The sequence below is a fragment of the Streptomyces sp. CB02980 genome, assembly GCF_014451325.2.
Lineage (GTDB): Bacteria > Actinomycetota > Actinomycetes > Streptomycetales > Streptomycetaceae > Streptomyces.
This window is the reverse complement of record NZ_JACSCH020000011.1, coordinates 286,985-327,404: the sequence shown is the minus strand read 5'-3', so window position 1 is coordinate 327,404 and position 40,420 is coordinate 286,985. Positions and strand designations below refer to the sequence as shown.

The following is a 40,420-nucleotide window of genomic DNA, read 5'->3' as shown; positions in this document are numbered from 1 at the left end:
CCCGACGTCCCTGAGGACCGACTCCTCCGCACCCGGGTACCGGAAGTCCGCGCTCCGCACCTCCAGATGCCCCCGGCCGTCCGAGGTACGGACCGGGAAGGCCGGCAGGACGACGGACGAGCGGGTGTCGAGCACCTCGCCGACGCGGACGGCGCCCGCCTCGGCCCGGGGCATGTGCATGAGGAGGAAGACGACCATCATCACGGACATCGAGGTCTGGAGCAGATAGCCGAGGAAGGCCACGAGCCCGCCGGGCTGGAGTGCGCCGGAGTCGATGCGGTGGGCGCCGACGTACACGAGGGCGACGGTCGTCAGCTCCCAGACGATGAGCACCGTCGGGAACATCAGCGCCTGGAGCCGGCCGGCCCGGAGGCCGACGGAGAGGAGTTCGTCGTTGGCGGCGGCGAACCGTTCCCGCTCGTGCCGGTCACGGACGAAGGCGCGGACCACCCGGACGCCGGTGATCTGCTCGCGCAGCACCCGGTTGGCGCGGTCGACGCGCTCCTGCATGCCCTTGAAGAGCGGCCGCATCCGCAGGACGACGGTGCCGACGGCCCCGGTCATCACCGGCACGAAGAGCAGCAGCACCAGGGCGAGCGGCACGTCCTGGCGCAGGGCCATGGCGATGCCGCCGAAGCAGAGGAGCGGTGCGGCGACCAGCATGGTCAGGACGAGGACGGTGAACGTCTGGATCTGCTGGACGTCGTTGGTCGTACGGGTGATCAGGGAGGCGGCGCCGAAGCGGCCCCGCTCCCGCGCGGAGAACTCCTGGACGCGGCGGAAGACTTCGGAGCGCAGGTCGCGGGCGACGCCCATGGCGACCCGGGCGCCGGTGTAGGTGGCGGCGGCCGCGGCCGCCGCCTGGAGGAGGGTGACGGCGACCATCGCGGCGCCGCCGCTGAGGACACGGTCGGTGTCGCCGCGCAGGACGCCCTGGTCGATGACGCCGGCGTTGAGGGCGGGCAGGGCGAGCGAGGCGAGGGACTGGACGAGCTGAAGGGCGACGAGGAGGACGAGGAGGGAGCGGTACGGCCTGAGGCGGGGCGCGAGAAGTCGCAGCAGCACGATGACGACTCCCTCACGCGCCGTACGGGCGGACGGACTTGGCGTCCTTGAGGGCGCGTCCCCACCAGCCGAGCTGGTCGAGGAGGGCCTTGGCGGCCCCCTCCGCGGCGGCGGGGTCCTTGTGCCGGCCGTCCTCGTCGAACAGTCCGTGGGCGTGGTGGAAGGAGACGGTGTCGCGGACGGTGACCGCGTGCATCTCGGCGTACACCTGCCGGAGCTGCTCGACGGCCCGCAGGCCGCCGGAGATGCCGCCGTAGGAGACGAAGCCGACGGGCTTGGCCTGCCATTCGGTGTAGTGCCGGTCGATCAGGTTCTTGAGGGCCGCGGGGAAGGAGTGGTTGTACTCGGGGGTGATGACGACGTACGCGTCGGCTTCCTCCAGCACCGGGGTGATCTTGGCGAGTTCGGCGCGGACGGCCGGGGACGGGTCGTACGAGAGGGAGGTGGGGAGGTCGGTCTCGGCGAGGTCGACGACGGTGACGGTGAAGTCCTCGCGCTCGGCGAGCCGGGAGCGGAACCAGTCGGTCACGACGGGGGCGAAGCGGCCTTCGCGGTCGCTGGCGACGACGAGGGCGAGGGTGAGGGGCGCGGGGGCGGAAGCCCCCTCCGCAGCGGCGGGAGCCTCGGAGGAGGCGGGGGAGACGGTGGCCGTGGAGGCGTTCGCGATGTCCATGCCGATGATCGTGGTACCTCAAGTTTGGTTGAGGTCAAGCGACGTTCTACGGCTCTTTCCCAAGGCCGTTTCCCCGGACGTACGGTGAGTGCATGACGACTCCGCCCCCATACATCGAGATCGACGGCGTCCCCGCGGCCGACCCCGGGCTGCTCGCCGCCCTCATGTCCGGCTTCGGTCACTTCACGGCGATGCAGGTGCGGGACGGGCGGGTGAAGGGCCTCGACCTGCATCTCGCCCGTCTCGACCGCGCGACCCGCGAGCTCTTCGACCAGGAGCTGGACGGCAAGCGGGTCCGCGCCCTGATCACCGGCGCCCTGGAGACCTCCGGGCAGCGGAACGCCTCGGTACGGGTGTACGTCTACCCGGACGTCCGCGTCGTGGTCACCGTCGCCGCACCCGCCCCGGACGGCCTCGGCGCCCCGCAGCGCCTGACGACCGCCGAGTACTGGCGACCCGCGCCGCACATCAAGCACCTCGGCGGCTTCGGCCAGAGCTACCACCGCGAGGCGGCCCAGCGCGCCGGCTACGACGAGGCCGTGCTGACCTCCCCGTACGGCGAGATCGCCGAGGGAGCCGTCACCAACATCGCCTTCTGGGACGGGACTTCCCTGGTCTGGCCGTCGGCGCCCTGTCTCGAAGGCATCACCATGGCCCTTCTTGAGCCCCGCCTGCCCTCGGTCCGGCGCCCGGTCACCCTGGCCGACCTCTCCGGCTACCGGGCCGCGCTCGTCACCAACTCCCGTTCCATCGCGGCCGTGACGGCGATCGACGAGGTGACGTTCACGCTGGACGAGGAGCTGATGGAGCGGGTGTACTCGACATACGACTCGGTGGAGTGGGACGAGTTGTAGAACGACTCGGGATCGACACGGGGGGAGCCATCGGAATGGCCGCGAGATACGTCGTCGCGCCGCGCGGCGGCCGGCGTGCCCACCCCGACATCACGTCGGCGCTCCGGGCGGCGGCCGCACGGGGCCGGCCGGCCCTGATCGAGATCGCGCCCGGCCGGTACGAGGAGGCACTCACCGTCCGGGGCGACGTGCAGCTGGTCGCGGCCGAGGGCCCCGGCTCCGTCGTGGTCGACCTGCCGAGGAGCACCGTCCTGGACACCGCCGGATCGGTCCGGGTGCACGGCCTCACACTGGTCGGCCGCGAGGCGGACGTCGTCGCCTGCCACGCGGGCACGCTCACCCTCGAGCACACCGAGATCTGGGCGCACAGCGGCGTGGCCGTGCACGCGCGGCCGCACTCCACGGTCAGCCTGCGGGACAGCATGGTGGCCCACGGCCGGGCGCTCTTCGCCGGGGCTGCGGGGCTGGTCGAGCGCTGCCGGTTCACCGACGCCGCCGACAACGCGATCGCCGTGATCGAGGGCGCGCGCGTCTCGGTCCGGGGCAGCAGGATCGAGGGCAGCAGGATCCACGGGCTGCGGGTCAGCGACGCGCACGCAGAGGTCGTCGACTGCGAGCTGACCGGCACCGGCCGGGCGGCCCTCACGGCGGACGCCCGCGCGCGGCTCGTCGTGGCGGACTGCGTGATCACCGCCGTGCACGGCGAGGGGATCATGTTCACCGAGCAGTCCCGGGGCTCCGTCGACCGTACGAGGGTCACCGGTGCCCGGCACGGGATCGGCGCGGCGAGCGGCGCCGACCCGGTGGTTCGGGACTGCGTCCTCGACGACTGCCACGACACCGGCATCAACGTACAGACGGACGCCCGGGGCCGGTTCGAGGACTGCCAGGTGCTCGGCTCCGGCAACATCGCGGTGTTCGCGACCAAGGGCGGCGCGCCGGAGGTGCACGGAGGCCGCATCTCCGGGGGCAACGTCGGGATCGCGGTCACCGAGAGCTCCCGGGGCCGTTTCACCGGCATCGCGGTCGAGGACCTGACGAACACCGCGCTGCGGGTCTTCGACGACTCCGGGGCCACGTTCGAGGACATACGGGTGGACCGCTGCCAGTCCGGTCTGGAGGCCAGGGGCAACGGCGGCACCACGGCCGAGATCACCGACACCGTGTTCCGCGACTGCGAGATCGCCGCCGTGGCCATCGGCGGCCAGTCCCGCGTCACGCTCAGGAACGTGACGGCGGAGCACGGCATCCTCGGCTTCGGGGTCTCCGACGAGGCCCAACTGCGCGTGACCGACAGCGTCGTCACGGCGGTGAGCGGCGCCGGGGCCGGAGCCCTCGGCAGCGGACGGCTCATCGCACGGAACCTCACCGTGAACGGCTCGGGGGCGCTCGGCGTCTACGGGACGGGCTCCGCGTACCTCGACATCGCGCGGAGCGAGTTCACCGACTGCGCGCACGCCGGCGCGAGTTTCGAAGCGGAGGCCGGCGGGCAGCTGGTGGACTGCACGGTGAACGGCACCCGAGGGGTGGCCGTCGTCGGCAACGGCAGGGTCGAGACGGTCGGGCTGCGGACCTCGCTCAAGGTCCTCCGGCACGCGGAGAAGCCGGCCGGGCCGCCGCAGCAGATCATCAACATCTTCAACGGGCCGGTCTTCAACGAACCGGTCCGGGACATCCAGGTGGCCTGGGGCAACGAGAACGTCACCCAGAACCAGCAGAGGACGGAAGGAGACGGTTCCCGCTCATGAACGACCGACCGGACGAGAACGACGCAACGGGGAACGGCACACCCCAGGTGAACCAGTACAACGGACCGGTGTTCAACGGCGCCGTCTCGCAGGGCCAGTTCGCCTGGGGCAACGAGAACGCCACCCAGAACCAGCAGAACAACGGCCCGCCCGGCCCGGTCGCCCCGGGGTACGAGGCACTCGCCGAGCGAATCGACGAGCTTCTCCGGCAGCTCCCCCGGGCGGGCCTCGGGGAGCAGGACCGACGGGACACCCAGGAGGCGGCCGAGGAGGTCCTGGCGGTGATCGGCCAGGAGGAGCCGGTCGAGGAGGGCAGGGTGCGCCGGGCGCTCACCACGCTCCGGGGCGCGCTCGCCCCGGTGGCCACCGGCATCGCGGCCGGCACGACGGTGGGCGCGCAGGAGTGGGCCCTGGCGGCGATCACCGGCCTGACGGGGGTCTGACGGGGGCTGGACGGGGGGCAGGGGCCCCCCGCCTGGCGGACGTCTTGCGGGTGCCCGGTGGCGTCTTGCGGGCGCCCGGCGGGCGTCTTCGGGGTGCCCTGGCGGACGTCTTGCGGGTGCGCAGGACAAGGCGGACCCGCCTGCCGGGCGGCATCTGGTCACCCGTTCGGCACGGGGCGTCAGCTGACACAACGGAACCCGCCCTGACCTGCGTAAACACAGAACATCCAGGCGACACACCGTATCGGACGGCCCAATCCTGATGCCTCATCAGGAGGCGCGGCGCGCGCGGCGGCTCTTATCTCGGTCACAGAAGGCCGTTCCGGGAAGTCCCTCCCGGGAGGACCGCCCCGCTCGACCGCTCGCGCGCCCCGGAGGCCCCCCATGCGCACCATTGCCCGCCTGTTCACCGGTACCGCGCTGACGGTCGCCGCGATCGGAGCCCTCGCCGTCCCCTCGGCATTCGCCGGCGACTCCGAGTGGCTGGAGATCTTCCCCTCCGATGCCGAACCCGGCACCACCGTCACCGTGAACACGCTCGCCTGCGGCAAGCACGGCCGCGGCGTCGGGGACGCGAACTCGCTCGGCGCGGGCGAGTTCCAGCTGAGCCCGAGCACGCACAAGGAGGTCGTGGTCGGCCAGTTCCACGTACCGGAGCACGCCAAGGCCGGCACGTACGGCATCAGCGTGGCCTGCGACAACGGCAAGACGGCCCGGGGCGACCTGACCGTCAAGCACCGCCGTCCCAGCGGCCACGTCCAGACCGGTGTCGGGGGCAGCGTCGGCCCCGACATCGCCCAGGTCACGGCAGGCGCGGCGGTGCTGGCCGCAGCTGCCGTGGGCGGGGTCTGGCTCCTGCGCCGCCGGGCGAGCGGCGCGCAGGGCCACTGAGACCATCCGCCTGTCCTGCCCCCGCCGGAGCGCCCGATCACGGCCCGGCGGGGGCAGGGCCACACCCCAGGGAGCCCAGGTGGGCAACAGGAGCAAGGGCTGGGGCATAGCCGTGGCCGCCTGCGTCGGGCTCTGGCTCGTCCAGAACGGCTCCGAGCAGGTCACGCCACCCGTGCCGTCGGCCGCCCAGGCCTTCGCCGCCGGGCCGAGCGTGCACACCGACGCCGCCGCCGACCCCCTGCCGCCCTCGGCGCCGGTCCGGCTGCGCATCCCCGAGACCGATGTGGACACCCCGATGATGCGGCTCGGCCTGGCCTCGGACGGTTCGCTCGGCGTACCGCCGGCCGGGAACCGGAACATGGCCGGCTGGTACGAGAACGGCACCCCGCCCGGCGCCAAGGGCACGGCGATCGTCGCGGGCCATGTCGACAACGCCGAAGGACCCGCCGTCTTCTACACGCTCGGCGCCCTGAAGAAGGGCCACCGGATCGAGGTCGACCGGCAGGACGGGCGGACCGCGGTGTTCACGGTCGACGCGGTCGAGGTCTACGGGAACAAGGACTTCCCCGACCGGAAGGTGTACGACGAGGCGAACCGCGCGGAGATCCGGGTGATCACCTGTGGCGGCGGCTTCTCGAAGAAGAACGGCTACCAGGGGAACGTGGTCGCCTTCGGCCACCTCATCGGGGTGCGGTAGCAGGCCCGGTGGCCGGTCGGGTGGCCCGTCGCGCCCGGGGACGTCCGATGAAGGTCAGGCCCACTGGTCGAAGGCGAGCTTCGCGACCAGCGAGAGCACCACCACGAGCAGCACCCCGCGCACGAACTCGGCGCCCTTGCTGAGCGCCATCCGCGCCCCGACCGTCCCGCCGATCAGGTTGAAGACCGCCATGACGGCGGCGAGCTGCCAGTACACGCTGCCCTGGTACGCGAACATCGCGAGCGCGCCCGCGTTGGTGCAGACGTTGACGATCTTCGCGGTCGCCGAGGCGGTCACCAGGTCGAGATGGAGGACGGCGGTCAGCGCGAGCACCAGGAAGGTGCCGGTGCCGGGGCCGAACAGGCCGTCGTAGAAGCCGATCCCGCCGCCGACCACGACGATCGCGGTGACGATCCGGGCCCGGGTCAGCGGCGCCCGCTCCTCCCCCTCGGCCTTCGCGCCGAACGACGGCCGCAGCATCACGAAGGCCGCCACCGCGAGCAGGACGACCATGATCACCGGGCGCAGGACGTCGCTGCCGATGCCCGCCGCGAAGAAGGCGCCGACCATGGAGCCGGTGAGGGCGGCGAGCCCGATGCGGACCGCCGTCCAGACCCGCACGGGTGCCTTGCGGACGTAGGTGATCGCGGCCCCGGTGGTGCCGACGATCGCGACGGCCTTGTTGGTGCCGAGGATGTGCGCGGCCTGGACGTTCGGCAGCCCGAGCAGCAGGGCGGGCAGCAGGAGCAGCCCGCCGCCGCCGACCACCGCGTCGATCCAGCCCGCCACGAGCGCGGCGAGGCACAGCAGGACAAGGGTGGTCAGTGAGATCTCGGGCATGCCCGTGAGCCTAGGGAGGCGATCGTTGCCCCGTCCATCAATCTCTGGAGAGTTGAGCTACGTCTGAGCTTGCGGCGCCCGGACCCCGGTCCGGGGCCGGCGGCGCGGCCGGGGAGACGGAGGCCGTGAGGAGGGTCGCGGCGAGCGCGCCGGCGCCGAGGAGGGCGGCGGCGAGCCGGCGCCGGGCCTGCTCGACGGAGTGGACGCGCGGGGCGCGGGGGACGCGGGGAGCACCGTGTCTAGGCATGGTCGAAGTCCTCGCTGTGGATGCGGGAGGCCGGCACCCCGGCCCGGATCAGGTTGGCGGTGGCGGCGCGGGCCATGGCGGGCGGCCCGCAGAGGTAGACGTCGTGGGCGGCGAGGTCCGGCACCAGATGGCGCAGGGCGCGCGGCGCGAGGGGGTCGAAGGAGTCGTCGGAGCGGCCGAGGAGGAAGTGGAGGGCGGCCTGCCGTTCGCGGGCGATGGCCTCCAGCTCCTCGCGCAGGACGAGCCCGGCGGCGTCGGAGGCCCGGTAGAGGAGGGTCACGTCGCCGGGACCGCCGGGCAGCGTCTCGAACAGGGCGCGCAGCGGCGTGATGCCGACGCCTCCGGCGAGCAGCAGCACCTTGCGGCGGGTGCGGCGGTGGGCGGTGAGTGCGCCGAAGGGGCCGGAGGCGAGGACCCGGACGCCGGGGCGGAGGCGGCGGATGCGGCGGGTGTGGTCGCCGAGCGCCTTGACGGTGATCCGCAGGGTGTCGTCGCGGACGGGCGCGGAGAGGGAGAAGGGCAGGGCGGTCGCCCAGAGCCCGCGCCGCAGGAAGCGCCAGCGGAAGAACTGGCCGGGTTCGGCGCACAGTCGGGCCACTCCCCTGCCCCGGACGAGCACCGAGACGACGCCAGGGCCCTCGTCACGGACCTCGACGACCCGCAGCTCGTGGCGGAGGGCGGCGCGGACGGGGACGACGAGCCGGTACCAGAGGAGGAGGACGGCGACGGTGCCGTGGGCCATCGACCAGAGCCAGCGGACGGGGAGGCTGTCGGCGATGTCGGGTCCGGCGAGCTGGTGGACGAAGCCGAGGGCGGCGGCGAGCAGCCCGCCGAGGTGGACGGCCCGCCAGATCTCGTGCCTGACCCGGCTCCGTACGGCCCGGGCGGAGGTGACACCGACCGCGACGAAGAGGACGGTGCCGGCGGTGGCGGCGGCGATCGCCCCGTACGAGAGGAGGCCCCCGGTGGCGGTGACGAGGTCGGTACGGGTGTGTACGGCGTAACCGCAGAGCGCGAGGAGCGCGTGCGCGCCGATCAGGCCGAGGACGTACCGGCCGCCGAGGGCGTGCCAGCGGGCGAGCCGGTCGGCGCCCACGCCGTGCTCGACGGCCGGGACGCGGGCCATGAGCAGCAGCAGGACGAGGACGCCGTACCCGGCGAGCAGACCGGTGAGGTGCGCGCCGGACGCGAAGAAGGCGTCGAGGCGGGCGGAGGGCCGGGCCTGGACACCCCAGAGCAGGGCGACGGCCCCGGCGCCGCCGAGGATCGCGGTCCGCAGGCGCCCGGGGGCGAGCCGCAGGGCGGGAAGGGGCGGGGCGGGTGCCGGCGGCGCGGGGGCCGGTTCGGCGCGGAGGGGGTGGATGCGTACGTAGAGAGGATGGCTGGCCTCGGTGGTCACATCCGGCACAGTAGGTCCGCCCGTATACGGGAATCCGCAGCTCAGCTCCCTCCCTCCGATCCTTAAGCCTGGCTTGAGCCGAGCCTGACCACGGGTTAACCCTGACGGCCGCCCCGCCCGGCCTCACAGCGGACGGGGCGGGGGACGGAGATCAGCGTTCCGTACGGGAAACAGTCGGGATGCCGTCGGGTAACACCGGCCGCGCACGCTTCCCGGTATGAGTACACGGATCGTGGTGGTCGGGGGCGGAACGGCGGGCGCCCGGCTCGCCCAGCGCCTGCCCGTCACCCTCCTCGGCGAGGAGCCGCACGCCCCGTACAACAGGGTGCTGCTCGCCGACGTCCTCGCCGGGCGGTACGCCCCCGAGGTGATCGCCCTGCCCGGGACCCGCGAGCCGGTACGGCTCGGGGTGCGGGCGGTGCGGATCGACCGGGCGGCCCGGACGGTGGTGTGCGCGGACGGTTCGCTCGTCGGCTACGACCGTCTGGTCCTGGCCACGGGCTCCAACCCGGTGCTCCCTCCGCTGCGCGGACTGCGCGGCCCGGGCGGGGCGGAGCTGCCGGAGGGCGTCCACGCCTTCCGTACGCTCGACGACTGCCAGGCGCTGCGCGACCGGGTACGGCCCGGGGTGCGGGCGGTGGTCATCGGCGGCGGGCTCCTCGGGGTCTCGGCGGCGCGGGCGCTGGCCGCGCTCGGCGCGGAGGTGGTGCTCACCCAGCAGGGCGAGCGCCTGATGGAACGCCAACTCGACGAGCACGCGTCGGCATTGCTGCGTGAGCACGTCGAGTCGCTCGGGGTCGAGGTGCACACCGAGTGCCGGGTGAGCGGTCTGCGGCAGCGGGACGGCGAGGTGACGGCGGTCGAACTGGCCGACGGCTTCGTCCTCGACGCGCAGGTCGTGGTCCTGGCGTGCGGGGTCCGCCCTCGGGTGGCCCTGGCACGGGAGGCGGGGCTCGCGGTGGCGACGGGGATCGTGGTCGACGACGAACTCCGGACGTCGGACCCGGCCATCCACGCGATCGGCGACTGCGCGGAACACGGGGGCAGGGTCTACGGCCTGGCGGGCCCGGCCCTGGACCAGGCGGACGCGCTGACGGAGGTCCTCCTGGCGGAGGCACCCGCCCTCGCGAACGCGGCCCCCACGGCGACCCCGACCCCCACCCACCCCCGTGTGGGCAATCGTCCCGCGACGGGGTACACCGGGACCCGTGCCCTGACCCGGCTCACTCTGGGCGGCGCCCAACCTCTCGACCTCGCCGCCTTCGGCGACGCCACCCCGCAACCCGGCGACGACGTCGTCCAGCTCACCGACGCCACCCGCCGCGCCTACCGCAAGGTCGTCGTCCGCGGAGACCGCCTCGTCGGTGGCGTCCTCCTCGGCGATCTGGCCGCCGTCGGCACGCTCGCCCGGGCCTGGGAGGGCGACGAAGCCCTGCCCGACGAGGCCCCCCTGCTGCACCTGCTCACCCACGACGGAGGCTCCTCATGACCACCCCCACCATCGTCCTGGTCGGCCACGGAATGGTCGGCCAGCGGTTCCTGGAGTCGCTCGCCGACCGCGGTGTCACCGAGCGGGCCAGGATCGTCGTCCTCTGCGAGGAGCCGCGCCCCGCCTACGACCGCGTCCAGCTGACCTCGTACTTCTCCGGGAAGACCCCGGACGACCTGTCGATGGTCGAGGCGGGCTTCATGGAGAAGCACGGCATCGAGCTGTACGTCGGCGACGCGGCGGAGTCGGTGGACCGGGAGGCCCGTACGGTCACCGCCCGCTCCGGGCGGGTCTTCGCGTACGACGCACTCGTCCTCGCCACCGGCTCGTACCCCTTCGTGCCCCCCGTCCCCGGCAAGGACGCCCGCGGCTGTTTCGTCTACCGGACGATCGAGGACCTCCTCGCCATCGAGGAGTACGCGAAGACGGCGACGACCGGAGCGGTCGTCGGCGGCGGTCTGCTCGGCCTGGAGGCGGCCGGCGCCCTCAAGGATCTCGGACTCGACACCCACGTCGTGGAGTTCGCGCCCCGGCTGATGCCGGTGCAGGTCGACGAGGGCGGCGGCGCCGCGCTGCTGCGCACGATCGAGCGGATGGGGCTGACCGTCCACACGGGGACGGGCACGCAGGAGGTCGTGACGGCGGACGGCTCGGTCACGGGCATGAAGCTGTCGGACGGCTCCGAACTCGCCACGGACCTGGTCGTGTTCTCGGCCGGTGTACGGCCCCGGGACCAGCTGGCCCGCGACTGCGGCCTGACCGTCGGGGAGCGCGGAGGCATCGCGGTCGACGAGCAGTGCCGTACCTCCGACCCGGCGGTCTTCGCGATCGGCGAGTGCGCGCTCGCCTCGGACGGGCGGGTGTACGGCCTGGTGGCGCCGGGCTACGAGATGGCGCAGACGGTGGCCGCGACCCTCGCGGAGGAGGCGGGCGAGGGCGACGGCTTCACCGGCGCCGACATGTCGACGAAGCTGAAGCTGCTCGGCGTGGACGTCGCGTCGTTCGGCGACGCCCACGGCACGGCCGAGGGCTGCCTCGACGTCGTGTACTCCGACTCCCGCTCGGGCGTCTACAAGAAGCTGGTCGTGAGCGGCGACGGCGTCCTCCTCGGCGGCGTCCTGGTCGGCGACGCCGAGCAGTACGGCCTGCTCCGCCCGCTCACCGGCACCGTGCCGCCGGTCTCCCCCGAGCAGCTGGTCCTTCCGGCGGGCGCGGGCGCACCGGTGGCGCTGGGGCCTTCGGCGCTGCCGGACGACGCGGTGATCTGCTCCTGCCACAACGTGACGAAGCACGCGATCGGCGAGTGCTCCTCGCTCGCCGAGGTGAAGAAGTGCACCAAGGCCGGTACGGGCTGCGGCAGTTGCGTGAAGATCATCGAGAAGCTGCTGCCGGCGCCGACCGACAAGGGCCTGTGCGGCTGCTTCTCGTACACCCGGAGCGAGCTGTACGAGATCGCCCGCACCCTGCGGGTGACCTCCTTCGCCGCACTGCTCGACTCGCACGGCCGGGAGGAGTCGCGGGGCGGCGAGGGCTGCGAGGTCTGCAAGCCGACCGTCGGCTCGATCCTCGCCTCCCTCAACAACGGCTACATCCTGGACGGCGAGCAGGCCTCCCTCCAGGACACCAACGACCACTTCCTCGCCAACATGCAGCGCAACGGCTCGTACTCGGTCGTGCCGCGCATCCCCGGCGGTGAGATCACCCCGGACAAGCTGATCGTGATCGGCGAGGTGGCCCGCGACTTCGGCCTCTACACGAAGATCACCGGCGGCCAGCGGATCGACCTCTTCGGCGCCCGGGTGGACCAGCTCCCGTCGATCTGGACCCGGCTGGTCGACGCGGGCTTCGAGTCGGGGCACGCGTACGGCAAGGCGCTGCGCACGATCAAGTCCTGCGTGGGGCAGACCTGGTGCCGGTACGGCGTCCAGGACTCGGTGAAGATGGCGATCCAGCTGGAGCTGCGCTACCGGGGCCTGCGCGCCCCGCACAAGCTCAAGTCGGCGGTCTCCGGCTGCGCCCGCGAGTGCGCCGAGGCGCAGTCGAAGGACTTCGGGATCATCGCGACGGCCAACGGCTGGAACCTGTACGTCGGCGGGAACGGCGGCGCGACCCCGCGCCACGCGGACCTGCTCGCCCAGGACCTCTCCGACGCCGAACTGGTGCGCCTGATCGACCGGTTCCTGATGTTCTACATCCGGACGGCGGACCGCCTGGAGCGGACGTCGACCTGGCTGGAGCGCCTGGAGGGCGGGCTCGACCACCTCAAGGACGTGGTGGTGCACGACTCGCTCGGGCTCTGCGACGAGCTGGAGGCGCTGATGGCGGCGCACGTCGCCGACTACCAGGACGAGTGGGCGCAGACCCTGGACGACCCGGAGCGGCTGCGGCGCTTCGTCTCCTTCGTGAACGCACCGGAGGCACCGGACCCCTCGGTCCGCTTCGTTCCGGAGCGCGACCAGATCAAGCCGGACCTCACGATCCTGACGCTCGGCAGGACGAACAGCACGCTGGAAGGGGCTTCCTCCCGATGACGACCCTCACGACGCTCACGACTCCCACCACGACCACGCTAGAGATCTCCCCCGTCCCCGGCTCCTGGGTGACGGTCTGCGAGGAGGCCCGGCTGACCCCGGGCAGGGGCGTGGCCGCGCTGCTGCCGGACGGCCGGCAGGCGGCGGTCTTCCGGGACCGTTCGGGCCGCACGTACGCGATCGACAACCGCGACCCGTTCACGGGGGCCCAGGTGCTCTCCCGCGGGCTCGTCGGCTCGGCGGACGGGCGGCCGTTCGTGGCCTCGCCGCTCCTGAAGCAGCGCTTCGACCTGGAGACGGGCCGGTGCCTGGACGACGACGGGGTCGCGGTGGCGGTGTTCCCGGTACGGGTGACGTCGCACGAGTGACGTCGCACGAAGCGAAGTAACTTGACCGACCGTTCCAGATAGTCGTACGGTCTTCCTGTGGCCAGGACCAAGGAGTTCGATCCCGACGCCGCGCTCCAGGCCGCCCTCGACCTGTTCTGGGCGCGCGGCTACGAGGCGACGACGATGTCGGACCTCGTGGAGCACCTCGGCGTCGGCCGGGCCAGCATCTACGCGACCTTCGGGAACAAGCACGCGCTGTACCTGAAGGCGATGGACCGCTACCTGGAGACCCGCGACCCGCGGATCGTCGAGGAGCTGTCCGCCCCGGGCCCGGCCCTGCCGGCCGTCCGCGCGCTCGTCCGCCGCTTCGCCGCCGAGGCGTCGGCCGACGACGCGCGGCTGAACGGCTGTTTCGTCACCAACTCGGCGGCGGAACTGGGTCCGCACGACACGGCGGTGGCCCGCCGGGTCGAGCTCAGCTGGGAGCAGATCGAGACGCTCCTGTACGCGGCGCTCACCCGGGCCCGCGCCGGGGGCGAGCTCCCGGCCGACCGGGACCCGCGCGCCCTGGCGCGCATGCTCCTGGTACTGCTCCAGGGGATCCGGGTGGTCGGCAAGGCGTCGAGCGACCCGGCCAGGGTCCGGGACGCGGCGGAACAGGCGTTGGGCCTGCTGGACTGAGGCGGTAGGACCCGAGCAGGACGTAAGAAAGGGCGCCCACGGGGGGCGCCCTTTCTCAGGGGCTCATTTTGGAACGTACGGTCAAGTACAGGGGGACGGGAATGTCGTCGACGAGGGTGCAGGAACCCCACGGGGCCACCAGCGGCGGGCGCCGCACACCAGGAAGCCGCACACCAGGGCGCCGCACCCGCGGAGGCCGTACAGGCGGAGGAGGCCGTACGCCCGGGAGCCGCACCCGCGAGCCCCGCACCCGCGGAGGCTTCGCCCTCCTCGCGGCCGTACAGATGACCCTCATCTTCACGCTCGCCTCCCTCGCCGTGCCCCTCCCCCGCATCGGCACCGAATTCGGTCTCGACCGCGCCCAGTTGATCCTGCTGAGCGCCGCGTACGGCCTGACCTTCGCCGGGCTGCTCCTCTTCGGCGGGCGGCTCGCCGACCGCTTCGGCGGGCGCCGGATCCTCACCGCTGGACTGCTGGTCTTCGGCGCCGCCTCCGCCCTCGCGCCGCTCACCCCCGGGTACGAGGCGCTGCTCGCCGCCCGGTTCGGGCAGGGCGTCGGCGCCGCGCTCGTCGCCCCGGCGGCGATGGCGGTGCTCCGGTCCCTGTTCCCCGAACCGGCCGCGTACGGCAGGGCGATGGCCACCTGGGGCGGCCTCTCCGTACTGGGCGCGACCGCGGGGAACCTGCTCTCGGGGGTGATCGCGGGGGCCACCTCCTGGCGCGGCACGTTCGCGGTCCCGGTGGCGGTGACCGTCGTGGCCCTGCTCCTGGCCCCGCGCGTACTGCCGGGGACCGCGCCCGGACGCGGCCCCGCTCCGAACGGCCGGTCGCTCGACCTCCCCGGCGCCCTGCTCGCCACCGCCGGGATCACCCTCGCCAGCTTCGGGCTCGTCCTCACCGACGCCCACGCGTGGGGCTCCGCCCCGGTCCTCGTCCCCCTCCTGGCCGGACTGGTCCTGCTGGCCGCCTTCGGGGCGGTGGAGCGGCGCACCGCCGACCCGCTGCTGCCCCCGGACTTCCTGCGCGACGGCCGCCGGGTCCTGGGCCTGGCGGCGATCGGTCTCACGGCGGCCGGCACGGCCACCGTCTTCATCCTGCTCTCCCTCTCCTTCCAGCAGCAGCGCGGCTGGGACGAACTGCGGACCTCCGCCGCCTTCGTGCCCTTCGCGGTCGCCCTGCTGGCCTCGGGGCGGCTGGCGGCCCCGCTCATCGGGCGGTACGGCCCCGGGCGCGTGACCGCGGCCGGGCTCGGGACGGCGGCGGCCGGACTCGGACTGCTCGCCGCGACCGGTTTCGACACCTCGGTGCCGTACGCGTACGGGCTGCTCCCCGGCCTGCTCCTGCTGCCGGCCGGCGGCGCCCTGTCCTTCTCGGCCGCCGCCGTCCTGGCCACCGAGGGCGTCCCGGCGCACCGGGCGGGCCTCGCGGGCGGCGTCCTGAACACGGCGATGGAACTCGGCCCGACCGTGGTCTTCGCCGCACTGCTCACCCTCGGCGGGGACGCGGTGTCCCTGGCGGCCGCCGCCGCCCTCTTCACCGCACTCGCCGTCACCACGATCCGCGTCAAGTAGCAAGCACTCACACGGGAGTCGACTCACATGAACGCACGCTTCACCGACCGCGTCGTCCTCGTCACCGGGGCCGGTTCCGGTCTCGGCCGGGCCATCGCGCTCGCCTTCGCCGCCGAGGGCGCGAAGGTCGTCGTCGCCGGCCGTACCGCCGAGCCCCTGGAGGGGACGGTCGGTCTGATCGAGGCCGCCGGGGGCACCGCCGCGGCCGTCACGGCCGATGTGGCCGACGCCGGGTCCGTCCGGGAGCTGGTCCGGCGTACGGTCGAGGTCTACGGCGGTCTCGACGTGGCCGTGAACAACGCCGGGGTCTTCCGGGGCGGCCACAGCGCCGCCGACTTCCCCCTGGACGACTGGCGGACGCTGCTCGACATCAACGTCACGGGGGTGCTGCACGCCCTCCAGGCCGAGGTGGCGCACATGCGGGCGCACGGGGGCGGCTCGATCGTGAACATCGCGTCGAACCTGGGCCCGCACGTCCGGATCCCCGGGGTCTTCGGCTACCAGGTCTCGAAGGCGGCCGTGTCGGCACTGACCAGGGCCGCGGCCCTGGACCACATCGCCGACGGGGTCCGGATCAACGCGGTCAGCCCCGGCGCCTCGGAGTCCGCGATGTCGCTCCGACCCGGCGAGACGGAGGCCGAGCGGGAGGTCCGGATGAAGCAGGAGTCCCCGCTGGGCCGGATCTCCTCCGCCGCGGAGGTGGCGGCGGCCGTGCTGTACCTCGCGTCGGACGCGGCCGGCTCCGCCGTCGGCACGGACCTGGTGATCGACGGCGGCGTCTCCGCCTGACGCGCGGGGCTCAGCCCTGGGCGGCCGCCGGGTCCATCCAGAAGACCTCCCAGTGGTGGCCGTCCAGGTCCGTGAAGGAGCGGCCGTACATGAAGTCCATGTCCATCGCCTCCTTCGCGGGGGTGCCGCCGGCGGCGAGGGCGGCGTCGGCGAGCTCGTCGCACTTCTCACGGCTCTCGGCGCTCAGGGTGACCAGGACCTCGGTGGCCTTGGTGGCGTCGGAGATCTCCTTGCCGGGGGCCATGAAGGACTTGAACTTGTCCTCTTCGAGGAGCATCGCGAAGATCGTGTCGCTGAAGACCACACAGGCGGTCGTCTCGTCGCTGAACTGCGGGTTGTGGGAGAAGCCGAGCTTCTCGAAGAAGGCCCTGCTGGCGTCGACACTCTTGACGGGCAGGTTCACGAAGATCATCTGCGGGGCCATGATGCGCTCTCTTCCCTTGCGGTCGCTCCGGTCGCTTCGGTCGCTCCGGCGCCTTCAAGAGGTAGGACGGGCGTCCCGCCCGTAACTCATCGCTCTCCCGAAGATTTTTTGCGCTCAGGCGGCGGAGCGCAGCTCAAGGGCCGCCAACGGTACGAACCCGCCGCCCGTGCCCTCCGTACCGGCCCCCGGCCCGACGAGCCGCCGCAGCATCGCGAGGGCGATCCGCTCGCCCTGCGCCTTGGCCCGCTCGGCCAGCGGGCCGGTGTGGAGGCCGTCGACGGTGGCCTGCCAGAGCTGCACCCAGCGCCCGAAGTGGGCGGCGGTGAGGGGCCGGGCGGAGTGGAGCGCGGCATGCGGGGCGAAGGCGTCCCGCCCGTAGTCGGCGGTACGGAAGAGGGCGCGCTCCCAGAAGTCGGTGATGCGCGGCAGATGGACCTCGAGATCGGTCCCGGCGACCTCGGTGAAGAACGGCCCGATGAGCGGATCGGCGAAGGCGGCGCGATAGAAGCGCCGCAGCACGACGTCGAGGTCGCCCCGCCCACTGACATCCCGGCTGGCACACATACCCCCAGTGTGCCCGCTGAGGCGGACCGCCCGTAGAGCCGAACGTCCCCTCCCCTCCCCTCCCCACCCCACCCCACCCGGCGAGGCCCCGGCCCCGCAGGCCCCCGCCCGCCCGACAGAGCCCCGCCTCTTCCCCTTCACACCTTGTTGATGCACTGTCAATTCCGTACTCCTAGTTTCCGGAAGCGCGCGACCCCGTCGCCGACCGGACTGACGGGGCGGTTCACCACCCTTCTCAGGAGTGAGACGTGGAGCGACGCAGTTTTCTGCGCGGAGCGGTCATCGGTACGTCGGCGGCGGCCTTCGGCGGCACCCTGATGCACGGCGCCGCCTACGCGGCCCCCGCGCAGCCCGGCGCCGGCCCCTACGGCGCCCTCGGCGCCGCGGACGCCAACGGCATCCTGCTGCCCGCCGGTTTCACCAGCCGGGTCATCGCGCGGTCGGGCCAGACCGTGCCCGGCACCTCGTACACCTGGCACAGCGCCCCCGACGGCGGCGCCTGCTTCGCCGACGGCACCGGCTGGATCTACGTGTCCAACTCGGAGATCAACCCGAGCGGCGGCGCGAGCGCGGTGCGGTTCAGCTCGGCCGGCGCCGTCACCGGCGCGTACCGCATCCTGTCCAACACCCGGCAGAACTGCGCGGGCGGCAAGACCCCGTGGAACACCTGGCTCTCCTGTGAGGAGGTCAGCCTCGGGTACGTCTACGAGACCGACCCGTACGGAGTGAACGCCGCCGTCCGCCGCGCCGCCATGGGCCGGTTCAAGCACGAGGCCGCCGCGGCCGACCCGGTCCGCAAGGTCGTCTACCTGACCGAGGACGAGACGAGCGGCTGCTTCTACCGCTTCATCCCCACCACCTGGGGCGACCTCTCCGCCGGCACCCTCCAGGTGATGGTCGCGGGCTCCGCCGCCTCCGGCTCCTTCACCTGGCAGAACGTGCCGGACCCGGACGGCTCCCCGACCGTGACCCGCAGCCAGGTCTCGGGCGCGAAGAAGTTCAACGGCGGCGAGGGCTGCCACTACGCCAACGACACCGTCTGGTTCACCACCAAGGGCGACAACCGTCTCTGGCAGCTCAACCTCACCACCAACACCTACGAGCTGGCGTACGACGACTCGCTCGTGCCGAGCGGCGCCGCCCCGCTCACCGGTGTCGACAACGTCACGGGCTCCTCCTCCGGCGACCTGTTCATCGCCGAGGACGGCGGCAACATGGAGATCTGCGTCATCACCCCGGACGACGTCGTCGCCCCGTTCCTGCGGATCAGCGGCCAGTCCTCCTCGGAGATCACCGGCCCCGCCTTCTCCCCCGACGGCACGCGGCTGTACTTCTCCAGCCAGCGCGGCACGAGCGGCAGCTCCTCCGCCGGCATCACGTACGAGGTGACGGGCCCGTTCCGCGCCTGACGCCCGCGTCGGGCCCGTCCCGCGCCTGGTACTCGCGCGGCGACGGGCCCTCCCGCCCCGTGATCTCTACGCGGTGACGGGGCCCGTCCCGCCCCGTGATCCCCACGCGGTGACGGGGCCCGTCGCCCCGTGATCCCCACGAGGCGACGGGCCGACCCGCCCCGGACCCTACGAGGTGACGCGGGGCCCGTTCCGTGCGTAGCACCGCAGATCCACCGTCCGTTGGGCGCCGCCGAGCAGGGCGGCGCCCAACGGCGTCAGCGTGTGCAGGACCGCGTTCCCGTGCCGCAGGGTCGCGATGAGCCCCGCCTCGCGCAGCACGCCCGCGTGCTGGCTCGCCGAGGCCAGCGACACCCCGGCCCGGCGGGCGAGCTCGCTCGTCGTGCCGCCGTCGCCGATGGCGTGCAGGACCGCCGAGCGGGTCTGGCCGACCAGCTTGGCGAGCGAGGAGCCGCCCGGCGCGCGCACGGTCGGCGCCTCGCCGTGGGTGACGGGGTAGACGAGGACCGGCGGCAGCGCGGGGTCGCGCAGCACCACGGGCGTCCCCCGGCAGAAGTACGAGGGCTGGAGCAGCAGCCCCCGCCCGTCGAGGTGGACGTCCCGGTCGACCGGGTAGTCGGCCTCCAGGACGGGCGCTCGCCAGCGCAGCATCGGCGGCAGCGAGGCGAGCAGCTCGTCGGCGCCGCCGTCCAGGAGCGCGCGGCCGCGCCGGGCCCGGTCGGCCTCGACGCGGGCCCTGATGTGCGGCCAGTACGGCTCCACGGCGGCCCGGTGGTAGCTCCGCAGCGCCCCCACGAGCCGGTCGAAGGGCTCTGCGCCGGCGTCGGCGAGGGCGCGCAGCGAATGGGGTACGGTCCGTCCGCCGGAGCGGTGCGCGGCGAGCAGCGAGAGTTCGCCGCGCAGCCGGCCGGAGTCGGTCGCGCGGATCGCCTCCAGGCCCTCGTCGAGCCCGTGGACGCCCTCGGCGGGCGTCAGGAAGTCGGGAAAATAGCCGCGGCTGGGGACGAGCGCCGCGAGGAGCCGGGTCTCACCACCGAGCCGCATCCGGGTTTCGGAGCGCCATTCTCCGAAGACGACGGGGCCGCGCCGGTCCCTTAAACGGTGAAAACTGAGAATCGTTTCCCACAGAACATCGGGCCGGGCGGCGGTCCGCACCCCCGCCAGGTCGTTTCCGGTGAAATGAATCCGCAGCATGACGTCCCCACCTGTGCACTCGCAACCACCCCCGACGACGAGTATGCACAGCATCACTGCACGTTACCAGGGTGTTTCAGCCACAGTTGAAAAGCATCGCGGCAATGGGGGCGGAACCGAAAAGCTGTACGGGTCGGGCAGGAAACCTTCAGGACCGAGGTGACGTGGTGAAGACCGTGGGGGGCTTTGCCCGTCCGGCGGCGGTCGGCGAGGTTGCGGCTCACCTGCCCGGCATCGGTAAAGGGCGCGGCCTCCGGGTGGGGATCCGGGGGTCGCGCCCGCTCCATTCTTTGCGGTGGATCCTTTGCGGAGGAACGAGGAAGTTCAATGGCCAATAATTCAATCAGGCGCAATTGAACAACTACTCACATCCGCTCAACAAACAAACGACGGGACGGACACCTCCGCACAAAGGTGTCCGTCCCGTCGTCGTGATTCCGGGGCCGCCGCCCGCCGTTGAGGGTGGTGAGGTGACCGGCGTCGCCCCCGGTCGTACCGGAGTGGTTCGGTGATTCCCGCTGCTGAACGGGGGTTCAGGAGGGCCCGACCGCCGCTCCTGACCCCCCGTTCAGCAGGACTCAGCGGCTGTCGCTGCCCTTCGACTCGGCCGCCGCGCGGCCGGCCTCCAGACGCGCCACCGGGATCCGGAAGGGCGAGCAGGAGACATAGTCCAGACCGACCTCGTGGAAGAAGTGGACCGACTCCGGGTCGCCGCCGTGCTCGCCGCAGACACCGAGCTTGATGTCGGGGCGGGTGGCGCGGCCGGCCTGGACGGCGCTGCGCACGAGCGCGCCGACACCGTCCTTGTCGATGGTCTCGAAGGGGCTGACGCCGAAGATGCCCTTCTCCAGGTACGCGGTGAAGAACGAGGCCTCCACGTCGTCGCGGGAGAAGCCCCAGACCGTCTGCGTCAGGTCGTTGGTGCCGAAGGAGAAGAACTCCGCGGCCTCGGCGATCTGACCGGCGGTCACGGCGGCGCGCGGCAGCTCGATCATGGTGCCGAGCGCGAGCTTGAGCTCGACACCGGTGCGGGCCTGGACCTCGGCGATGACCTGCTCGGCCTCCTCGCGGACGATCTCCAGCTCCTGGACGGTGCCGACGAGCGGGATCATGATCTCGACGCGCGGGTCGCCCTTGGCGTCGACGCGCTGGGCCGCGGCCTCGGCGATCGCGCGGACCTGCATGGTGAACAGGCCGGGGATGACCAGGCCGAGGCGGACGCCGCGCAGACCCAGCATCGGGTTCTGCTCGTGCAGCCGGTGCACGGCCTGAAGGAGGCGCAGGTCGTTCTCGTGCGGCTCCTTGCGGGACTCGGCGAGGGCGACGCGCACCGACAGCTCGGTGATGTCGGGCAGGAACTCGTGCAGCGGCGGGTCGAGCAGCCGAACCGTGACGGGCAGCCCGTCCATGGCCTCGAAGAGCTCGACGAAGTCGGTCTTCTGCAGCGGCAGGAGGGCTTCCAGGGCGTTGTCGCGCTCGACGTCGGTGTCGGCCAGGATCAGCCGCTCGACGAACTGGCGGCGCTCGCCGAGGAACATGTGCTCGGTGCGGCAGAGGCCGATGCCCTGGGCACCGAAGCGGCGGGCGCGGTTGGCGTCCTCGGCGTTGTCGGCGTTGGCGCGGACGCGCAGCCGGCGGACGCGGTCGGCGTAGGCCATGATCCGGTGCACGGCGGCGACGAGCTCGTCGGCGTCGTCGGCTCCGGCGTGCATGCGGCCCTCGAAGTACTCGACGACCGGCGACGGTACGACGGGTACCTCACCGAGGTAGACCTTGCCGGTGGAGCCGTCGATGGAGACGACGTCACCCTCCTCGACGACCTGGCCGTCGGCCGTGGTCATCCGGCGGCGCTTGGTGTCGACCTCGAGCTCCTCGGCGCCGCAGACACAGGTCTTGCCCATGCCGCGGGCGACGACGGCGGCGTGCGAGGTCTTGCCGCCGCGCGAGGTGAGGATGCCCTCGGCGGCGATCATGCCGTCCAGGTCGTCCGGGTTGGTCTCGCGGCGGATCAGGATGACCTTCTCGCCCGAGCGGGACCACTTGACGGCGGTGTACGAGTCGAAGACGGCCTTGCCGACGGCCGCGCCCGGGGAGGCGGCGATGCCGCGCCCGATCTGGTCGACCTTCGCGTCCTCGTCGAACTTGGGGAACATCAGCTGGGCGAGCTGCGCGCCGGTGACGCGCTGGAGCGCCTCGGCCTCGTCGATCAGGCCCTGGTCCACGAGCTGCGTGGCGATGCGGAAGGCGGCACCGGCGGTGCGCTTGCCGACGCGGGTCTGGAGCATCCAGAGCTGGCCGCGCTCGATGGTGAACTCGATGTCGCAGAGATCCTTGTAGTGGGTCTCCAGCGTGTTCATGATGTGCATGAGCTGGTCGTACGACGTCTTGTCGATCGACTCGAGGTCGGCCAGCGGCACGGTGTTGCGGATGCCGGCGACGACGTCCTCGCCCTGCGCGTTCTGCAGGTAGTCGCCGTAGACGCCGGCGTGGCCGGAGGCGGGGTCGCGGGTGAAGGCGACACCGGTGCCGGAGTCCGGGCCGAGGTTGCCGAAGACCATCGAGCAGACGTTGACGGCGGTGCCGAGGTCGCCCGGGATGCGCTCCTGGCGGCGGTACAGCTTCGCGCGGTCGGTGTTCCAGGAGTTGAAGACGGCCTCGATGGCGAGGTCCATCTGCTCACGCGGGTCCTGGGGGAAGTCGCGGCCGGTCTCGGCCTTCACGATCTTCTTGAAGTGCTCGACGACCTTCTTCAGGTCGGCGGCGTCGAGGTCGGTGTCGCTGGCGACCTTCTTCGCGGCCTTCGCCTCGTCCAGCGCGTCCTCGAAGAGCTCGCCCTCGACGCCGAGGACGGTCTTGCCGAACATCTGGATGAGCCGGCGGTACGAGTCCCACGCGAAGCGCTCGTTGCCGGCCTGGCCGGCGAGGCCGACGACGGACGCGTCGGAGAGGCCGATGTTGAGGACGGTGTCCATCATGCCCGGCATGGAGAACTTCGCCCCGGAGCGCACGGAGACGAGCAGCGGGTCGTCGGCCTGGCCGAGCTTCTTGCCCATCTGCTGCTCAAGGGCGTCGAGGTGGGCACTCACCTCGTCGCGGAGCTCGACCGGCTCCGAGCCACTCTCGAGGTAGACCTTGCACGCCTCGGTGGTGATCGTGAACCCGGGAGGGACCGGCAGACCGAGGTTGGTCATCTCGGCCAGGTTCGCGCCCTTGCCACCGAGCAGGTCCTTCAGGTCCCTGTTGCCCTCGGTGAAGTCGTACACGAACTTCTGATCATTGTTTTCCGACACGGGTCCCGACTCCTCGATGACTCGGTTGGCTGCCCTGACGGCGAGGAACATACCCAGATCGAAGGCTTCTGGGGAGGTACGCCTAGCGGTCACGTGGCCTTAACCACCCGTCCGCCAGCACTTCGAAAGTAACCGAGAAGTAGCTTCCGCTTTCAGGCCCCGAAGACGTCATGACCCAAACCAGAGACAAGTTGCTCACATGAGCGCGCATCCGAGCAGTTGCGTTCAAGTCTTGAATGCAAAAAGGGTGGCACCCCGTGCCACCCTTCAGGCGATGCAGCCGTTCGTAACCTGCTCATCTGAGCACCACCCCCCTCAAGGGTGGCGAGGATCACTCCCCCGGAAAGGCCGAATCGAGGCCGAATCTCAGCCGCCGGACGTGTCCAGCTCGGCATCCTCACTCACGCCGGAGCAGTCATACGGGTCCTTCAACCAGCCGTCCGGCAGGACAACTCGGTTGTTTCCGGACGTACGACCCCGAGGGCCGTCGGCACCCACCGGCCACGACTGATCAAGGTCCAGCTCGCTCAACTGAGCGCTCAGTTCGTCGAGGGACGAGGTGATCGCCAGGCTCTTGCGCATCTCGGAGCCCACCGAGAAGCCCTTCAGGTACCAGGCCACGTGCTTGCGGAAGTCGATGACACCGCGTGCCTCGTCGCCGATCCACTCCCCGAGCAGCCGCGCGTGCCGCACCATCGCGTCCGCGACCACGCGCAGGCCGGGCGCGGCGTAGGCGCCGGTGCCCTCGAAGCCGGCCACCAGGTCCGCGAAGAGCCACGGCCGCCCCAGGCAGCCACGGCCGACGACCACGCCGTCGCAGCCCGTCTCCCGCATCATCCGCAGGGCGTCGTCGGCGGACCAGATGTCCCCGTTGCCGAGGACCGGGATCTCCGGCACGTGCTCCTTGAGGCGCGCGATCGCGTCCCAGTCCGCCGTACCGCCGTAGTGCTGCGCCGCCGTCCGCCCGTGCAGGGCGATCGCCGTGACACCCTCCTCCACCGCGATCCGGCCCGCGTCCAGATACGTGATGTGGTCGTCGTCGATGCCCTTGCGCATCTTCATCGTGACCGGCAGGTCGCCCGCGTTGGTCACGGCCTCGTTGAGGATCGCGCGCAGCAGCGGCCGCTTGTAGGGCAGGGCCGAGCCGCCGCCCTTCCGGGTCACCTTGGGGACCGGGCAGCCGAAGTTCAGGTCGATGTGGTCGGCGAGGTCCTCGTCGACGATCATCCGGACGGCCTTCCCGACCGTCACCGGGTCCACCCCGTACAGCTGGATCGAGCGCGGCTGCTCGGTCGCGTCGAAGCGGATGAGCTGCATCGTCTTCTCGTTGCGCTCGACCAGGGCGCGTGTCGTGATCATCTCGCTCACGAACAGCCCCTTGCCGCCGCTGAACTCGCGGCAGAGGGTACGGAAGGGGGCGTTGGTGATGCCGGCCATCGGGGCGAGCACCACCGGCGGCTGCACGATGTGCGGCCCGATGGCAAGGGGGGAGAACGCGGTCATTGGCCCATTGTCGCGCACTGCGCCAGTCATTAGTTAGCCGTACTATCCGAACATGCCAGAGCTCACACGCTCGCAGCTCCCCCGGCGCCGGCAGCTCGTCGTCCTGGCGATCTGCTGCATGAGCCTGCTGATCGTCAGCCTGGACAACACCGCGCTCAACGTCGCCCTGCCCTCCCTGCGGCACGACCTCGACGCCTCCGTCTCCGGCCTGCAGTGGGTCATCGACGCGTACACCCTGGTCCTGGCCTCGCTGCTCATGCTGGCCGGCTCCACCGCCGACCGGATCGGCCGCCGCAAGGTCTTCGTGACCGGCCTCGTCGTCTTCGCGCTCGGCTCACTCCTCTGCTCCCTCGCCCCGAACCTGGAGGCGCTGATCGCCTTCCGGGCGGTGCAGGCGGTGGGCGGCTCGATGCTCAACCCGGTCGCCATGTCGATCATCACCAACACCTTCACCGAACCCGCCGCACGCGCGCGTGCCATCGGCGTCTGGGGCGCCGTCGTCGGCATCTCCCTGGCCCTGGGGCCGCTGGTGGGCGGTGTGCTCGTCGAGTCGGTCGGCTGGCGGGCGATCTTCTGGGTCAATCTGCCGGTCGCCCTCGTCGCCCTGCTCCTGACCCTGCGGTACGTCCCCGAGTCCCGCGCGCCCCGGCCCCGGCGCCCCGACCCGGTCGGACAGCTCCTGGTGGCAACGCTCCTGGGCTCCCTCACGTACGCGATCATCGAGACCGACCCGCTCTTCGCCGGCATCGCGGCCGCGGCGCTCGGCGGGGTCCTCGTGTACGAGCCGAGGCGCCGCGAACCCCTGATCGACCTGCGGTTCTTCCGCAGCGCGCCGTTCAGCGGTGCCACCGTCGTCGCGATCTGCGCCTTCTCGGGCTTCGCCGGCTTCCTGTTCCTGAACACCCTGTACCTCCAGGAGGTGCGCGGGCTCTCCCCGCTGGACGCCGGTCTGTACGTGCTGCCGATGGCGGGCATGACCTTCGTCTTCGCCCCTCTGTCGGGTCGGCTCACGGGCGCGCGTGGACCCCGGCTCCCGCTGCTGCTCGCGGGCACGGCGATGGCGACGGGGGCGCTGCTCTTCGCGGCCTTCGAGGCGGAGACCCACGATCCGCTGCTCTTCGTCGGGTACGTGGCCTTCGGCATCGGGTTCGGCCTGGTGAACGCGCCGATCACCAACACGGCCGTCTCGGGGATGCCCCGCGCGCAGGCCGGGGTGGCGGCGGCGGTGGCCTCGACGAGCCGCCAGGTGGGGCAGACGCTCGGGGTGGCGGTCGTCGGGACGGTGCTCGCGACGGGGGTGGGCGCGGGGATGTCCCCGGACGACTTCGTGACGGCGGCACGGCCGGGCTACTGGGTGGTGACGGCCTGCGGTCTCGCCGTCCTCGCGGTCGGCGCGCTGACCAGCGGAAAGTGGGCCCGCCGCACGGCGGAGCGGACGGCACGGTGCCTGGAGACGGACGATGGGGCGCAGGCGGCGGACGGGACGGACCTGCCGCTCAGGCGGCGGTGAGGGCGGCCTGGGCCTCCCGGGCCGGCTGTGCGTCACCGGAGGCGTGGGCCTCCCGGGCCGCCTGAGCTGCCTGAGCTGCCTGGGCCTCCCGGGTCGGCTGGCCTGCCTGCGTCTCCCGGGTCGCCTGGGCCTCGTCGCGTACGGCCAGTTCCAGGAGCCGTTCGAGCCGGGCCCGGGACTCCTCGTCGAGGGGTACGTACGTGCCGAGGCGCGGTCCGGCGGCGGGCCCGAGCCAGAGGTTGGTGTGTTCCAGGTGCAGGACGCCCACCTGGGCGTTCCGGATGACCTTGGCGCGGCCGGCGAGGTCGGCGACGTCACGCCGGTCCCAGAGCTCGCGGAACTCCGGGGAGGCGTCCTGGAGCCGCTGGACCAGCGCCTTCCAGGCGGGTTCGGCCAGGTGCTCGGCCATCGAGGCGCGGAGCTTTCCGACCATCGCGCGCAGGACCTCAGGGAGGTCGCCGAAGGCGGCGCGGAAGTCCTCGTCGGTGAAGGCGAGCCAGAGGGTGTTGCGGTCCTCGCGGGGCAGCGCGTCCAGGTCGCAGTAGAGCCGCCCGAAGGTGCGGTTGTAGGCGAGGAAGTCGTACCGGCTGTTCTGCACGCAGGCGGGCACGGGCTCCAGCTGGTGGAGCAGCTCGCGCAGCGCGGGGGTGACGGCCGGGCAGGCCGTCTCGGGGTGCGGGTCGCTCTGGGCGGCGAGGGCGAAGAGGTGGCTGCGTTCGGTCGGGTCGAGCAGCAGGGCTCCGGCGAGGGCGTCCAGGACCTGCGGGGAGACCTGGATGTCGCGGGCCTGCTCCAGCCAGGTGTACCAGGTGACGCCGACGGCGGAGAGGTGGGCGACCTCCTCGCGGCGCAGGCCGGGAGTGCGGCGGCGGCGTCCCCGGGGCAGGCCGACCTGCTCGGGGGTGATGCGCTCGCGCCGGCTGCGCAGGAAGGCGGCGAGCTCGTGTCGCCGCGTACCGGGTTCGGCCGTCGTCATGGTCGTCACGCTCCCAGGATGCCGGGCCCGTAAGACCCGTGCCAGGTACTGCTTCTACCAGGATAAAGACACTCTGGTACCAGGCTGAGGGGCGGCGGATCGTCGACACCGTGACTACGACCTCCGCTTCTCCCCGATCCCCGGCCTCTCCCCCGGGCGGCACCCCGCCCGGGGCCGCTCCCGTCGTCCACCACCGACCGGCGCTCGGTTCGCTCGGTCTGTTCACCGTCCTGCTCGGCGCGGCCCTGCCCCTGATCGACTTCTTCATCGTCAACGTCGCCCTGCCGTCGATCGACCACGACCTGGCGGCGGGCCCGGCACTCCTGGAGCTGGTCGTCGCCGGGTACGGCCTTTCGTACGCCGTCCTGCTCGTCCTCGGCGGGCGGCTCGGCGACCTCTTCGGGCGCCGCCGGCTCTTCCTCGCGGGCATGGCGGCCTTCGGGCTGACCTCGCTCGCCTGCGGTCTCGCCCCGGACGCCTGGACGCTGGTCGGGGCGCGGGTGGCGCAGGGCGCGGCGGCGGCGCTGATGCTGCCGCAGGTCCTCGCGACCATCCACTCCTCGACGGAGGGCGCGCGGCGGGCCAGGGCACTGAGCCTGTACGGGGCGACCGCGGGGCTCTCCATGGTGGCCGGGCAGATCCTGGGCGGGGTCCTGGTGGCCGCCGACCTCGCGGGCTCGGGCTGGCGTGCGGTGTTCCTGGTGAACGTGCCGGTGGCGGTGGTCGGTCTGGTCCTGGCCTTCCGTACGGTCCCGGAGACCCGCTCGGACCGCCCGGCGCCGGTGGACGTGCCGGGCACGCTGCTGCTCGCCCTCGCGCTGACCACCCTGCTCGCGCCGCTGACGGAGGGCCGGGCGGCGGGCTGGCCGCTGTGGACGTGGGTGTCGCTGGCCGTGTTCCCGTTCGCGGCGGTGGCGTTCTGGCGGGTGGAGCGGCGGATGGACCGCCGGGGCGGCACGCCGCTGGTCCCGCCGAGCCTGCTCGGCCTGGTGTCGCTGCGGCGCGGGCTCGTGCTGCTGCTGCCGCTCTGCATGGGCTTCGGCGGCTTCATGTTCGTGATCGCGGTCGCCCTCCAGCAGGGCCTGGGCCTGGGCGCGATCACCTCCGGTCTGGCCCTGGTCCCGATGGCGGTGGCCTTCTTCGGTGCCTCGCTCGCGGGTCCCCGGCTGGTGCGGCGCTGGGGCACGCGCGTGGTGACGGCCGGCGGCCTGATCCAGGGCGTCGGCATCGGACTGCTCGCGGTGACGGTCTGGCGCGCCTGGCCGGACCTGTCGGTGGGGATCCTGCTCCCCGGCATGGCGATCGCGGGCCTGGGCCAGGGCCTCCAGCTCCCGGTGCTCTTCCGGGTGATCCTCTCGGAGGTCCCGGGGGAACGCGCGGGCGTGGGCAGCGGCGTGATGGTGACGACCCAGCAGTCGGCTCTCGCCCTGGGCGTCGCCACCCTGGGCTCCCTCTACCTGGGCCTCGCGACCTCGGCGCCGGACGCGGGTACGGCCCTGACGACGACGCTCCTGGTCCAACTGGCCATGGTGGCCGTGACGGTGGCACTGTCCGCGCGCCTGCCGAGGAAGGTGGGCTAGCCGGGACGGCGGAAGGGCCCGGGGCGTGGAGACGCCTCGGGCCCTTCGTCATGCGGTGGTGACTACTCCTGGCCGGTGGCGGTGGCGGCCGTGGTGTCGGCCGTGTCGGCGCCGGCGGCGTCCGCCGCGGTCTCGGCGGCGTCGGCTCCCTGGGTGCGCTCGCGCATCTTCTTCAGGAGGTCCTGCTTGCGCTCGTCGGCGGAGCGCTGGGCCGCCGTGCGGCTCTGGCCGTCGGCGTGCTGATCGGCGCGGGACAGCTTCTTGCGCTGTCCTCCGACGCCGAGGAGGTTGTTGCGGCTCTTCGCCACGGTGTTCTCCCGTCAGTGAGGTGGGCGGTGGTCTGACTCGGGCTGCCGGAGACGGCGCTCACTCGTAGATCTGGAAGAACGAATACATGCCCGTGACGCTACCCCGGCCCCTGGGGGAGAGCACCCGATTTTCCCCGCACCACTCGAAGGAATGACAGATATTGAAATCTGTCATCGGTCATGTCATGGTTGTCGTGTCACGTCGATCCACCGATCGCCCGATCCACCACTTCCGAATCCGAGGAGACAGCCATGACCACCATCAGGCGTCCCGTCCCCACCCGCCGGCTCGGCACCACCGGGCCCGAGGTCTCCGCTCTCGGCCTCGGCTGCATGGGCATGTCCGCGCTGTACGGCGAGAGCGACCGGGCCGAGTCGGTCGCGACGATCCACGCCGCCCTCGACGCGGGGGTGACCCTGCTCGACACGGGCGACTTCTACGGGATGGGTCACAACGAGCTGCTGATCAACGAGGCGCTGCGCACGGCCCCCGCGGCCGCCCGCGAGCAGGCGCTGACCAGCGTGAAGTTCGGCGCCCTGCGCACGGTCGAGGGCGGCTTCACCGGGTACGACGGGCGGCCGGCCGCCGTGAAGAATTTCGCGGCCTACTCGCTCCAGCGCCTCGGCACCGACCACATCGACATCTACCGGATCGCCCGCGTCGACCCGGACGTACCGATCGAGGAGACCGTCGGCGCCATCGCCGAGCTGGTCGAGGCGGGGCACGTGCGGCACATCGGACTCTCCGAGGTCGGCGCGGACACCCTGCGCCGGGCGGCGGCCGTGGCCCCGATCGCGGACCTCCAGATCGAGTACTCGCTGATCTCCCGGTCGATCGAGGAGAAGATCCTGCCGACCGCCCGGGAGCTGGGCATAGGCATCACGGCGTACGGGGTGCTGTCGCGCGGCCTGATCAGCGGCCACTTCGCCCGCGACCGGGAGCTGGCGGCGAACGACTTCCGGGGCATGAGCCCGCGCTTCCAGGGCGACAACCTCCGGCGGAACCTGGACCTCGTGGACCGGCTGCGGGCGCTCGCCGAGGCCAAGGGCGTGACCGTCGCGCAGACCGCGATCGCCTGGGTCCTCGCGCAGGCCGAGCGGCAGGGCGCGGACATCGTCCCGCTGGTCGGCGCCCGGCGCCGGGACCGGCTCGCGGAGGCGCTCGGCGCCCTGGACATCACGCTCGACGCCGCCGACCTGGCGGCGATCGAGGAGGCCGTCCCGGCGGGCGCGGCGGCCGGCGACCGCTACCCGGCGGCACAGATGGCACACCTGGACAGCGAGCACTGACCGGCGCCCCCGGGACCCCGGCGACTGACGGGTACTGTCATTCCATGGCCGCCACCGAGACCCTGACCGCCGAGCGCATCCTCGAAGCCACCGAGGAGGTGCTGCGCCGCTACGGACCGGCGAAGGCGACCGTCGTGGACGTGGCCCGGGTCCTCGGCGTCAGCCACGGCAGCGTCTACCGCCACTTCCGCACGAAGGCGGCTCTGCGCGAGGCGGTGACCGAGCGGTGGCTGGAGCGGACGATCGTCGCACTCCGGCCCTACGCCGAGGGGCCGGGCGGCGCCGACGAACGGCTGACCGGCTGGTTGACCGCCCTGTTCACCCTCAAGCGCCGCAAGGCGGGCGGTGACCCGGAGCTGATGGCCACCTTCCAGGTGCTGATCGGCGAGAACAGCGCCGTGGTCCACCGGCACGAGGAGCATCTGGTGGAGCAGATCGCCCACATCGTGGAGGACGGCCACCGCGAGGGGGTCTTCGCCGCACCGGAGCGGGACTACGCGACCACGGCCCGGGCGGTCTTCGACGCCACCGACCGCTTCCACGACCCGGCGCACGCCGCCGACTGGTCGACCACGGACATCGAGGATGCGTTCGCGGCAGTCATCTCGCTGACCCAGCGAGCGCTGCGAGCCTGACCCGGGCCCAGTTTGAAGATCATTTGGCTCGGACTTTCCCGTTCCCTGTCCGGAACCTGACTAGCGTTCTCCCCACCGCGCCCGAAAACGCTTCCAGGGGGAACCATGTCCGCGCACGATCAGCCACCGGCCGTACCGGCCACAGCGACCGACGGACGACCGGGGCCACCGGCCCGCTCCGGGGCCGCTTCGGCGATCGGCTGGGTCCTGACCATCGGGCTCAATGTCGTCGCGCCGATCCTCACGTACAACATCCTGACCGAGGACCACGGTTGGTCCGAGTTCGCCGCCCTGCTCGCCGGCAGCGCCTGGCCGGTCCTGGACAGCGCGATCATGGTCGCCTGGCGCCGCAAGATCGACGAGTTCGCCGTCGTCACCCTGGTGTTCCTGGTGATCACGGCCCTGGTCTCGCTGGTCGGCGCGCACACCGCCCGCGCGCTGCTGGTCAAGGACTCCGGAGTCACGGGCCTGTTCGGGCTGCTCTGCCTGGCCACCCTGCTCGCGCCGCGCCCGCTGATGTTCTACTTCGGGCGCAAGTTCGCCACCGACGGCACCCCGGCGAGCACCGCCTGGTGGAACGGCATGTGGCAGTACGAGGGCTTCCGCTCCACCATGCGCACGATGACGCTGGTGTGGGGCGTGGCCTACGTGGCCGAGGCGCTGGTCCGGGTCGGGCTCGCCTTCACCCTGGACACCTCGACCATGGTCACGCTCAGTCCGCTCATGATCTACGGCGTGCTCGGCGTCCTCGGGGTGTGGACGGCCTGGTTCGGCAAGCGCCGCGCCGCCGAGGGAGCGAGACGGCAGGCGGAGGCCGATGCGACGGCCGCCCAGGCGGCCTGACCCCGACCACGGGAAAGCCCCCGGTTCCTCTCGGAACCGGGGGCTTTCCCGTACGCGATCAGCGATCAGAGGTCAGCAGCCGAGCAGGCGGCTGCCCAGGTAGCTCTGGATCTGGTCGAGGGAGACGCGCTCCTGCTTCATGGTGTCGCGCTCGCGCACGGTCACCGCGTTGTCCTCGAGGGTGTCGAAGTCGACGGTCACGCAGAACGGGGTACCGATCTCGTCCTGGCGACGGTAGCGGCGGCCGATGGCGCCGGCGTCGTCGAACTCGATGTTCCAGTTCTGGCGCAGGTCCGCCGCCAGGCCCTTGGCCTTCGGGGAGAGCTGCGGGTTGCGGGACAGCGGCAGGACGGCGACCTTGACCGGGGCCAGGCGCGGGTCGAGGCGCATCACGACGCGCTTCTCCATGACGCCCTTGGCGTTGGGGGCCTCGTCCTCGTTGTACGCGTCGAGCAGGAAGGCCAGCATCGCGCGGCCGACACCGGCGGCGGGCTCGATGACGTACGGCGTGTAACGCTCGCCGGACTCCTGGTCCAGGTACGTGAGGTTGGCACCGGAGGCCTTGGAGTGCGCGTTCAGGTCGTAGTCGGTGCGGTTGGCGACGCCCTCGAGCTCGCCCCACTCGCTGCCGCCGAACGAGAAGCGGTACTCGATGTCGGCGGTGCGCTTCGAGTAGTGGGAGAGCTTCTCCTTCGGGTGCTCGAACCAGCGCATGTTCTCCTCACGGAGACCCAGGCCCGTGTACCAGTTCCAGCGCTGCTCCATCCAGTATTCCTGCCACTGCTCGTCCTCGCCCGGCTTGACGAAGAACTCCATCTCCATCTGCTCGAACTCGCGGGTGCGGAAGATGAAGTTGCCCGGAGTGATCTCGTTCCGGAAGGACTTGCCCATCTGACCGATGCCGAACGGCGGCTTCTTGCGCGAGGTCTGCAGCACCTGGCCGAAGTTGGTGAAGATGCCCTGCGCGGTCTCGGGACGCAGGTACGCGACGGAGCCGGTGTCCTGGGTCGGGCCGAGGTGCGTGGAGAGCAGGCCGGAGAACTGCTTGGGCTCGGTGAAGGTGCCCTTGTTGCCGCAGTTGGGGCAGTTGAGGTCGGCGAAGCCGTTCTCGGGGAGACGGCCGTGCTTCTCCTCGTACGCCTCCTCCAGGTGGTCCGCGCGGTAGCGCTTGTGGCAGGAGGTGCACTCGGTCAGCGGGTCGGTGAAGGTGGCGACGTGACCGGAGGCCTCCCAGACCTCGGTGGCCAGGATGACCGACGAGTCGATACCGACGACGTCCTCGCGCGAGGTGACCATGTAGCGCCACCACTGACGCTTCAGGTTCTCCTTGAGTTCGACGCCCAGCGGTCCGTAGTCCCAGGCGGCCTTCTGGCCGCCGTAGATCTCACTGCACGGGTAGACGAAGCCACGGCGCTTGCTCAGGCTGACGATGGTGTCGATCTTGTCGGCGGCCACGGTGCTCTCTTCATTACGACGACGAAGTGCGAATGCCTCAGGTTACCGGCGCCCGCACCCCCCGTATCAAATCGGTTCGGTGAGGTGACCGTGCGAGGGGCCGCGTGGGCGGAGCCACACGTACGACAATTGACAATCGTTTCCAGTTTTGTTGAAAATGAGTGTCATGAACGTACGTCGCCGCCTCATATCCAGCACCGCCGTCGCCGCAGCCGTCACGCTCGGCATCGTCACCCTCTCCGCCTGCGGCGGAAGCTCCGACGCGGCCGACAAGGGCAGCGACGGCAAGCTGGACGTGGTGGCGTCGTTCTACCCCATGCAGTACCTGGCCGAGCAGATAGGCGGCGGCCACGTCGCCGTCGACACACTCACCAAGCCCGGCGTCGAACCCCACGACCTGGAGCTCAAGCCGAAGCAGATCGGCGAGCTCGGCGAGGCCGACGTCGTCCTCTACCTCAAGGGCATCCAGCCCGCCGTCGACGACGCGATCGCCCAGGCCGGCGTCAAGAACACCGTCGACGCCGCCACCCTCACGAAGCTCGAGGCCCACGGCACCGGGGTCGGCCACGAAGGCCACGACCACGCCGAAGGGGAGCACGCCGAGGGCGAGCACGCGGAGGAGGAAGCCGGTCACGATCACGGCTCCGAGGCCGGCAACGACCCGCACGTCTGGCTCGACCCCGTGAAGTACGCCGAGGTCGCCAAGGGGGTCGGCACCGCCCTGGAGAAGGCCGACCCGGCGAACGCCGCCGACTACAAGAAGAACACCGACGCCCTCGTCAAGAAGCTCGGCGACCTGAACACCGACTTCGCGAACGGCCTGAAGAACACCACGACGAAGACCTTCATCACCACCCACTCCGCCTTCGGCTACCTCGCCGAGCGCTACGGCCTGGACCAGGAGGGCATCTCCGGCATCGACCCCGAGTCCGAGCCGAGCCCCGCCCGGATCAAGGAACTCCAGGACGTCGCGAAGAAGGACAAGGTCACCACCGTCTTCTTCGAGACCCTCGCGAGCGACAAGACCGCCAAGACCCTCGCCGGCGACACCGGTCTGAAGACCGACGTGCTCGACCCGCTGGAGGGAATCACGGACACGTCCAAGGGCGATGACTACATCGAGGTCATGCGCTCCAACCTCGCCGCGCTGCAGAAGGCCCTCGGCGCGAAGTGATCACCGCACAGCAGGAGGTACGAGCCATGGCAGCCCCGACACCGGAACGGGAACCCGTCATCTCCGTCCGCGGAGCCACCGCGGCTCTCGGCGCCCGGCCCGTCCTCCGCGGTGTCGACCTCACCGTCCGCCGCGGTGAGGTCGTCGCCCTGCTCGGCGCCAACGGCTCGGGCAAGTCCACCGCGGTCCGCTCCGTCATCGGCCAGGTGCCGCTGACCGGCGGCACGATCGAGCTGTTCGGCACGGACCGGAAGCGGTTCCGCGACTGGGCGCGGGTCGGCTACGTACCGCAGCGGACCACCGCCGCGAGCGGCGTCCCCGCCACCATCCGCGAGGTCGTCGCCTCCGGCCGGCTCTCCCGCCGCAGGTTCGGCTGGCTGACCAGGACCGACAAGGCCGCCGTCGAGCGGGCCATCGACCTCGTCGGGCTCGCCGACCGCGCCAAGGACTCCGTCTCCGCGCTCTCCGGCGGCCAGCACCAGCGGGTCCTGATCGCCCGTGCGCTCGCCTCCGAGCCCGAGCTCCTGATCATGGACGAACCGATGGCGGGCGTCGACCTCGCGAGCCAGGAGATCCTCGCCTCGACCCTGCGCGAGCAGGTCGCCGGCGGCACCTCCGTCCTCCTCGTCCTGCACGAGCTGGGCCCCCTGGAGCCGCTGATCGACCGCGCGGTCGTGCTCCGCGACGGCTGTGTCGTCCACGACGGCCCGCCGCCGGAGGCCCTCGGCCAGCACGCGCTGCCGGGCCACGACCACGTCCATCCGCACGCGGCCGGGGAGCCGCTCCGTACGGGTCTGCTGACCTGAGGAAGCTGACCTGATCATGGAAATGCTCGATCTCGCCTTCATGCAGCGCGCGCTCCTCGCGGCCGTGCTCGTCGGCATCACCGCACCCGCCGTGGGCATCTACCTGGTCCAGCGCCGTCAGGCGCTGATGGGCGACGGCATCGGCCATGTCGCCATGACCGGCGTCGGCCTCGGCTTCCTCCTGAACTCCAGCCCGGTCTGGATGGCGACCCTGGTCGCCGTCGTCGGCTCGGTCGGCATGGAGCTGATCCGGGCGTACGGCAAGACCCGCGGCGACCTCGCGCTCGCGCTGCTCTTCTACGGCGGCATGGCCGGCGGTGTCCTGCTGATCAACCTCTCGCCGACCGGCTCCAACGCCAACCTCAGCTCCTATCTCTTCGGCTCGCTCTCCACGGTCTCCGAGGAGGACATCACCGCGATCGGCATCCTGGCCGCCTTCGTCGTCCTGGTCACGGTCGGTCTGCGCCGGCAGCTCTTCGCGGTCAGCCAGGACGAGGAGTTCGCCCGGGTCACCGGCCTCCCGGTGCGCGCCCTGAACCTGCTGATCGCGGTCACGGCCGCGGTGACCGTCACGGTCGCCATGCGGGTCGTCGGCCTGCTGCTGGTCAGCGCGCTCATGGTGGTGCCGGTCGCGGCGGCCCAGCAGCTGTCGAAGTCCTTCCGCGCGACCTTCGTCCTCGCGGTGGTGACGGGCATCACGGTCACCCTGGCGGGCACGGTCACCTCGTACTACCAGGACGTGCCGCCCGGCGCGACGATCGTCCTGTACGCGATCGGCGTCTTCGTCCTGCTCACCCTGCTCGCCACGCCGCTCGCCAAACGGCGGGCGCGGGCGGCCGAGGCGGGCGCGGAGAGCTGTGACGCACCGGTTCCGGCGACCCGTCGTCCCTCGGACGACGTGAAGGTCTGATCCGGCCCGGACTCAGGGCCGTGGGGGGCTGGCAGAATGGCGGGGGCAGACAAGCATTCAAGGAGGCCCCCGTGGTGACGGCAGGACCCCCCGTACGAGGCCGCTCGACCAAACAGCGTGCCGCCGTCTCCGCGGCGCTGAACGAGGTGGACGAGTTCCGCAGCGCCCAGGAGCTGCACGACATGCTCAAGCACCGCGGCGACTCGGTCGGCCTCACCACCGTCTACCGCACGCTCCAGTCCCTGGCGGACGCGGGCGAGGTCGACGCGCTGCGCACGAGCGAGGGCGAGACGGTGTACCGCCGCTGTTCGACCGGCGACCACCACCACCATCTGGTGTGCCGCGTCTGCGGCAAGGCCGTGGAGGTGGAGGGCCCGATGGTGGAGCAGTGGGCCGAGACGATCGCCTCGGAGCACGGCTTCGTGAACGTGGCGCACACGGTGGAGATCTTCGGAACCTGCGCGGACTGCGCCGGGAAGTGACGCACGAGCAGTGACCTGACATACGAGGAGGCCCGTACCCCTGAGGTACGGGCCTTCTCGCGCAGGGGTCACAGCCGGGCGTGTGTCACACCCGGGCGGACTTCCGGTCCAGGACCGCCCGCAGCCGGTCGATGCCGGCCGGGTCGGCGAGTCCGCTCTTGGGCAGGTACGCGAAGCCGGTGCCGGTCCGCCGGGCGGTGAGCAGCACGAAGAGCCGGGGCGTCTCGACGTACCGGGGCAGCATGGCCCACCGGATCATGACGTCGGTGTCCCGGGTGATCCACCGCCCGCCGTCCTCGTCGACGACGGCCTTCGCCTCGCCCTGGGACCGGATCGCCAGGAAGAGACTGCGTGCGGTCCCCCACGGCACCAGCTCCGCGGCGGCCACGGCCACGAGGCCGAGCAGGGTCATCTCGACCGCCGTCCCCGTTTCCGGCTCCCGCGGGACGGACAGTGCGAGGGCCGCGACGCCGAAGGCCAGAGCGCAGGCGCCGCGGGCCGCCCATCGCAGCACGGGCCACCAGCGGGTGGCCCGCAGCCGGACCCGTACGGCCTCGCTCACGTCCGCGAGCACCGGCGGGTAGACGAGTTCGAGCCCGTCCCGGGTGGTGTGCTGCGTCGCTTCGTTCACGGCGGCGATCGTAGCGGTACGAACGACCGGACCCCGTACCGGTTTTCGATCATCGCGCTTACCCTGGCCCCCGTCGTCGGCCGCCGGAGGGGAAGCGCATGGAGAGCAGACCGAAGGACCTGACTCCGGCCCCCGACTCCTCGCTGCTCTCACTGCTCGGGCTCGACGCCGAGCAGGACGCCGTCTACCGGCTGCTCGTCGACCGTCCCGACAGCGTCCCGACCTCGGTCACGGAGCCCGGCGCGGACCCCGGGGCGGTCGTCCGCGTGCTCCAGGGTCTGGTCGACCGGGGGCTGGCGAGCGCCGAACGGGACGAGGTGGGCGGCCTCCGGTACCGGGCCGCGTCGCCCGTCCTGGCGCTCGGCCCGCTCCTGGAGTCGCGCCGGTCCGCCCTGCACCGGGTCGAGCACTTCGTCTCCGAGCTGGCCGAGCGGCACCGGGCGGCTGCCCGGTCGCAGGCCGGCGGGGCGCCGGTGGAGGTGCTGACGGGGGCGGCGGCGATCCGGCGGCGGCTGGTGGAGATGCAGCGCAAGGCGCGGCACGAGCTGCGGTCGCTGGTGCCGGCGATGGGCCGGACGGTGGCGATCAGCTTCGAGGACAACCTCGACGAGGTCGAGCGCGAGGCGATGCGCCGGGGCGTGGTCGTACGGGCGGTGGTGGCGCGGGCGTGGCTGGAGGAGCCCCGGGCCGCCCGCTGGCTCACCGCCCTGGCCTCGGAGGGGCAGCGGATCGCGGTGACGGAGTCACTGCCGATCAAGCTGGTGATGGTCGACGACGACGTGGCGCTGCTGCCGCTGGATCCGGCGCGGGACGAGACGGTCGAGGAGCCGGTGGCCCTGGTGGTGCACCGCAGTGGTCTGCTCACGGCTCTGATCTCGCTGTTCGAGCAGTACTTCGCGCTCGGCCGGGAGTTGAGTCCGGCCGTCCGGGGGTCGGAGTCCGACGGGCCGGGGCCGCTCGATCCGGTGGACCGGCAGATCGTGGCACTGCTGCACGTGGGGCTCACGGACGCGGCGATCGCCCGGCAGCTGGGGATCGGGCACCGGACGGTGCAGCGGCGGCTGCACGAGCTGATGGAATCGGTGGGGGCGGCGACCCGGTTCCAACTCGGCTGGCATGCCTCGGAGTCGGGCTGGCTGCCGGCACCCTGACGCCGGAGCGAGGCGGCTTTACGCCTGGGCGGTTTTGCGCCGCGTCTCACCCCTTGTAAGCGGAACCTCACCTACCGAACCATCGACCCCATCAGTCGCGAGGGTCTCTCAGGCCCTCGCGAACGTGTGTGATGGGGAGGGCTTCGTGAGGACTCAGAGAACCCGACGGATACGCCGGATGCTCGCGACCGGTGTGGTGACGGCGGCGACCGGTTCGGTGCTGCTGACCGCTCCGGCGCAGGCCGAGGAGGTGAACGAGCCCACCCCGGCCGCCACTCGGGAGGCGACGGTCGCGCCCCGCATGACCCAGGGCCTCGACGGCGCCACCACCCGCCGGGGCACCCCGGCCGAGGCGGCCCGCGCCCACCTGAAGGCCCACCAGGACACGTACCGCGTGCCGGAGTCCGACCTCGCGACGGTCAGGACGAGCGCCAACGGCGGCCAGTCCGCGGTCCGTTTCCAGCAGAAGCGGAACGGCGTGCCGGTCTTCGGCGCCGAGTACGCGGTGCAGACGGAGGCGGCCGACGGCGGTCAGCACGTGACCTCCGCGACGGGCACGCTCTACCCGGAGCTGACCGTCTCCACCACCCCGAAGGTCACCGAGGCCACCGCCGAGCGGCGGATGCTCACCCTCGACACCCGCCTCGCCGCCGCCGAGGGCACGGCGACCGAGCGCCACGGCCTGACCGTCCTGCCGGGCGCGGACGGCGGCCGGCTGGCCTGGCACTTCACGGTGACGGGCGCCACGGCGGCCGGTGAGCCGCTGCGCCAGGAGGTCTTCGTCGACGCCCACGTCGGCGGCATCGTCCTCTCGTACGACAACATCGACGCCGCGACGGCCGCCGGAGCCGCCGCCCCCGAGAAGGGCACGGGCGTCCGCGTCGACGGCACGGAGACCCCGCTCGACGTGAACAGGGAGGCGGACGGCTCGTACACCCTGGTCGACTCGGCGCGGGCGATGTTCCCGGCGACCGGCGGCCAGGTCATCACGTACGACGCGAACCGCCAGAACTACCTCGACGTCGCCAACGGCCCGGTGAGGGAGGGCACCACGATCGTCTCCTCCCCGACGAACCGATTCGCCGGTACGGCGACGAGCTCGGGCGCGGTCGACGCCCACGTCAACGCGAGCAAGGTCTACGAGTACCTCAAGGACCAGCTCGGCCGGGACGGTGTCGACGGCAAGGGCGGCACGATCCACTCCGTCGTCAACGTCGCCAGGAACGGCAAGGACTACGCGAACGCCTTCTGGGACGGCACCAAGATGGTGTACGGCCACATGAACGGCGTACCGCTGTCGGTCGGGCTCGACGTCGTCGGCCACGAGATGGCGCACGGCGTCACCGAGCACAGCGCGGGGCTCGTCTACCTCAACCAGTCCGGCGCGCTCAACGAGGCGATCTCGGACTACTTCGGCAACGCCATGGAGACCGCCGACAAGGGCGTCGCCATGAGCGACCCGACCTCGGGCCTGATCGGCGAGTACCTCTGCAACGGCACCAAGCCGCTCGCCGACTGCGCCCTGCGCGACATGAACGACGGCCGGGTGGCGGGCGAGGACTACCTCCCGGCCTCGCTCGACATCGACAACGGCGGGGTGCACCTCAACTCCACCGTCGTGTCCGGCGCGATGTGGGACATGCGCAAGAACATGGACACGAAGCTCGCCGACCGGATCGTCTACCGCGCCGCGCAGAACTACCTCACCCCGCTCTCCGGCTTCAGCGACATGCGGAACGCGGTCAGGCTCGCCGCGAAGTCCCTCAAGGTCTCCAAGGCCGACCTGGCCGTGATCGACGCGGCCTTCGACGCCCACGGCATCCGGGAGGGCTGGGAGAAGCGCGGCGGCGTCCACGACGGCCGGACCGTCGCCGCCGACGTCCTGCCCGCGTACGAGGTGTACAGCGGCGTCGACGAGCAGGCCGCGCAGATCAGCGGCGACGTCTACGCGATCGGCCACGGCTCGGCGGAGGCCTGGGGCGCGAACAGCGCGGCCTTCGGCATCGCCGTCGGCCGCTTCTCCAAGGAGCACGGCGGG

Annotated in this window: 37 protein-coding genes (1 of these 37 only partly in view); 23 read left to right on the top strand and 14 right to left on the bottom strand. The window is 71.9% G+C overall.

What is annotated here, in order from left to right; all coding sequences use genetic code 11:
* Both E0F75_RS24025 and E0F75_RS24020 read right to left on the bottom strand, forming a co-directional pair.
* Positions 1–1,065: ABC transporter permease (locus tag E0F75_RS24025; RefSeq protein WP_187624621.1), on the bottom strand; the 1,065-nt coding region annotated here is incomplete at its 3' end.
* A 13-nt stretch (positions 1,066–1,078) separates the two neighbouring features.
* Positions 1,079–1,738 carry an NADPH-dependent FMN reductase gene (locus E0F75_RS24020; RefSeq protein ID WP_187624620.1) on the bottom strand — a complete coding sequence of 220 codons (660 nt, stop codon included), beginning with the start codon at positions 1,736–1,738 and terminating at the stop codon, positions 1,079–1,081.
* A gap of 92 nt (positions 1,739–1,830) precedes the next feature.
* On the opposite strand from E0F75_RS24020, the gene E0F75_RS24015 reads away from it, so the two are divergent.
* The 5 genes from E0F75_RS24015 to E0F75_RS23995 all read left to right on the top strand — a co-directional run bounded on the left by E0F75_RS24015 (position 1,831) and on the right by E0F75_RS23995 (position 6,371).
* Complete coding sequence (locus E0F75_RS24015; protein ID WP_187624619.1) at positions 1,831–2,592, top strand: aminotransferase class IV; 762 nt, start codon at positions 1,831–1,833, stop codon at positions 2,590–2,592.
* Between the two features lie 35 nt (positions 2,593–2,627).
* Positions 2,628–4,340, top strand: coding sequence for a right-handed parallel beta-helix repeat-containing protein (locus E0F75_RS24010; RefSeq protein WP_187624618.1), 1,713 nt, complete (start codon positions 2,628–2,630; stop codon positions 4,338–4,340).
* Complete coding sequence (locus E0F75_RS24005) at positions 4,337–4,783, top strand: hypothetical protein (RefSeq protein WP_187624617.1); 447 nt, start codon at positions 4,337–4,339, stop codon at positions 4,781–4,783. Before E0F75_RS24010 ends, E0F75_RS24005 begins: the two co-directional genes overlap by 4 nt.
* A gap of 384 nt (positions 4,784–5,167) precedes the next feature.
* Positions 5,168–5,674, top strand: coding sequence for a hypothetical protein (locus E0F75_RS24000; protein WP_187624616.1), 507 nt, complete (start codon positions 5,168–5,170; stop codon positions 5,672–5,674).
* Positions 5,675–5,753: 79 nt separating this feature from the next.
* The gene (locus E0F75_RS23995; protein ID WP_187624615.1) at positions 5,754–6,371 is read left to right on the top strand and encodes a class F sortase; all 618 of its coding nucleotides are present in this window, start codon (positions 5,754–5,756) and stop codon (positions 6,369–6,371) included.
* A 54-nt stretch (positions 6,372–6,425) separates the two neighbouring features.
* On the opposite strand, the gene E0F75_RS23990 is transcribed toward E0F75_RS23995, so the two are convergent.
* The 3 genes from E0F75_RS23990 to E0F75_RS23980 are packed head-to-tail and all read right to left on the bottom strand — an operon-like array spanning position 6,426 to position 8,866.
* Positions 6,426–7,211 carry a TSUP family transporter gene (locus E0F75_RS23990; protein ID WP_187624614.1) on the bottom strand — a complete coding sequence of 262 codons (786 nt, stop codon included), beginning with the start codon at positions 7,209–7,211 and terminating at the stop codon, positions 6,426–6,428.
* Between the two features lie 37 nt (positions 7,212–7,248).
* A complete protein-coding gene (locus tag E0F75_RS23985; RefSeq protein ID WP_187624613.1) occupies positions 7,249–7,458 on the bottom strand; it encodes a hypothetical protein in 210 nt (69 codons plus the stop codon).
* Entirely contained in the window at positions 7,451–8,866 is a 1,416-nt protein-coding gene (locus E0F75_RS23980; protein WP_374115427.1) for a ferric reductase-like transmembrane domain-containing protein, read from the bottom strand. Before E0F75_RS23980 ends, E0F75_RS23985 begins: the two co-directional genes overlap by 8 nt.
* Before the next feature lie 208 nt (positions 8,867–9,074).
* Here E0F75_RS23980 and E0F75_RS23975 point away from each other — a divergent pair, with 208 nt between their 5' ends.
* From E0F75_RS23975 to E0F75_RS23950, 6 genes are all read left to right on the top strand, one after another.
* Entirely contained in the window at positions 9,075–10,346 is a 1,272-nt protein-coding gene (locus E0F75_RS23975) for an NAD(P)/FAD-dependent oxidoreductase (RefSeq protein ID WP_187624612.1), read from the top strand.
* Entirely contained in the window at positions 10,343–12,877 is a 2,535-nt protein-coding gene (nirB, locus tag E0F75_RS23970; protein ID WP_187624611.1) for a nitrite reductase large subunit NirB, read from the top strand. Before E0F75_RS23975 ends, nirB begins: the two co-directional genes overlap by 4 nt.
* Complete coding sequence (nirD, locus tag E0F75_RS23965) at positions 12,874–13,245, top strand: nitrite reductase small subunit NirD (RefSeq protein ID WP_187624610.1); 372 nt, start codon at positions 12,874–12,876, stop codon at positions 13,243–13,245. The genes nirB and nirD overlap by 4 nt, the downstream gene beginning before the upstream one ends.
* A gap of 57 nt (positions 13,246–13,302) precedes the next feature.
* The gene (locus E0F75_RS23960) at positions 13,303–13,887 is read left to right on the top strand and encodes a TetR/AcrR family transcriptional regulator (RefSeq protein WP_187624609.1); all 585 of its coding nucleotides are present in this window, start codon (positions 13,303–13,305) and stop codon (positions 13,885–13,887) included.
* A gap of 101 nt (positions 13,888–13,988) precedes the next feature.
* Positions 13,989–15,458 (top strand): MFS transporter, encoded by a 1,470-nt coding sequence (locus E0F75_RS23955; protein ID WP_187624608.1) that lies wholly within the window; start codon positions 13,989–13,991, stop codon positions 15,456–15,458.
* Positions 15,459–15,485: 27 nt separating this feature from the next.
* A complete protein-coding gene (locus E0F75_RS23950; protein ID WP_187624607.1) occupies positions 15,486–16,247 on the top strand; it encodes an SDR family NAD(P)-dependent oxidoreductase in 762 nt (253 codons plus the stop codon).
* Between the two features lie 10 nt (positions 16,248–16,257).
* Here E0F75_RS23950 and E0F75_RS23945 read toward each other — a convergent pair whose 3' ends face one another.
* Positions 16,258–16,671: a VOC family protein gene (locus E0F75_RS23945; protein WP_187624606.1), complete on the bottom strand. Its 414-nt coding sequence runs from the start codon at positions 16,669–16,671 to the stop codon at positions 16,258–16,260.
* Between the two features lie 114 nt (positions 16,672–16,785).
* Positions 16,786–17,235 (bottom strand): group III truncated hemoglobin, encoded by a 450-nt coding sequence (locus E0F75_RS23940; protein WP_187624605.1) that lies wholly within the window; start codon positions 17,233–17,235, stop codon positions 16,786–16,788.
* A gap of 248 nt (positions 17,236–17,483) precedes the next feature.
* Here E0F75_RS23940 and E0F75_RS23935 point away from each other — a divergent pair, with 248 nt between their 5' ends.
* The gene (locus tag E0F75_RS23935) at positions 17,484–18,644 is read left to right on the top strand and encodes an alkaline phosphatase PhoX (protein ID WP_187624604.1); all 1,161 of its coding nucleotides are present in this window, start codon (positions 17,484–17,486) and stop codon (positions 18,642–18,644) included.
* A gap of 168 nt (positions 18,645–18,812) precedes the next feature.
* On the opposite strand, the gene E0F75_RS23930 is transcribed toward E0F75_RS23935, so the two are convergent.
* From E0F75_RS23930 to dusB, 3 genes are all read right to left on the bottom strand, one after another.
* Complete coding sequence (locus E0F75_RS23930; protein ID WP_187624603.1) at positions 18,813–19,838, bottom strand: helix-turn-helix domain-containing protein; 1,026 nt, start codon at positions 19,836–19,838, stop codon at positions 18,813–18,815.
* A gap of 578 nt (positions 19,839–20,416) precedes the next feature.
* Positions 20,417–23,128, bottom strand: a complete 2,712-nt coding sequence (ppdK, locus tag E0F75_RS23925) for a pyruvate, phosphate dikinase (RefSeq protein WP_187624602.1) — start codon at positions 23,126–23,128, stop codon at positions 20,417–20,419.
* 366 nt (positions 23,129–23,494) lie between these two features.
* On the bottom strand, positions 23,495–24,631 hold the full coding sequence (gene dusB, locus E0F75_RS23920; RefSeq protein WP_187624601.1) for a tRNA dihydrouridine synthase DusB: 1,137 nt from the start codon (positions 24,629–24,631) through the stop codon (positions 23,495–23,497).
* Positions 24,632–24,683: 52 nt separating this feature from the next.
* Between dusB and E0F75_RS23915 the strand changes: the two genes are divergently transcribed.
* Positions 24,684–26,141 (top strand): MFS transporter, encoded by a 1,458-nt coding sequence (locus E0F75_RS23915; protein WP_187624600.1) that lies wholly within the window; start codon positions 24,684–24,686, stop codon positions 26,139–26,141.
* On the opposite strand, the gene E0F75_RS23910 is transcribed toward E0F75_RS23915, so the two are convergent.
* Positions 26,128–27,117 (bottom strand): helix-turn-helix domain-containing protein, encoded by a 990-nt coding sequence (locus E0F75_RS23910; protein ID WP_187624641.1) that lies wholly within the window; start codon positions 27,115–27,117, stop codon positions 26,128–26,130. The two genes, E0F75_RS23915 and E0F75_RS23910, sit on opposite strands and share 14 nt — an antisense overlap.
* A 110-nt stretch (positions 27,118–27,227) precedes the next feature.
* Here E0F75_RS23910 and E0F75_RS23905 point away from each other — a divergent pair, with 110 nt between their 5' ends.
* On the top strand, positions 27,228–28,697 hold the full coding sequence (locus E0F75_RS23905; protein WP_229312804.1) for an MFS transporter: 1,470 nt from the start codon (positions 27,228–27,230) through the stop codon (positions 28,695–28,697).
* A gap of 62 nt (positions 28,698–28,759) precedes the next feature.
* Here the strand turns inward: E0F75_RS23905 and E0F75_RS23900 are convergent, their stop codons facing one another.
* Positions 28,760–29,005: a DUF6243 family protein gene (locus tag E0F75_RS23900; protein ID WP_187624599.1), complete on the bottom strand. Its 246-nt coding sequence runs from the start codon at positions 29,003–29,005 to the stop codon at positions 28,760–28,762.
* A gap of 252 nt (positions 29,006–29,257) precedes the next feature.
* On the opposite strand from E0F75_RS23900, the gene E0F75_RS23895 reads away from it, so the two are divergent.
* From E0F75_RS23895 to E0F75_RS23885, 3 genes are all read left to right on the top strand, one after another.
* Complete coding sequence (locus E0F75_RS23895) at positions 29,258–30,295, top strand: aldo/keto reductase (RefSeq protein WP_187624598.1); 1,038 nt, start codon at positions 29,258–29,260, stop codon at positions 30,293–30,295.
* 44 nt (positions 30,296–30,339) lie between these two features.
* Positions 30,340–30,930: a TetR family transcriptional regulator gene (locus tag E0F75_RS23890; RefSeq protein WP_187624597.1), complete on the top strand. Its 591-nt coding sequence runs from the start codon at positions 30,340–30,342 to the stop codon at positions 30,928–30,930.
* A gap of 105 nt (positions 30,931–31,035) precedes the next feature.
* A complete protein-coding gene (locus E0F75_RS23885) occupies positions 31,036–31,773 on the top strand; it encodes a VC0807 family protein (protein WP_187624596.1) in 738 nt (245 codons plus the stop codon).
* Positions 31,774–31,845: 72 nt separating this feature from the next.
* Here E0F75_RS23885 and E0F75_RS23880 read toward each other — a convergent pair whose 3' ends face one another.
* Positions 31,846–33,228, bottom strand: coding sequence for a glycine--tRNA ligase (locus tag E0F75_RS23880; protein ID WP_187624595.1), 1,383 nt, complete (start codon positions 33,226–33,228; stop codon positions 31,846–31,848).
* A gap of 166 nt (positions 33,229–33,394) precedes the next feature.
* Here E0F75_RS23880 and E0F75_RS23875 point away from each other — a divergent pair, with 166 nt between their 5' ends.
* The 4 genes from E0F75_RS23875 (at position 33,395) to E0F75_RS23860 (ending at position 36,600) form a co-directional block, all read left to right on the top strand.
* A complete protein-coding gene (locus E0F75_RS23875) occupies positions 33,395–34,402 on the top strand; it encodes a metal ABC transporter solute-binding protein, Zn/Mn family (RefSeq protein WP_187624594.1) in 1,008 nt (335 codons plus the stop codon).
* Positions 34,403–34,428: 26 nt separating this feature from the next.
* Positions 34,429–35,208, top strand: a complete 780-nt coding sequence (locus E0F75_RS23870; RefSeq protein ID WP_187624593.1) for a metal ABC transporter ATP-binding protein — start codon at positions 34,429–34,431, stop codon at positions 35,206–35,208.
* A 16-nt stretch (positions 35,209–35,224) separates the two neighbouring features.
* Positions 35,225–36,118 carry a metal ABC transporter permease gene (locus E0F75_RS23865; protein WP_073917850.1) on the top strand — a complete coding sequence of 298 codons (894 nt, stop codon included), beginning with the start codon at positions 35,225–35,227 and terminating at the stop codon, positions 36,116–36,118.
* Positions 36,119–36,189: 71 nt separating this feature from the next.
* Positions 36,190–36,600: a Fur family transcriptional regulator gene (locus E0F75_RS23860; protein ID WP_030317431.1), complete on the top strand. Its 411-nt coding sequence runs from the start codon at positions 36,190–36,192 to the stop codon at positions 36,598–36,600.
* Positions 36,601–36,685: 85 nt separating this feature from the next.
* Here the strand turns inward: E0F75_RS23860 and E0F75_RS40440 are convergent, their stop codons facing one another.
* Complete coding sequence (locus tag E0F75_RS40440; protein WP_187624592.1) at positions 36,686–37,231, bottom strand: YcxB family protein; 546 nt, start codon at positions 37,229–37,231, stop codon at positions 36,686–36,688.
* A gap of 98 nt (positions 37,232–37,329) precedes the next feature.
* On the opposite strand from E0F75_RS40440, the gene E0F75_RS23850 reads away from it, so the two are divergent.
* On the top strand, positions 37,330–38,382 hold the full coding sequence (locus E0F75_RS23850) for a helix-turn-helix transcriptional regulator (RefSeq protein WP_187624591.1): 1,053 nt from the start codon (positions 37,330–37,332) through the stop codon (positions 38,380–38,382).
* Positions 38,383–38,527: 145 nt separating this feature from the next.
* Positions 38,528–40,420 carry the 5' portion of a M4 family metallopeptidase gene (locus E0F75_RS23845; RefSeq protein ID WP_187624590.1) on the top strand. 843 nt of this gene lie beyond the right edge of the window, so 1,893 of the gene's 2,736 nt are visible here — the first part of the coding sequence; the start codon lies at positions 38,528–38,530; its stop codon lies beyond the right edge, outside the window.

What these genes read in the sequence shown, in the direction of transcription:
- E0F75_RS23910 (WP_187624641.1), bottom strand. Translation starts at nt 27,117, where the DNA reads ATGACGACGGCCGAACCCGGTACGCGGCGACACGAGCTCGCCGCCTTC.
- E0F75_RS24010 (WP_187624618.1), top strand. Translation starts at nt 2,628, where the DNA reads ATGGCCGCGAGATACGTCGTCGCGCCGCGCGGCGGCCGGCGTGCCCAC.
- E0F75_RS24000 (WP_187624616.1), top strand. Translation starts at nt 5,168, where the DNA reads ATGCGCACCATTGCCCGCCTGTTCACCGGTACCGCGCTGACGGTCGCC.
- nirB (WP_187624611.1), top strand. Translation starts at nt 10,343, where the DNA reads ATGACCACCCCCACCATCGTCCTGGTCGGCCACGGAATGGTCGGCCAG.
- E0F75_RS23930 (WP_187624603.1), bottom strand. Translation starts at nt 19,838, where the DNA reads ATGCTGCGGATTCATTTCACCGGAAACGACCTGGCGGGGGTGCGGACC.
- E0F75_RS23985 (WP_187624613.1), bottom strand. Translation starts at nt 7,458, where the DNA reads ATGCCTAGACACGGTGCTCCCCGCGTCCCCCGCGCCCCGCGCGTCCAC.
- E0F75_RS23875 (WP_187624594.1), top strand. Translation starts at nt 33,395, where the DNA reads ATGAACGTACGTCGCCGCCTCATATCCAGCACCGCCGTCGCCGCAGCC.
- dusB (WP_187624601.1), bottom strand. Translation starts at nt 24,631, where the DNA reads ATGACCGCGTTCTCCCCCCTTGCCATCGGGCCGCACATCGTGCAGCCG.
- E0F75_RS23895 (WP_187624598.1), top strand. Translation starts at nt 29,258, where the DNA reads ATGACCACCATCAGGCGTCCCGTCCCCACCCGCCGGCTCGGCACCACC.
- E0F75_RS23915 (WP_187624600.1), top strand. Translation starts at nt 24,684, where the DNA reads ATGCCAGAGCTCACACGCTCGCAGCTCCCCCGGCGCCGGCAGCTCGTC.
- E0F75_RS23865 (WP_073917850.1), top strand. Translation starts at nt 35,225, where the DNA reads ATGGAAATGCTCGATCTCGCCTTCATGCAGCGCGCGCTCCTCGCGGCC.
- E0F75_RS23950 (WP_187624607.1), top strand. Translation starts at nt 15,486, where the DNA reads ATGAACGCACGCTTCACCGACCGCGTCGTCCTCGTCACCGGGGCCGGT.
- E0F75_RS23990 (WP_187624614.1), bottom strand. Translation starts at nt 7,211, where the DNA reads ATGCCCGAGATCTCACTGACCACCCTTGTCCTGCTGTGCCTCGCCGCG.
- E0F75_RS24005 (WP_187624617.1), top strand. Translation starts at nt 4,337, where the DNA reads ATGAACGACCGACCGGACGAGAACGACGCAACGGGGAACGGCACACCC.
- E0F75_RS23885 (WP_187624596.1), top strand. Translation starts at nt 31,036, where the DNA reads ATGTCCGCGCACGATCAGCCACCGGCCGTACCGGCCACAGCGACCGAC.
- E0F75_RS23890 (WP_187624597.1), top strand. Translation starts at nt 30,340, where the DNA reads ATGGCCGCCACCGAGACCCTGACCGCCGAGCGCATCCTCGAAGCCACC.
- E0F75_RS23945 (WP_187624606.1), bottom strand. Translation starts at nt 16,671, where the DNA reads ATGGCCCCGCAGATGATCTTCGTGAACCTGCCCGTCAAGAGTGTCGAC.
- E0F75_RS23975 (WP_187624612.1), top strand. Translation starts at nt 9,075, where the DNA reads ATGAGTACACGGATCGTGGTGGTCGGGGGCGGAACGGCGGGCGCCCGG.
- E0F75_RS23940 (WP_187624605.1), bottom strand. Translation starts at nt 17,235, where the DNA reads ATGTGTGCCAGCCGGGATGTCAGTGGGCGGGGCGACCTCGACGTCGTG.
- E0F75_RS23870 (WP_187624593.1), top strand. Translation starts at nt 34,429, where the DNA reads ATGGCAGCCCCGACACCGGAACGGGAACCCGTCATCTCCGTCCGCGGA.
- nirD (WP_187624610.1), top strand. Translation starts at nt 12,874, where the DNA reads ATGACGACCCTCACGACGCTCACGACTCCCACCACGACCACGCTAGAG.
- E0F75_RS23955 (WP_187624608.1), top strand. Translation starts at nt 13,989, where the DNA reads ATGTCGTCGACGAGGGTGCAGGAACCCCACGGGGCCACCAGCGGCGGG.
- E0F75_RS24015 (WP_187624619.1), top strand. Translation starts at nt 1,831, where the DNA reads ATGACGACTCCGCCCCCATACATCGAGATCGACGGCGTCCCCGCGGCC.
- E0F75_RS24020 (WP_187624620.1), bottom strand. Translation starts at nt 1,738, where the DNA reads ATGGACATCGCGAACGCCTCCACGGCCACCGTCTCCCCCGCCTCCTCC.
- E0F75_RS23850 (WP_187624591.1), top strand. Translation starts at nt 37,330, where the DNA reads ATGGAGAGCAGACCGAAGGACCTGACTCCGGCCCCCGACTCCTCGCTG.